At 34.9% G+C, this 57,671-nt stretch carries 43 protein-coding genes, 16 tRNA genes, 2 rRNA genes and 1 pseudogene (2 of these 62 only partly in view); 56 read left to right on the forward strand and 6 right to left on the reverse strand.

The genetic code is table 11. The features are described from left to right. From MHB70_RS01835 to MHB70_RS01915, 17 genes are all read left to right on the forward strand, one after another. Nucleotides 1-1,162: ribosomal RNA gene (locus tag MHB70_RS01835) — 23S ribosomal RNA — on the forward strand (it extends 1,760 nt beyond the left edge of the window). 102 nt (nt 1,163-1,264) lie between these two features. Then, nucleotides 1,265-1,380, forward strand: a 5S ribosomal RNA gene (gene rrf / locus MHB70_RS01840). Nucleotides 1,381-1,388: 8 nt separating this feature from the next. After that, a tRNA-Asn gene (locus MHB70_RS01845) sits at nt 1,389-1,463 on the forward strand. A 2-nt stretch (nt 1,464-1,465) separates the two neighbouring features. Then, nucleotides 1,466-1,557 (forward strand) — tRNA-Ser (locus MHB70_RS01850). A gap of 18 nt (nt 1,558-1,575) precedes the next feature. Further along, nucleotides 1,576-1,650, forward strand: a tRNA-Glu gene (locus MHB70_RS01855). A gap of 4 nt (nt 1,651-1,654) precedes the next feature. After that, nucleotides 1,655-1,730 (forward strand) — tRNA-Val (locus MHB70_RS01860). Nucleotides 1,731-1,756: 26 nt separating this feature from the next. After that, nucleotides 1,757-1,833, forward strand: a tRNA-Met gene (locus MHB70_RS01865). Nucleotides 1,834-1,836: 3 nt separating this feature from the next. Further along, nucleotides 1,837-1,912 (forward strand) — tRNA-Asp (locus MHB70_RS01870). Between the two features lie 12 nt (nt 1,913-1,924). Next, nucleotides 1,925-2,000, forward strand: a tRNA-Phe gene (locus tag MHB70_RS01875). Between the two features lie 18 nt (nt 2,001-2,018). Next, nucleotides 2,019-2,094, forward strand: a tRNA-Thr gene (locus tag MHB70_RS01880). 10 nt (nt 2,095-2,104) lie between these two features. Next, nucleotides 2,105-2,188, forward strand: a tRNA-Tyr gene (locus MHB70_RS01885). Between the two features lie 7 nt (nt 2,189-2,195). Beyond that, a tRNA-Trp gene (locus MHB70_RS01890) sits at nt 2,196-2,269 on the forward strand. A 19-nt stretch (nt 2,270-2,288) separates the two neighbouring features. After that, nucleotides 2,289-2,364, forward strand: a tRNA-His gene (locus tag MHB70_RS01895). Nucleotides 2,365-2,427: 63 nt separating this feature from the next. Beyond that, nucleotides 2,428-2,502, forward strand: a tRNA-Gln gene (locus MHB70_RS01900). A gap of 5 nt (nt 2,503-2,507) precedes the next feature. After that, nucleotides 2,508-2,582: transfer RNA gene (locus MHB70_RS01905), tRNA-Gly, on the forward strand. A 14-nt stretch (nt 2,583-2,596) separates the two neighbouring features. Beyond that, nucleotides 2,597-2,667, forward strand: a tRNA-Cys gene (locus MHB70_RS01910). A 10-nt stretch (nt 2,668-2,677) separates the two neighbouring features. Then, nucleotides 2,678-2,759 (forward strand) — tRNA-Leu (locus tag MHB70_RS01915). 177 nt (nt 2,760-2,936) lie between these two features. On the opposite strand, the gene MHB70_RS01920 is transcribed toward MHB70_RS01915, so the two are convergent. Then, nucleotides 2,937-3,257, reverse strand: a complete 321-nt coding sequence (locus MHB70_RS01920; protein WP_061530680.1) for a DUF3884 family protein — start codon at nt 3,255-3,257, stop codon at nt 2,937-2,939. Between the two features lie 642 nt (nt 3,258-3,899). Between MHB70_RS01920 and MHB70_RS01925 the strand changes: the two genes are divergently transcribed. The 19 genes and pseudogenes from MHB70_RS01925 (at nt 3,900) to MHB70_RS02010 (ending at nt 29,793) form a co-directional block, all read left to right on the forward strand. Then, complete coding sequence (locus MHB70_RS01925) at nt 3,900-4,619, forward strand: YebC/PmpR family DNA-binding transcriptional regulator (protein WP_000532958.1); 720 nt, start codon at nt 3,900-3,902, stop codon at nt 4,617-4,619. 144 nt (nt 4,620-4,763) lie between these two features. Next, the gene (locus MHB70_RS01930) at nt 4,764-5,225 is read left to right on the forward strand and encodes an NUDIX hydrolase (protein ID WP_000400452.1); all 462 of its coding nucleotides are present in this window, start codon (nt 4,764-4,766) and stop codon (nt 5,223-5,225) included. Nucleotides 5,226-5,665: 440 nt separating this feature from the next. Next, nucleotides 5,666-6,442 carry a transglycosylase domain-containing protein gene (locus MHB70_RS01935; protein WP_000664700.1) on the forward strand — a complete coding sequence of 259 codons (777 nt, stop codon included), beginning with the start codon at nt 5,666-5,668 and terminating at the stop codon, nt 6,440-6,442. Between the two features lie 187 nt (nt 6,443-6,629). Next, nucleotides 6,630-7,280: a DsbA family protein gene (locus MHB70_RS01940; protein WP_000841321.1), complete on the forward strand. Its 651-nt coding sequence runs from the start codon at nt 6,630-6,632 to the stop codon at nt 7,278-7,280. Between the two features lie 115 nt (nt 7,281-7,395). Beyond that, nucleotides 7,396-7,469: transfer RNA gene (locus tag MHB70_RS01945), tRNA-Gly, on the forward strand. Between the two features lie 200 nt (nt 7,470-7,669). Further along, complete coding sequence (queG, locus tag MHB70_RS01950; protein WP_000345226.1) at nt 7,670-8,812, forward strand: tRNA epoxyqueuosine(34) reductase QueG; 1,143 nt, start codon at nt 7,670-7,672, stop codon at nt 8,810-8,812. A gap of 44 nt (nt 8,813-8,856) precedes the next feature. After that, entirely contained in the window at nt 8,857-9,744 is an 888-nt protein-coding gene (locus MHB70_RS01955; protein ID WP_000260516.1) for an amidase domain-containing protein, read from the forward strand. 58 nt (nt 9,745-9,802) lie between these two features. Further along, nucleotides 9,803-10,291 carry a tRNA (uridine(34)/cytosine(34)/5-carboxymethylaminomethyluridine(34)-2'-O)-methyltransferase TrmL gene (trmL, locus tag MHB70_RS01960; RefSeq protein ID WP_000538149.1) on the forward strand — a complete coding sequence of 163 codons (489 nt, stop codon included), beginning with the start codon at nt 9,803-9,805 and terminating at the stop codon, nt 10,289-10,291. 125 nt (nt 10,292-10,416) lie between these two features. Continuing rightward, a complete protein-coding gene (locus tag MHB70_RS01965) occupies nt 10,417-12,486 on the forward strand; it encodes a sensor domain-containing protein (protein ID WP_000664278.1) in 2,070 nt (689 codons plus the stop codon). Nucleotides 12,487-12,881: 395 nt separating this feature from the next. Continuing rightward, nucleotides 12,882-14,777: a PrkA family serine protein kinase gene (locus MHB70_RS01970; protein ID WP_000353271.1), complete on the forward strand. Its 1,896-nt coding sequence runs from the start codon at nt 12,882-12,884 to the stop codon at nt 14,775-14,777. Nucleotides 14,778-15,227: 450 nt separating this feature from the next. Continuing rightward, nucleotides 15,228-16,403, forward strand: a complete 1,176-nt coding sequence (yhbH, locus tag MHB70_RS01975) for a sporulation protein YhbH (RefSeq protein WP_001288242.1) — start codon at nt 15,228-15,230, stop codon at nt 16,401-16,403. A gap of 110 nt (nt 16,404-16,513) precedes the next feature. Next, a complete protein-coding gene (locus tag MHB70_RS01980) occupies nt 16,514-19,525 on the forward strand; it encodes a leucine-rich repeat domain-containing protein (RefSeq protein ID WP_341343680.1) in 3,012 nt (1,003 codons plus the stop codon). A 300-nt stretch (nt 19,526-19,825) separates the two neighbouring features. Continuing rightward, nucleotides 19,826-22,723 (forward strand): collagenase ColA, encoded by a 2,898-nt coding sequence (colA, locus tag MHB70_RS01985; RefSeq protein ID WP_001036363.1) that lies wholly within the window; start codon nt 19,826-19,828, stop codon nt 22,721-22,723. A gap of 246 nt (nt 22,724-22,969) precedes the next feature. Further along, nucleotides 22,970-23,518 (forward strand): NfeD family protein, encoded by a 549-nt coding sequence (locus MHB70_RS01990; protein WP_061530682.1) that lies wholly within the window; start codon nt 22,970-22,972, stop codon nt 23,516-23,518. 12 nt (nt 23,519-23,530) lie between these two features. Continuing rightward, nucleotides 23,531-25,105: a flotillin family protein gene (locus MHB70_RS01995; protein ID WP_000155031.1), complete on the forward strand. Its 1,575-nt coding sequence runs from the start codon at nt 23,531-23,533 to the stop codon at nt 25,103-25,105. Nucleotides 25,106-25,359: 254 nt separating this feature from the next. After that, nucleotides 25,360-26,394 (forward strand): annotated as a pseudogene (locus MHB70_RS31075) (HAMP domain-containing protein); the annotation flags it as partial. An 81-nt stretch (nt 26,395-26,475) separates the two neighbouring features. Beyond that, on the forward strand, nt 26,476-27,336 hold the full coding sequence (locus MHB70_RS31080) for a methyl-accepting chemotaxis protein (RefSeq protein ID WP_370512681.1): 861 nt from the start codon (nt 26,476-26,478) through the stop codon (nt 27,334-27,336). 160 nt (nt 27,337-27,496) lie between these two features. Beyond that, complete coding sequence (locus MHB70_RS02005; protein WP_000669467.1) at nt 27,497-29,101, forward strand: ATP-binding protein; 1,605 nt, start codon at nt 27,497-27,499, stop codon at nt 29,099-29,101. Beyond that, nucleotides 29,101-29,793 carry a response regulator gene (locus MHB70_RS02010; protein ID WP_000503458.1) on the forward strand — a complete coding sequence of 231 codons (693 nt, stop codon included), beginning with the start codon at nt 29,101-29,103 and terminating at the stop codon, nt 29,791-29,793. Before MHB70_RS02005 ends, MHB70_RS02010 begins: the two co-directional genes overlap by 1 nt. Nucleotides 29,794-29,836: 43 nt before the next feature. Here MHB70_RS02010 and MHB70_RS02015 read toward each other — a convergent pair whose 3' ends face one another. Then, nucleotides 29,837-31,141: a CitMHS family transporter gene (locus tag MHB70_RS02015; protein ID WP_000880435.1), complete on the reverse strand. Its 1,305-nt coding sequence runs from the start codon at nt 31,139-31,141 to the stop codon at nt 29,837-29,839. A 255-nt stretch (nt 31,142-31,396) separates the two neighbouring features. On the opposite strand from MHB70_RS02015, the gene MHB70_RS02020 reads away from it, so the two are divergent. From MHB70_RS02020 to MHB70_RS02110, 19 genes are all read left to right on the forward strand, one after another. Beyond that, nucleotides 31,397-31,651: a hypothetical protein gene (locus MHB70_RS02020; RefSeq protein ID WP_000450026.1), complete on the forward strand. Its 255-nt coding sequence runs from the start codon at nt 31,397-31,399 to the stop codon at nt 31,649-31,651. Nucleotides 31,652-31,785: 134 nt separating this feature from the next. After that, nucleotides 31,786-32,289 (forward strand): nitrous oxide reductase accessory protein NosL, encoded by a 504-nt coding sequence (locus MHB70_RS02025; protein WP_001220934.1) that lies wholly within the window; start codon nt 31,786-31,788, stop codon nt 32,287-32,289. A gap of 440 nt (nt 32,290-32,729) precedes the next feature. Then, complete coding sequence (locus MHB70_RS02030; protein WP_000287349.1) at nt 32,730-33,602, forward strand: ankyrin repeat domain-containing protein; 873 nt, start codon at nt 32,730-32,732, stop codon at nt 33,600-33,602. A 180-nt stretch (nt 33,603-33,782) separates the two neighbouring features. Continuing rightward, nucleotides 33,783-34,463: a GNAT family N-acetyltransferase gene (locus MHB70_RS02035; protein WP_061530683.1), complete on the forward strand. Its 681-nt coding sequence runs from the start codon at nt 33,783-33,785 to the stop codon at nt 34,461-34,463. A 308-nt stretch (nt 34,464-34,771) separates the two neighbouring features. After that, nucleotides 34,772-35,338 carry a glycerol-3-phosphate responsive antiterminator gene (locus MHB70_RS02040; RefSeq protein WP_000471996.1) on the forward strand — a complete coding sequence of 189 codons (567 nt, stop codon included), beginning with the start codon at nt 34,772-34,774 and terminating at the stop codon, nt 35,336-35,338. Then, nucleotides 35,335-36,432, forward strand: coding sequence for an ABC transporter ATP-binding protein (locus tag MHB70_RS02045; RefSeq protein ID WP_000571195.1), 1,098 nt, complete (start codon nt 35,335-35,337; stop codon nt 36,430-36,432). Before MHB70_RS02040 ends, MHB70_RS02045 begins: the two co-directional genes overlap by 4 nt. Beyond that, on the forward strand, nt 36,432-37,364 hold the full coding sequence (locus MHB70_RS02050; protein WP_000573572.1) for a carbohydrate ABC transporter permease: 933 nt from the start codon (nt 36,432-36,434) through the stop codon (nt 37,362-37,364). Before MHB70_RS02045 ends, MHB70_RS02050 begins: the two co-directional genes overlap by 1 nt. Next, entirely contained in the window at nt 37,361-38,182 is an 822-nt protein-coding gene (locus tag MHB70_RS02055) for a carbohydrate ABC transporter permease (protein WP_061530684.1), read from the forward strand. Before MHB70_RS02050 ends, MHB70_RS02055 begins: the two co-directional genes overlap by 4 nt. A gap of 27 nt (nt 38,183-38,209) precedes the next feature. Beyond that, on the forward strand, nt 38,210-39,586 hold the full coding sequence (locus tag MHB70_RS02060) for an ABC transporter substrate-binding protein (RefSeq protein WP_000054808.1): 1,377 nt from the start codon (nt 38,210-38,212) through the stop codon (nt 39,584-39,586). Nucleotides 39,587-40,004: 418 nt separating this feature from the next. Next, the gene (locus MHB70_RS02065) at nt 40,005-40,709 is read left to right on the forward strand and encodes a metallophosphoesterase family protein (RefSeq protein ID WP_001079919.1); all 705 of its coding nucleotides are present in this window, start codon (nt 40,005-40,007) and stop codon (nt 40,707-40,709) included. 212 nt (nt 40,710-40,921) lie between these two features. Continuing rightward, nucleotides 40,922-41,593, forward strand: a complete 672-nt coding sequence (locus MHB70_RS02070) for a response regulator transcription factor (RefSeq protein WP_001238627.1) — start codon at nt 40,922-40,924, stop codon at nt 41,591-41,593. A gap of 11 nt (nt 41,594-41,604) precedes the next feature. Continuing rightward, nucleotides 41,605-42,840 carry a sensor histidine kinase gene (locus MHB70_RS02075; protein ID WP_033657392.1) on the forward strand — a complete coding sequence of 412 codons (1,236 nt, stop codon included), beginning with the start codon at nt 41,605-41,607 and terminating at the stop codon, nt 42,838-42,840. 354 nt (nt 42,841-43,194) lie between these two features. Further along, on the forward strand, nt 43,195-44,016 hold the full coding sequence (locus MHB70_RS02080; protein ID WP_000728558.1) for a hypothetical protein: 822 nt from the start codon (nt 43,195-43,197) through the stop codon (nt 44,014-44,016). Nucleotides 44,017-44,029: 13 nt separating this feature from the next. Further along, on the forward strand, nt 44,030-44,776 hold the full coding sequence (locus MHB70_RS02085) for a C39 family peptidase (protein ID WP_000619781.1): 747 nt from the start codon (nt 44,030-44,032) through the stop codon (nt 44,774-44,776). 296 nt (nt 44,777-45,072) lie between these two features. After that, entirely contained in the window at nt 45,073-47,055 is a 1,983-nt protein-coding gene (locus MHB70_RS02090) for a methyl-accepting chemotaxis protein (protein ID WP_001179453.1), read from the forward strand. Between the two features lie 78 nt (nt 47,056-47,133). Next, nucleotides 47,134-48,738 carry a sensor histidine kinase gene (locus MHB70_RS02095; RefSeq protein ID WP_000746368.1) on the forward strand — a complete coding sequence of 535 codons (1,605 nt, stop codon included), beginning with the start codon at nt 47,134-47,136 and terminating at the stop codon, nt 48,736-48,738. Beyond that, nucleotides 48,735-49,442: a response regulator gene (locus tag MHB70_RS02100; protein WP_000598683.1), complete on the forward strand. Its 708-nt coding sequence runs from the start codon at nt 48,735-48,737 to the stop codon at nt 49,440-49,442. The genes MHB70_RS02095 and MHB70_RS02100 overlap by 4 nt, the downstream gene beginning before the upstream one ends. Before the next feature lie 122 nt (nt 49,443-49,564). Next, entirely contained in the window at nt 49,565-50,911 is a 1,347-nt protein-coding gene (locus MHB70_RS02105) for a 2-hydroxycarboxylate transporter family protein (protein ID WP_000512713.1), read from the forward strand. 59 nt (nt 50,912-50,970) lie between these two features. Continuing rightward, nucleotides 50,971-52,173, forward strand: a complete 1,203-nt coding sequence (locus MHB70_RS02110; protein ID WP_000892430.1) for an NAD(P)-dependent malic enzyme — start codon at nt 50,971-50,973, stop codon at nt 52,171-52,173. A 141-nt stretch (nt 52,174-52,314) separates the two neighbouring features. On the opposite strand, the gene MHB70_RS02115 is transcribed toward MHB70_RS02110, so the two are convergent. Then, complete coding sequence (locus MHB70_RS02115) at nt 52,315-52,839, reverse strand: DUF4871 domain-containing protein (protein ID WP_000719667.1); 525 nt, start codon at nt 52,837-52,839, stop codon at nt 52,315-52,317. Between the two features lie 116 nt (nt 52,840-52,955). After that, nucleotides 52,956-53,882, reverse strand: a complete 927-nt coding sequence (locus tag MHB70_RS02120; protein ID WP_001039213.1) for a DMT family transporter — start codon at nt 53,880-53,882, stop codon at nt 52,956-52,958. 120 nt (nt 53,883-54,002) lie between these two features. Between MHB70_RS02120 and pdxR the strand changes: the two genes are divergently transcribed. Continuing rightward, the gene (gene pdxR, locus MHB70_RS02125) at nt 54,003-55,403 is read left to right on the forward strand and encodes a MocR-like pyridoxine biosynthesis transcription factor PdxR (RefSeq protein WP_000891910.1); all 1,401 of its coding nucleotides are present in this window, start codon (nt 54,003-54,005) and stop codon (nt 55,401-55,403) included. Nucleotides 55,404-55,437: 34 nt separating this feature from the next. Here the strand turns inward: pdxR and MHB70_RS02130 are convergent, their stop codons facing one another. After that, on the reverse strand, nt 55,438-55,950 hold the full coding sequence (locus MHB70_RS02130; RefSeq protein ID WP_000351211.1) for a GNAT family N-acetyltransferase: 513 nt from the start codon (nt 55,948-55,950) through the stop codon (nt 55,438-55,440). 293 nt (nt 55,951-56,243) lie between these two features. After that, a protein-coding gene (locus MHB70_RS02135; RefSeq protein WP_000041010.1) for a HAMP domain-containing sensor histidine kinase crosses the window boundary here: on the reverse strand, nt 56,244-57,671 show its 3' portion. It continues 18 nt past the right edge of the window; the window shows 1,428 of its 1,446 coding nt (coding positions 19-1,446); its start codon lies beyond the right edge, outside the window — the gene reads right to left on this strand; its stop codon occupies nt 56,244-56,246.

Here is a 57,671-nt window from a genome sequence, read left to right on the forward strand (position 1 = left end):
TCTTAACGGAAAGCCGCAGTGAATAGGCCCAAGCGACTGTTTAGCAAAAACACAGGTCTCTGCGAAGCCGTAAGGCGAAGTATAGGGGCTGACACCTGCCCGGTGCTGGAAGGTTAAGGAGAGGGGTTAGCGTAAGCGAAGCTCTGAACTGAAGCCCCAGTAAACGGCGGCCGTAACTATAACGGTCCTAAGGTAGCGAAATTCCTTGTCGGGTAAGTTCCGACCCGCACGAAAGGTGTAACGATTTGGGCACTGTCTCAACCAGAGACTCGGTGAAATTATAGTACCTGTGAAGATGCAGGTTACCCGCGACAGGACGGAAAGACCCCGTGGAGCTTTACTGTAGCCTGATATTGAATTTTGGTACAGTTTGTACAGGATAGGCGGGAGCCATTGAAACCGGAGCGCTAGCTTCGGTGGAGGCGCTGGTGGGATACCGCCCTGACTGTATTGAAATTCTAACCTACGGGTCTTATCGACCCGGGAGACAGTGTCAGGTGGGCAGTTTGACTGGGGCGGTCGCCTCCTAAAGTGTAACGGAGGCGCCCAAAGGTTCCCTCAGAATGGTTGGAAATCATTCGTAGAGTGCAAAGGCATAAGGGAGCTTGACTGCGAGACCTACAAGTCGAGCAGGGACGAAAGTCGGGCTTAGTGATCCGGTGGTTCCGCATGGAAGGGCCATCGCTCAACGGATAAAAGCTACCCCGGGGATAACAGGCTTATCTCCCCCAAGAGTCCACATCGACGGGGAGGTTTGGCACCTCGATGTCGGCTCATCGCATCCTGGGGCTGTAGTCGGTCCCAAGGGTTGGGCTGTTCGCCCATTAAAGCGGTACGCGAGCTGGGTTCAGAACGTCGTGAGACAGTTCGGTCCCTATCCGTCGTGGGCGTAGGAAATTTGAGAGGAGCTGTCCTTAGTACGAGAGGACCGGGATGGACGCACCGCTGGTGTACCAGTTGTTCTGCCAAGGGCATAGCTGGGTAGCTATGTGCGGAAGGGATAAGTGCTGAAAGCATCTAAGCATGAAGCCCCCCTCAAGATGAGATTTCCCATAGCGTAAGCTAGTAAGATCCCTGAAAGATGATCAGGTTGATAGGTTCGAGGTGGAAGCATGGTGACATGTGGAGCTGACGAATACTAATAGATCGAGGACTTAACCATATAATATGTAGCAAATGTTATCTAGTTTTGAGAGAACATAAAAAAACTTGTTGACTTTTAAAGTGAATAAGTTATAATAATGATTGTCTCAAAAGAATAATGTCTGGTAATGATGGCAGAGAGGTCACACCCGTTCCCATACCGAACACGGAAGTTAAGCTCTCTAGCGCCGATGGTAGTTGGGACCTTGTCCCTGTGAGAGTAGGACGTTGCCAGGCAATATTATTCCGCAGTAGCTCAGCGGTAGAGCTATCGGCTGTTAACCGATCGGTCGTAGGTTCGATTCCTACCTGCGGAGCCATTGGAGAGCTGTCCGAGTTGGCCGAAGGAGCACGATTGGAAATCGTGTATACGTCACAAACGTATCAAGGGTTCGAATCCCTTGCTCTCCGCCATAAGGATTTATAATATTTGGCCCGTTGGTCAAGTGGTTAAGACACCGCCCTTTCACGGCGGTAACACGGGTTCGAATCCCGTACGGGTCACCACTTTGGAGGATTAGCTCAGCTGGGAGAGCACCTGCCTTACAAGCAGGGGGTCGGCGGTTCGATCCCGTCATCCTCCACCATATAAATTTTATATGAATAGTATTATCGCGGGGTGGAGCAGCACGGTAGCTCGTCGGGCTCATAACCCGAAGGTCGCAGGTTCAAATCCTGTCCCCGCAACCAAATGGTCCCGTGGTGTAGTGGTTAACATGCCTGCCTGTCACGCAGGAGATCGCCGGTTCGACCCCGGTCGGGACCGCCATTTTTTTAATAAGGCTCGGTAGCTCAGTCGGTAGAGCAGAGGACTGAAAATCCTCGTGTCGGCGGTTCGATTCCGTCCCGAGCCACCATTTATCTTAATACAATACGCCGGCTTAGCTCAATTGGTAGAGCAACTGACTTGTAATCAGTAGGTTGGGGGTTCAAGTCCTCTAGCCGGCACCATGTAAGTTTCGGAGGGGTAGCGAAGTGGCTAAACGCGGCGGACTGTAAATCCGCTCCTTCGGGTTCGGCAGTTCGAATCTGCCCCCCTCCACCATTTACATAGGGGCATAGTTTAAAGGTAGAACTGAGGTCTCCAAAACCTCCAGTGTGGGTTCGATTCCTACTGCCCCTGCCAAATATATTTACACAACATGGCGGTTGTGGCGAAGTGGTTAACGCACCGGATTGTGGCTCCGGCATTCGTGGGTTCGATTCCCATCAGTCGCCCCATTTTTATTTTAAAAATTACAAATAATCTAATTGATACTTACATATAATTAAGTAAGAATTCGATGGGCTATAGCCAAGCGGTAAGGCAACGGACTTTGACTCCGTCATGCGCTGGTTCGAATCCAGCTAGCCCAGCCATTTTTGCGGAAGTAGTTCAGTGGTAGAATACAACCTTGCCAAGGTTGGGGTCGCGGGTTCGAATCCCGTCTTCCGCTCCAATTAAATTTAATATGGCGGCATAGCCAAGTGGTAAGGCAGAGGTCTGCAAAACCTTTATCACCGGTTCAAATCCGGTTGCCGCCTTTATTATTGTGCCGATGTGGCGGAATTGGCAGACGCGCACGACTCAAAATCGTGTTCCTTCGGGAGTGTCGGTTCGACCCCGACCATCGGTATCACGAACGGCGTAACATCAAGGCTCTACACTAGTTGTGTAGAGTTTTTTTGTGTTTTCATCGCACTACAAAATAAGGACTAATACTATCAAAGCTCATGCTATACAGTTAAAGCAAACTGTGAAACACTAAAGGGATAAAAATGAACATTCATTTTTATCCCTTTAGTGTTTCATTTTATAGAGAATCTCTCCACCCTGGTGACATGAAGTTAAATCCGACACCACCAGTAGATATTAGCACATTATCAACTGTTAACTTTGTAATTTCTAAAAACTTCTTTTCAAACTCTTCTCTGTTGTACTTGTACATAGTTGAGTGGCACGACCACATTTGCGTTGAAGTACTCAACCATTCCCCTAATTCCTTTAATTTAGGGAATGACTCAAATTGAATTGGTTCATCTAATTTCATGAATCTCACTCGATAGATAGTTGGGTTTAGCTTTTCTCCTATCCCTTTAAGACCATGTGCTTTTTTTTCATTTAAATGTGTCATAATTCTCTCCCATCCTTCAAATCTTTGAATTCCAAAATTATTTTCCTGTTTTAATTATACAGCAATAAAAAGTAATTAGGGGGAGGTTGTGGTAATTTTTCCCTTTTTCTTATTGTTTAGCGGGAAATAAAGTAATAAATGAAATATGATAATTTTAATCAAGAGAGAAATGAAAGTAAAAAGTATCAGTTATTTATTGTGATTCCATTTTGGCTTCGTTTCATTTTAATTCATCATGTTTAAAGAAGCTCAAAATTTTTAAAATACTTTAAAATAAAGGATTTTAGGGGGAACACTCTATATAACTATATAAATGTCACCTAGAAAGACTCAAAATCGTGTTCCTTCGGGAGTGTCGGTGCGGCCCGGACAATCGGTATCGACGATGTAAAAAGACTCTAACAGAAATGTTAGAGTCTTTTTTGTTAAATTATATTATGTGATGCTAAAATTCGTAATAAACGTAAAAATTCATGTATAATATAACTTGTCGAAAGAACAAAATGATAATGATTTATATTATGTCTGTAATATGAATCAAAAGTGAACTTTTTATATTTCTTTTAAAAATGTGTTGAATACACATTATATTTCATATTAATATTTTTATGTAGATTTAAAACGAGAAAGAGAGTGGAAAGTATGGGCCGTAAATGGAACAACATTAAAGACAAAAAAGCATCAAAAGATGCAAATACAAGCCGTATATACGCGAAATTTGGACGTGAAATTTATGTGGCAGCAAAACAAGGCGAGCCAGATCCTGAATCAAACCAAACGTTAAGAGTTGTATTAGAGCGTGCGAAAACATACAATGTACCAAGAACAATTATTGATCGTGCAATTGAAAAAGCAAAAGGCGGTTCAGAAGAAAACTATGATGAGCTTCGTTACGAAGGATTTGGACCAAATGGATCTATGGTAATTGTAGATACACTTACAAATAACGTAAACCGTACTGCAGCAGATGTACGAGCTGCATTTAGCAAAAACAGTGGTAACATGGGCGTAAATGGTTCTGTAGCTTACATGTTCGATGCGACAGCTGTTATCGGTCTTGAAGGTAAAACATCAGATGAAGTTCTTGAAATTTTAATGGAAGCAGATGTAGATGCACGTGACATTCTAGAAGAAGAAGATTCTGTTATCGTTTATGCTGAACCTGATCAATTCCACTCAGTACAATCTGCACTTAAAGATGCTGGTATTGAAGAATTTACAGTTGCAGAATTAACAATGCTTGCACAAAATGATGTAGAACTTCCTGAAGATGCTCAAGTACAATTTGAAAAAATGGTTGATGCATTAGAAGATTTAGAAGATGTACAACAAGTTTACCATAACGTAGACTTAGGCGAATAATAAAAAAGGACCCTTTCGTTTAACGAACTGGGTCTTTTTTATTGAAATAATTAAGATGATAAGGTTTTAAAGGTGTTTTGTTATAGTTATGGAATAGGATCATAGATAGTATTTTAAATGATTGTATTTCTAGGAGGTATTTCTATGGAGCATAAAACACCAAAGCATATCGTTGCTGTAGCAGGCTATTTAACAAATGAAAAGGATGAGGTGCTTTTAACAAAAGTACATTGGCGAGCGGATACGTGGGAAATGCCTGGGGGACAGGTAGAAGAAGGAGAAGCACTCGATCAAGCTGTTTGTAGGGAAATAAAAGAGGAAACAGGATTATCGGTGAAGCCTATCGGAATTACAGGGGTCTATTATAATGCTTCTATGCATATTTTAGCTGTTGTGTTTAAAGTGGCATATGTGAGTGGTGATATAAAAATTCAACCTGAAGAAATACAAGAGGCTAAATTTATTGCTTTAAATGAAGAGAACATCGATGAGTATATAACGCGTCCTCATATGAAATCAAGAACAGTTGATGCGATGAGAGCAACGCATTTCATCCCATACGAAACGTGGGAAGTACAGCCATATAACCTTATAGGCAGGTTGTAAGAAAAGGGTAGCTATTTGAGTGTATCTCAAATAGCTACCCTTTTCTTATGTATATTACTTCAGAAAAAGGTCAAAATGATAATAAAGCTAGTATTGATTTCGAGAACATTAGTTCTGTATAATTATGATATATCATATATAATTAGATTACTAGATGTTTAAAAATAGAAATTTATAGATGATATAATAAAAGAATAAAGTGGAATCAAGGAAGTATAACGCTCTTAATTTCTACGCTGCTGTTTGTTATGAATGTTTTAAAATAATGTATATTCAATATTTCAGATGAATAGTAGATAAAAAAAGACTGTGATACAATACATTTTTATACCTTACAATGATGTAAGGTAGGTGTAAGAGAAATCGATGGGATATTTTTTTACAACAAGGTATTCTTAAGTTAAGAGATATATATGCTGTGTGGAAAAGAGGTGTTCAAGATGAAAGAACGAGTATTATCTAGAGTGAACTATCATCAAAAAGTTGCATTAAATCCAATGACTAAATTCTTTTATAAAGCCATTATTTTATTATTATTGTTAAGTTGTACGTTATTATTCGTTGGAAATATAATGATCGAGAAAAGTGATATTAGTAAATTACATGTACCGCCTAAGTTAGAGGTGCCAGAATCATTAACACATGCATTTATCGCGACAGAAGATAAAAGGTTTTATCATCATAATGGTTTAGATTATATAGCAATTATTAGGGCGTCTGTTGAGAATATAAAAGCTGGTGGTGTTGTGCAAGGAGGAAGCACAATTACACAGCAATTATCGAAAAATGCTTTTTTAACGAATGAACGTACATTTTCTCGTAAGTGGAAAGAGATTTTTTATACAAAAAAAATTGAACGTACATTTACGAAGGATGAAATTTTAAAATTGTATGTAAGTAATATTTATTACGGAGAAGGAGCATGGGGAATTGAAAAAGCAGCCAACCTTTACTTCGGTAAAACGGTGAACCAATTAACGTTGGCTGAAAGTGCGATGATGGCTGCTGTAGTGAAAGCACCTGCTTATTACTCACCTGCGCAAAATTATGATAAAGCGGTCGAGAGACGAAATGTAGTTTTGAGATTAATGGAAAAAGAAGGATATATCAATCATGATGAGTATGTGCAAGCAGTTAGTGAGAAATTAGTAATTCGCCATGATATAAAAACAGAGCAGTCGATGTTAAATAATGCGCGTGAAAAAGCAGTAAGTTAAGAGAAGCTCTTGCATAGGAGCTTCTTTTTTTGAATAAATTGTGACAAATTGTGACACAATATCGTCACAATTATTGTGTTTTTGTAATTTATGTGAGCGTGTTCATTGCGTGACGTATATAAGTGTTGATATTATGTGTATTGTGTACAATGCTGTATACAGAATATGAATTTAAAGAGGAATGTATATGAAATCAAATAAACTCATGGCTCTTGGTGTAGTTTTTTCTATCGCAGTATTAATTGTAATCGGAACAATTGCGTATAGCATCATAAATGACAAAAAAGATAAAGGGAATGAGATGTTTGCTTATTCTACGCAACAATCTTTAGGTAAAGATGATGCTCCGGTTAAGGTAGTTGAATTTGGAGACTTCAAATGCCCAGCATGTCGTACTTGGGATGTAACGGTATTACCACGATTAAAAGAAGAATATATTGATAAAGGTAAAGTGCAGTTATATTTTATTAACTTCCCATTTATTGGAAAAGACTCTGATTTAGGCGCAGCAGCTGGTGAAGCAATTTATAAACAAGATAAAGATTCATTCTGGACTTTCTATGATGAGATTTATCAAAGTCAAAAGAAAGATACGGAAGAATGGATTACAGAAGAATTACTTCTTAGCATTGTGAAAGAGAAACTTCCAAAAGTTGATGTAGAACAGTTTAAAAAAGATTTACACAGTAAAGAAATAAAAGAAAAAGTACGTAAAGATTCAGATCGTGCTCAAAAGTTAAAAGTTCAAGGTGCTCCTTCAGTATATATAAACGGGAATCTTGCAAATCCTGATTTCGATAGTATGAAGAAGGCGATTGATAAAGAATTGAAAAAGTGATGAGGTCTCTCATCACTTTTTCGACTTTTTTCGATAAAATTCTTGCTTCCGTTTTTTTTACATGCTATACTACTTTACATAAGTTATTCTAATATCTTATATGTATTTCATATTTGCGGGTGTAGTTTAGTGGTAAAACAAGAGCCTTCCAAGCTCTGGTCGAGAGTTCGATTCTCTTCACCCGCTCCAAATTTTATTTAATGTTTTTCTAATAAATTGTGATCAACGCAGTGTTTCGTTTCTGAGATAAACGAGGCATTGCGTTTTTTAATGTTTGAAAAGCGTAATAGTATGCGAAAATAGAAGTAAAGAATAGTATTCCAAAAGTGAATTGCTAACCAATATAGTCGTTACATAAGGGATGGGTTCATCTGAGGAGGCGATTAAGAATGGATTTTGAACAATTAAAGCAAGATGTAATTGCATATAGTAAAACAATTGGTATAGATAAAATAGGCTTTGCGAGTGCTTCCCCATTTGAGGAGCTAAAGCAGCGGTTAATCCAGCAGCAACAATTAAATTATCAATCTGGATTTGAAGAGTCTGATATAGAAAAAAGAACGAATCCACAGCTTTTATTACCAGGTGCAAAATCAATTATTGCGATTGCTTTAGCGTATCCTTCAAAATTAAAAAACGCACCATTAAGTAAACGTGGAGAACGCCGTGGGATTTTTTGTCGTGCCTCTTGGGGACAAGATTATCATCTTGTTTTACGAGATCGTTTGCAAAAGTTAGAGGCATATTTAATTGAAAAGCTTCCAGATATAGAAGTGAAGTCAATGGTTGATACAGGTGAGTTAAGCGATCGTGCTGTATCAGAACGTGCAGGTATCGGATGGAGTGGTAAGAACTGCGCTATTATTACACCTGAATTTGGTTCGTATGTATACTTGGGAGAAATAATTACAAACGTTCCATTTCCACCAGATCAGCCGATAGAAGATCAATGTGGAAGCTGTACAAAATGTATTGATGTTTGTCCTACAGGTGCTTTAATACAGGGTGGACAGTTAGATTCGAAGAAATGTATTGCTTTTTTAACACAGACGAAAGGGTTCCTACCTGAAGAATATCGCGATAAAATAGGAAATCGTATATATGGATGTGATACGTGTCAGACTGTGTGTCCAAAAAATAAAGGAATGGATTTTCATAATCATCCTGAGATGGAGCCAGATCCTGAATTAGTTAAACCGCTCTTAACACCACTTTTAACAATTAGTAATCGTGATTTTAAAGAGAAATATGGGATTATGTCAGGGTCATGGAGAGGTAAAAAGCCATTGCAACGAAATGCGATTTTAGCATTGGCGCATTTTAAAGAAGCATCAGCAATTCCTGATCTAATCGGTGTTATGAAAGATGATCCAAGACCAGTGCTACGCGGAACAGCAGCGTGGGCACTTGGGAAAATTGGTGGAGATGGAGTAGGCGAAGCCATTGAGAAAGCGATGGAACGTGAAAAGGATGAAGAAGTTCTTCATGAAATGAATCGCGGGCTTGCATTGTTAGCGCAGAAAAAAGAGTAGATAATATCTCCCTTTTTCATATTGTAATATGGGAGGGAGATGAAATGGTTGTAAAAGAAAATATTGAAACACAAGTACAACAGTTTTTAGCATATGTAACAGAGAAACGAACAAATGTGGATGGTATTGCTAAAGATTTATTACAACTAGCACAAAGAAAGAAACAATTGTTTCAAAAACGTAGTGCAGATATAGTGAAAGCAACAGCAGATGTTTCTTTCATTAGACAGCTAAATAGTAGTGATTATCAAGAAATTGATTATCAAGTACATTTTAAATATTTAATTAAGCATAAAGAATTATTTTATATCGAAGAGGAACAATTAAAACGAAGAGTTTGTTTAAATAATAGCCGGATAATAGGTGATTATGCTATTGAAGTGCCAGAAGAGATTGGAATAGGTGAGACATTAGAAAGAGAAGTTGCGAAAGAGAAATACGGTTCTTATCAGTATAATCGTTTAGAGGCAGTAAAATATGCAGAGCGTTGGTGGGATGATCGAAACCCAGTGTATCGCAATTTTCCTGATAATTGTACAAATTTTATTTCTCAATGTCTTCATACTGGAGAAGTACCAATGAACGGATATCCTAATATTCGTAAAGGTTGGTGGCAAAGGGAGAACCAGTGGAGTTGGAGCTGGGCTGTCGCACACTCTTTTTACTGGTACTTGTCAGGTTCTACAGTTGGCCTGCGAGGAGAAGCTGTAGAAAAGCCGGAAGACCTTATTCTTGGTGATGTCATTGCTTACGATTTCGAAGATGACGGTAGGTGGAATCATACGACGATTGTAGTAGCAAAAGACGCAGATGGTATGCCACTTGTAAATGCACATTCAGCAAATAGCCGGCGGCGTTATTGGAGTTATGAGGACTCTAGTAAATACACACCACAAATGAAATATAAATTCTTTCATATTATTAATGGGTAGAGATTTTTCGTTCAAGTGGTATAATACGTAGTAGACAAAAAACAGAGGTGAATATCGCGTGGGTGTACATGTTGTTTTATATCAACCAGAAATTCCAGCAAATACAGGAAATATTGCACGTACTTGTGCAGCAACTGGAACAGAATTACATTTGATTAGACCGCTTGGGTTTTCAACGGATGACAAAATGTTAAAGCGTGCAGGATTAGATTATTGGCAGCACGTAAAAGTTACGTATTACGATTCAATTGAAGAGTTTTATGAGAAAAATAAAGACGGTGAATTCTTCTATTTAACAAAGTATGGTGAGAAAGCTCATACAGCATTTGATTATAGCAAACGTGAGAAGGATTATTATTTCGTGTTTGGAAGAGAAACAAATGGCTTACCAGCTAATGTAATCGAAGAAAACTTCGATCATTGTTTACGTATTCCAATGACGGATAAAGTACGTTCATTAAATTTATCTAATACAGCAGCAATTTTAATTTATGAAGCGTTTCGTCAACAAAATTATCCAGGATTAGATTTAGAAATCGTTTATTAAAAGTCGCCATTAGGCGGCTTTTTTTATAAATAAAAATAATATGTAGTCATACATTTTAAAAAAGGTACATATTCATATAGAATGGGATATATGATTAAAAATAGATAAGACGGGTTGAGATAAATATGAAGGAACAATATAACAATCAAAATACCTTTTTAAGTATGATAGATATGGATTTAATAAGACAAGGACTATTACATGCTATTCAAGATTTAGTATTTATTGTGAAAGTTATTGATGATGAGATCTTTAAATATATTTATATAAATAAAATAGGGATGGACTATGCTGGATTAAGTGAAGAATGTTACGGAAAAACATTTGCAGAAGTGTTATCAGGAGATAAGGTGAAAATATTACAAGAGCAATATACAAAAGTGGTGAGAGAGGCGAGAGCACACACATTTTGTGATGTAATCAGTTTCCCAACTGGTAATTTACATTATGAGTCTTCAGTTAATCCTGTATACGATGAAGAAGGGGTATGTCAATTTATTATTTGTATTACAAGGGATATTACAGCTCAGATTGAGGAGAAAGCAGAGATAGAGGAAAAACAAATGTTATTTAAGTCATTACTAGAATATAATAATGACTCCATTATATCTATAGATTCTATAGGTAGAATTACATATGCTAATCCGGCAACGTATGAAATATTTGGATACCGATATGAAGAGTTAAATAATAACTTTATTTTTAACTTTATTATTAAAGAATATGAAAAAGACTTTCAAATTATATTTAAGGAAGCTTTACAGGGGAGAGCAAAACAAATTGTTTCAAAGAAATATGTTCATAAAGAAGGATATGAACTATATATTTCTTTGAGAACGATCCCGATTATTGTGAACGGTGAAATTGTTGGGGTGTATATTGTTACGAGGGATGTTACAAGGCAAGTATTAAATGAGATGAAGACGGAATACTTAGCTTATTATGACCAATTAACAGGTTTAATGAATAGAATTTCATGCACAAACAAGCTAAATGAGTTTTTAAATGAAAATAAAGAGCTTGCACTAGTTTTCATGGATTTGGATGAATTTCATCTTATTAATGATACATTTGGTCATAAAGAAGGAGATAAAGTATTACAAAAAGTTACAGAATGTTTAAGCAATCTAGAAATAGAAGGTATGCATTTATTTAGAGAACATGATGACCAATTTGTTATGTTAATAGAAAATATAACGAAAGAATATGTAGAGGAAGTTGCAAAAAACATATTAGAAAAGATTAGTGAACATTTTGTAATTGAAGAAGAGGACGTGTATTTAAGTGCATCAATTGGAATTGTAATGGCACCAACAGATGGAGCCGATGAAAAAATACTTTTTCAAAGAGTTGATGCTGCTTTGGAAAAAGCAAAGGAAAAAGGAAAAGGGCATTATCATTTTTATTGTAAAGGATTAGATTGTGAACGTGAGAAAAGGTTTGTAATGGAAAATCAGTTACATCGTGCTATAGAGAAAAATGAATTTTTCTTATATTACCAGCCGCAGGTTAATATTGAAACGAAAAAAATAGCTAGTATGGAAGCTTTAATAAGATGGGAGAATAAAGAATTAGGATTTGTCCCTCCCAATCAATTTATTCCACTGGCAGAAAGAACAGGATTTATTATTAAGCTTGATGAGTGGGTAGTAGATCAAGTGTGTCAGCAAATACGTGAATGGTTAAATAAAGGGTATGAAGTGGTTCCGATTGCAGTTAATATTTCAGCTAGACATTTTCGATCTATTACATTAATAGAGATGATTACACGTGCTTTAAATAAGTACAATGTACCAGCTCATCTATTAGCGATAGAGGTGACAGAAGGAGCCCTTATACATAAAGACATATCAAAGAGAGTGTTGCTACAATTAAAAGAACAAAATTTAAAGATTCATTTAGATGATTTTGGAACAGGGTATTCGTCTTTAAGTTATTTGAAAACATATCCAATTGATACTTTGAAAATTGATCGCTCTTTTATGGAAGGTATACATGTAGATGAACGTGATACGAATATTACGGCTGCAATTATTCATTTAGCTCATACATTAGAATTGAATGTAATTGCAGAAGGAGTAGAAAAAGCAGAACAAATACAGTTTTTGAAGGAAAAAAATGTAGAAATTGTACAAGGTTATTATTATAGTCGCCCTTTATCAAAATATGATGTGGAAAATATGTATTATACATGATGTATAAAGAAAAAAGTGATGTGCTAAAAGCACATCACTTTTTATGTGTACCTGGTTTATCGTTGTAACCAGATGTGAAAATAGCTGTAAGAAATGTGAGTGATACACCTAAAATTAATAATAATTTCATATTAATACTCCCCCTACTTTTTTGATTTACGAATTCTATTTATGAATTGAAATGTATGTAAGGTTCTTAGAAGAAAAGAATTTATTTATAATGAATAGCAGTGTGAAAACTTTAATACCTATATTATACAGAATTTTCTTTGAATTTTGGAGAGAATTTTATAGCACTACTATATATTTCGTTTTGATTTAAAGAATGTTTAAGGACATCCTAGCATACCTTTTATAATAATCCGATTGAACAAGGAGATGGGGGAGGAGCTATAATGGATATTCTAAAAAAGATTGAACAGCATCGAGCAGCAGAAGAACGTTTACAATGGGAAGGTACGTTTGCGGAGTATTTGGAGCTTGTGAAAGAAAGACCATGGGTGGCTCAAACAGCACACTCTCGCATTTACAATATGATAAAAGATGCCGGAATCGAAGAAGTTGATGGTAGAAGAAAATATAATTTCTTTAGTAATCAGCTGTTTGGACTAGAGGATGCACTAGAGCGTCTTGTTGAAGAATATTTTCATCCGTCTGCAAAAAGATTAGATGTTAGAAAACGTATTTTATTATTAATGGGTCCTGTTAGTGGAGGGAAATCAACATTAGTTACGATGTTGAAACGAGGATTAGAAACATACTCACGTACAGATCGTGGAGCGATTTTTGCAATTAAAGGCTGCCCGATGCACGAAGATCCACTGCATTTAATTCCACATCATTTACGGGATGATTTCTTTGATGAGTATGGAGTGAGAATTGAAGGGAATTTATCACCATTAAATGTAATGCGTCTAGAGCAAGAATATGGGTCAAGAATTGAGGATGTAGTTGTAGAGCGTATTTTCTTCTCGGAAGATCGTCGTACAGGGATTGGTACATTTAGCCCGTCTGATCCAAAATCACAAGATATTGCCGATTTAACAGGTAGTCTAGACTTTTCAACAATTGCAGAATATGGTTCAGAATCAGATCCTCGTGCGTATCGATTTGATGGAGAATTAAATAAGGCGAACCGAGGGATGATGGAATTCCAAGAGATGTTAAAATGCGATGAGAAGTTTTTATGGCATTTATTATCGCTTACGCAAGAAGGTAATTTCAAAGCGGGAAGGTTTGCGCTTATTTCAGCAGATGAATTAATTGTAGCGCATACGAACGAAACAGAGTATCGCTCATTTATAGCAAATAAGAAAAATGAAGCATTGCATTCAAGAATTATTGTAATGCCAGTTCCATACAATTTACGAGTGAGTGAAGAGGAACATATTTATGAGAAGATGATTCATGAAAGTGATGTATCGAATGTGCATATTGCACCACACACACTTCGTGTTGCAGCGATGTTTACAATTTTAACTCGCTTAAAAGATCCGAAGCGTCCAGATATTGATTTAAACAAAAAGATGCGTTTATATGATGGTGAAATGGTAGAGGGTTATAATGCGATTGATGTAGAAGAATTGCAACGGGAATACCAAGATGAAGGTATGAGCGGTATTGACCCACGTTATGTTATTAACCGAATTTCTTCTACAATTATTAGAAAAGAAGTACCATCTATTAATGCACTAGACGTACTTCGTTCTTTAAAAGATGGATTAGACCAGCATCCATCCATTAGTAATGAAGATCGTGAGCGCTATATGAACTTCATTTCATTAGCAAGAAAAGAATATGATGAAATTGCTAAGAAAGAAGTACAAAAAGCATTCGTATATTCATACGAAGAATCGGCTAAGACACTTATGGATAATTACTTAGATAACGTTGAAGCATATTGCAATAAATCGAAATTACGTGATCCATTAACAGGTGAAGAAATGAGCCCAGATGAAAAACTAATGCGCTCAATTGAGGAACAAATTGGAATTTCAGAAAATGCGAAGAAAGCATTCCGTGAAGAAATTTTAATTCGCATCTCTGCTTATGCGCGTAAAGGAAAACGTTTCGATTATAACTCGCATGAACGTCTTCGCGAAGCGATTCAGAAGAAGCTATTTGCTGATTTAAAAGATGTCGTGAAAATCACAACATCAACGAAAACACCAGATGAAAATCAGCTTAAGAAAATCAACGATGTTGTTGCACGTTTAATTGATGAGCATGGCTATAATTCTTCTTCAGCAAATGAATTATTACGCTATGTAGGTAGCTTGCTAAATCGATAGTTTGATAACAAAACGCTGTCTCTTGTTTTTTGCGGGACAGCGTTTTATTATCCATTCATATGTGTAAAGTGTCATACCTTGTCCAAATATAATAAATTAAGATGCAATTTCATGAATTTATTGTCAATTATTTTTACAATATGCATATGATAGAGTAACCAACCATTCATACGAAAAAAGCCAACACAATACAATATGTTGCAAAGTGAAAATGTGTGCAACAATGCATTGTGTTTCTTTCTTATCAGAGGCTGAATATTTCTTTCTATTATGTGAGTGGCAAAATTTTGTTTAGGATGCTCGGAGTATTGTATGTAAAACGTTATATATGTTTATGGGGTGATTTTCGATGGGCAGTTACCTTTCAAATATTTTAGCTTGAACATTACAGAACAAAATTTATAGATTGCTGTTCATAGAGAAAGACAATTACAGTAAGGAGGGAAAGGAATGAGCGAAGAAAATCAACCAAATTATACGATTTCACAGGAAAACTGGTCCCTCCATCGCAAAGGATATGACGACCAACAGCGCCATCAAGAAAAAGTACAAGAGGCAATTAAGAATAATTTACCCGATCTTGTAACAGAAGAAAGCATTGTTATGTCTAATGGCAAGGATGTTGTAAAAATACCAATTCGTTCTTTAGATGAATATAAGATTCGGTACAATTATGATAAAAACAAACACGTTGGGCAAGGAACTGGTGATAGCAAAGTTGGTGATGTCGTTGCGAGAGATGGATCAGGTGGTCAAAAGCAAAAAGGCCCAGGAAAAGGTCAAGGTGCAGGAGATGCAGCTGGAGAAGATTATTATGAAGCTGAAGTCTCTATTTTAGAATTAGAGCAAGCGTTTTTCAAAGAGCTAGAGCTTCCTAATTTAAAGAGAAAAGAAATGGATGAAAACCGGATTGAACATATTGAATTTAATGACATTAGAAAAACAGGACTATGGGGAAATATTGATAAGAAACGAACGATGATATCCGCATATAAACGAAATGCAATGCGTGGTAAAGCATCTTTCCATCCAATTCACCAAGAGGATTTAAAGTTCCGTACTTGGAATGAAGTATTAAAGCCAGATTCAAAAGCTGTTGTATTAGCGATGATGGATACGAGTGGATCGATGGGAATATGGGAGAAGTATATGGCACGTAGCTTCTTTTTCTGGATGACAAGATTTTTACGTACAAAGTATGAAACAGTTGATATTGAATTTATTGCTCATCATACAGAAGCGAAAGTTGTTACAGAAGAAGAATTTTTCTCAAAAGGAGAAAGTGGCGGAACGATATGTTCTTCCGTGTATAAAAAGGCATTAGAGCTTATCGATAATAAATATTCACCAGACCGCTATAATATTTATCCATTCCATTTTTCAGACGGTGATAATTTAACATCAGATAATGCGAGATGTGTAAAGCTTGTTGAAGAGCTGATGAAGAAATGTAATATGTTTGGGTATGGGGAAGTCAATCAGTACAACCGCCATAGTACGCTTATGTCAGCCTATAAAAATATTAAAGATGAGAACTTTAGATATTATATTTTAAAGCAAAAAGCAGACGTATTCCATGCGATGAAGAGCTTTTTTAAAGAAGAATCAGGAGAGAAAATGGCATAATCCCTTTTAAAAGGGATTATTTTTTTAGTTGACAATGATAATGAAAATCATTATCATTTATTCAAGAAATGATTACATTTCGAATTATATATATTGGAGGAGATGTAAAGTTGAAAAAAAATAAAAAAAAACATATAAATGCAATGATTATAGCGGCGGCGTTATCACTTCCATTTGCTGTGTATTCGACACCTGCTTTAGCGGCGGTAGCAATTGAGGCAAATAAAACGGGACAAGGTTTAGAAGATGGTACATATGACGCTGTTATTAAAGCGTATAAAGATAAAACGAATGAACAGTCTATGGCAGCTGTTTATATAAAGGATCCGAAATTAACAATTGAGAATGGAAAGAAAATTGTAACAGCAACGTTAAGTGATAGCGATTTCTTCCAATACTTGAAAACAGAGGATATTCATACTCCTGGTGTGTTTCATGATGTAAAGGTTATATCAGAAGACAAAAAGAAAAATGGAACGAAGGTTATTCAATTTGAAGTTGGGGAATTGGGAAAAAGATATAATATGCAAATGCATATTTATATTCCAACGATGGCCTATGATAATAAATATCAAGTGCAGTTTGAAGTAAATGCTTTAAATTTAGAGAACAATGTTCCAGAAAAGGAAAATAGAGAGGATAAAGTGGAACAACAAGATGAAAGCGGAAATGTAATATTAGATAAGCAATTACAAAGGCATATTAATAAACATAATTTAAATAGAGAAAATATAAATGATCCAATAACTAAGGAAGATTTATTAAAGATTAAAACATTATCCATTTATTCAGGTGAAGGAATAAGTGAAATAGCTGGTTTAGAACATATGACAAATTTAGAGAAGTTGACGTTAAGAGAATCTAATGTAACAGATATATCAGCCATCTCGAAACTGAGAGATTTGAAGTACGTAGATTTAACTTCTAATCCAATTAAAAATATTCATCCAATTGAGCAGTTAGAGAATATTAATATGCTTTTTTTAAGAGATAATAAAATTTCTGATCTTACACCATTAAGTAAAATGAAAAAAATTAAAACATTAGATTTAGTTGGGAATAACATTGAAGACATCCAGCCATTATTTACATTATCAACTATGAAACAGTTATACTTAGCCAATAATCAAATCAGTGATCTTACTGGAATTAACCAATTAAGTAATGTGGAACTATTATGGATAGGGAACAATAAAATTAGTAATGTTGAATCTATTAGTAAAATGAGTAATCTTATTGAACTAGAAATTGCTGATAGTGAAATAAAAGATATATCACCATTATCTAAATTAGGAAAATTACAAGTACTGAATTTAGAAGAGAATTATATCTCTGATATATCACCGCTGAGTAATTTAACAGATTTACATGAGATGAACCTAGGAGCGAATGAAATTGCTGACGTAAGGCCTGTTGAGGAATTGGGTAAGCGAATTTCAATTGATATTCAACGACAAAAAATCTTTTTAGGTGAAGCAAGCGTAGATGAAGAAATACAAATTCCAATATACAATCTTAAAGGGGAGCCACTTCAAAATATCAATTTAAAAAGTGAGGGGGCCATTCTGAATAATGGATTTATAAAATGGAATAGTCCTGGAGAAAAAACATATGAATTTAGATTAGATACAAGCTCTGGTGAAAGTAAAATAAGATTTAATGGGATGGTTGTCCAGAAAATAGTTGAAAAACAAAAAGAAAGTCAAAATGTAATCCTGGATAAACATTTACAACAACATATTAATAAAGAGAATTTAGGTAGAGAGAATTTAAACGCTCCTATAACAAAAGAAGATTTATTACAGATTAAAACATTAGAGATACTTAAAGAAAAAGGAAAAGAGATAAAAGATGTAACAGGTTTAGAGTACATGACGAACTTAGAAAACTTCACTTTAGAAGGAGTAGGCTTGAAAAATATTGAGTTCATCTCAAATTTGAAACAATTAAATATTGTGAATGTATCTCATAATCAAATTGAAGATATAACACCGTTATCTTCATTAAAAAACTTACAGTGGTTAAATCTTGCAGACAATCATATTAAAGATGTAACGGTTATTGGTTCAATGCTGGACTTACTTAGCTTGAATTTAGCAGGGAATGAGATTTGTGATGTAAGACCGCTAATACAATTAGGGCAGTGGTTTTCAATTGATGTCGGGAGACAAACAATCATTTTAGATGAAGCAAAAGTAAATGAAGAAATTCAAGTTCCTGTATATGACTTAGAAGGAGCAGCTATTGACAATATCAAAATGACAGGTAAGGGCGGAACGCTTAATAACGGAGTAATAAAATGGAGTACCCCAGGTGAAAAGGTATATAAATTTGATTTAGATTCTGATGAAATTAGTATAAGTTTTAACGGAACGGTAATCCAAAATATAGTTGAAAAAGAAGAAGTGACAGAACCGGTAAAAGAAGTTGAAGAAACGAAAGAAGAAGTAAAAGAACCGGTAAAAGAAGTTGAAGAAACGAAAGAAGAAGTAAAAGAGCCGGTAAAAGAAGTTGAAGAAACGAAAGAAGAAGTAAAAGAGCCGGTAAAAGAAGTTGAAGAAACGAAAGAAGAAGTAAAAGAACCGGTAAAAGAAGTTGAAGGTACAAAAGAAGAAGTGAAAGAACCAGTAAAAGAAGTTGAAGGTACAAAAGAAGAAGTGAAAGAACCAGTAAAAGAAGTTGAAGAAACAAAAGAAGAAGTAAAAGAGCCAGTAAAAGAAGTTGAAGAAACAAAAGAAGAAGTAAAAGAGCTGATAAAAGAAGTTGAAGAAACGAAAGAAGAAGTAAAAGAGCCAGTAAAAGAAGTTGAAGGTACAAAAGAAGAAGTGAAAGAACCAGTAAAAGAAGTTGAAGGTACAAAAGAAGAGGTAAAAGAATCAACAACTGGATTGAATCAAGAGCCAAAAGGGGATAATCAAGTTGGGCCGGTGAAGGTGGTAGGACAAGAGAGTACGCAAGAAAAAGTTTCAAATAAGCAACAAGTTAATAAGCAAGAGGAAAATCAGAAGTCTTTAGCAGCAACTGGTAGTCAAGCTAACACATCGAGTTTACTTTCTGGATTAGCATTTGTTCTTTCAACATTAAGTATGTTTGTATTTAGAAAGAGAGTATTTAAGAAATAAATAACGTTTTATCTTATTATTACAAAAAATATATATAATTATTTGAGAAGACCTTATCATAGCAATTTCATGTTGAAATATGCTTATGATAAGGTCTTTTTGAATAGGGGAAGGATATGGATACGAGGATGTTTTAATCAATAAAATAATGGAGAAGCTGTAACGAAAATTGTAAGTACTTTTCGTTCACGATACGTTCAAATTGTATCAAGAAATAATATGAAATATTGCATTTTGTATCTTTTTATCCGGATAATATGTTAATTTCGTGGATGGAATATATAAATAGGGGGCAATGATATGAACAAGAAATCAAAAATTAATAAAATGATGCTTAGTATTAGTACAATGGCGCTATCGTTAGGGGCAATTCAAACGAATGTATCAGCAGAAGAAAAGGTGCCATATAATGTATTGCATTCGAAACCAGTTGGAATTGAAAAACCAGTAGATGAGATCGGACACGTTTCTAAAGCCGAAGAAACATTATCATTTCAAGAACGTTTAAAAGTAGGAGATTTTTCACAGCGACCAGCATCTATTACGAGGAACTTGGCAGTAAAGCAAGCTAAAGACAGCTATTCAATGGCTGATTTAAACAAAATGAATGATCAAGAGTTAGTTGAAACGTTAGGCAGTATTAAGTGGCATCAAATTACAGACTTATTCCAGTTTAATGAAGATGCAAAAGCCTTTTATAAAGATAACGGAAAAATGCAAGTCATTATAGATGAATTAGCTCATAGAGGTAGTACATTTACGAAAGATGATTCAAAAGGAATTCAAACGTTTACTGAAGTGTTACGTTCAGCTTTTTATCTTGCATTTTATAATAATGAATTAAGCGCTTTAAATGAAAGAAGCTTCCAGGACAAATGCTTACCGGCTTTAAAAGCAATCGCAAAAAATCCAAACTTTAAGCTTGGAACAAATGAGCAAGATACAGTAGTATCTGCATACGGTAAATTAATTAGTAATGCATCAAGTGATGTTGAAACAGTGCAATACGCATCGAATATTTTAAAACAATATAATGATAATTTTAATGCATATGTAGACGATCGTATGAAAGGACAAGCTGTATACGATATGATGCAAGGCATTGATTATGATATACAGTCTTACTTAAATGAGGCCCGTAAAGAAGCGAATGAAACGATGTGGTATGGAAAAGTAGATGGGTTTATTAATGAAATAAATCGTATTGCTCTTCTAAATGAAGTAACGTCAGAAAATAAATGGCTCGTTAATAATGGAATTTATTTTGCTAGCCGTTTAGGGAAGTTTCATAGCAATCCAAATAAAGGACTAGAGGTTGTTACACAAGCGATGCATATGTATCCGCGTTTAAGTGAACCGTATTTTGTTGCGGTAGAACAAATTACAACAAATTATAATGGGAAAGATTATAGCGGGAATACGGTAGATTTAGAGAAAATACGTAAAGAAGGAAAAGAGCAATACTTACCAAAAACGTATACATTCGACGATGGATCAATTGTGTTCAAAACAGGAGATAAAGTATCAGAAGAAAAAATTAAGAGACTATATTGGGCTGCGAAGGAAGTAAAGGCACAGTATCATCGTGTAATTGGAAATGACAAAGCGTTAGAGCCAGGAAATGCGGATGATGTATTAACGATTGTAATTTATAATAGTCCAGATGAATATCAGTTAAATAGACAATTGTATGGATATGAAACAAACAATGGTGGAATTTATATTGAAGAGACAGGTACATTCTTTACATATGAGCGTACACCAGAGCAAAGTATTTATAGTTTAGAAGAGTTATTCCGTCATGAATTTACTCATTACCTGCAAGGAAGATATGAAGTACCAGGTCTATTTGGAAGAGGAGATATGTATCAAAATGAAAGGTTAACTTGGTTCCAAGAAGGAAATGCAGAGTTTTTCGCAGGATCTACTCGTACGAATAACGTTGTACCAAGAAAGAGCATCATTAGCGGATTATCATCTGATCCTGCAAGCCGTTATACAGCAGAGCGCACACTATTTGCTAAATATGGTTCTTGGGATTTCTATAACTACTCGTTCGCATTGCAGTCTTACTTATATACGCATCAGTTTGAAACATTTGATAAAATTCAAGATTTAATTCGTGCGAATGACGTGAAAAATTATGATGCATATCGTGAAAACCTAAGTAAAGATTCTAAGCTAAATAAAGAGTATCAAGAGTATATGCAGCAGTTAATTAATAATCAAGATAAGTACACTGTACCGGAAGTAGCAGATGATTATTTAGCTGAACATGCACCAAAGTCGTTAACAGAAGTGAAGAAAGAAATTAGTGAGACGTTGTCTATGAAAGATGCAAAAATGACAAAACACGAGTCTCAATTCTTTAATACATTTACATTAGAAGGTACGTTTACAGGTAGTGTAACAAAAGGTGAATCAGAAGACTGGAATGCAATGGGTAAAAGAGTAAATGAAGCTTTAGAACAATTGGCGCAAAAAGAATGGAGCGGCTACAAAACGGTTACAGCATATTTCGTCAATTACCGTGTGAATAGTTCCAATGAATTTGAATATGACGTAGTCTTCCATGGTATCGCAAAAGATGACGGAGAAAATAAAGCTCCGACAGTTCATATAAACGGTCCTTATAATGGGCTTGTAAAAGAAGGAATTCAATTCAAAAGTGATGGATCAAACGACGAAGATGGAAAAATCGTTTCTTATTCATGGGAGTTTGGAGACGGAAGAACAAGTACAGAAGTTAATCCAGTACATGCATATGAAAAAGAAGGAACTTATAAAGTAGTGTTAAGAGTAAAAGATGATAAAGGAAAAGAGAGTAGAAGTGAAACAACTGTTACGATTAAAGATGGAAGTTTAACAGAATCTGAACCAAATAATCGTAAAGAGGAAGCAAATCGTATCGGACTAAACACTACTATAAAAGGTAGCCTTATCGGCGGGGATCACACCGATGTTTATACATTTAATGTAGCATCAGCGAAAGATATCGATATTTCTGTTTTAAATGAGTATGGAATTGGGATGACGTGGGTACTTCACCATGAATCAGATATGCAAAATTATGCTGCTTACGGTCAAGCTAATGGAAATCATATAGAAGCAAAATTAAATGCAAAACCAGGTAAGTATTACTTGTATGTATATAAATATGATAATGGCGATGGAACGTACTCATTATCACTAAAATAAGTGCTTTTCCAATGTATGTTTAACTTTACTTTTTGTGGAAAATAGTGTATTATATAGATATATAATATATCGGTTATTTTCTAGGAGGAGCCTGTCACAATAGGTTTCTCCTGTTCTTTTTTAGAGACCTGTCTTACAGGTTTTTCTTTAAAGGGTAAATAACTGAAAATTTAGATTAATAATCTTTGAAAGAGGTGAGGCATACACATAACAAAAAAGGGATTGTTTAAGAAAGGGGGATAAGAAATGTTCTTGTTTGGTTATCCACTTGAAACAATTTATTTATATGGATTTATTATTGCTACTATACTCACTGTTATTTATATTTTCTTTGGAGATATATTTGAATCAATATTTAGTTTTGGGGGCGGATCTGTATCCGTTGTTACTTTACTACTTAGTTTCTTCGCTATGTTATGTGGACTTAGTTATATAGGAGAATATTTATTTTCCTTTAATAGTACTATTATTTTCGCTGGTTCATTTGCTATATCTTTTATCGGTGTTTTCATAATGAAAATATTAATTTTAAAACCGATTGCAGAAGCAGAACAAAATACCGTACAAAGTATGGATGAATTCATTGGTTGCAAGGGAGAAGTCATTACGACAATTCCTACAGAAGGATTTGGTGAAGTATTAATCTCCTCCCAATTTGGAAGTAATGCAATCCCAGCTAAAACAATTGGAAAGAAAGATATTTCACAAGGAACTGAAGTTATTATCGAGGGAGTTCAAGATGGTGTTTTGCTTGTACAAAACATCGCTTATTCTTTAAAGAAACCAAAATTATAAGGGGGAATTTACATGACGATTCCATTAATTGTCGGTGGAGTTTTACTCGCAATTTTAATTCTACTCATTTTAGTATTCATTACGAAGTATCGAACAGTTGGTCCAGATGAAGCGTTAATTGTTACAGGGAACTGGCTTGGTGGTGGGAAAAATGTTGTTACCACTGATGATGGAAAGAAGATTAAGATTATTCGCGGTGGCGGTACTTTTGTAGTTCCAATTATGCAAAGAGCAGAGCCTTTAAGTCTATTAAACTACAAATTAGAAGTTGGTACACGTGATACGTATACGAAACAAGGTGTACCAATTACAGTAAATGGTGTTTCTATTATTAAAGTAGGATCGACAATTGAAGAAGTTTCTACAGCAGCTGAACAATATTTAGGAAAAGAAACGGAAGAGTTAAAAATAGAAGCAAAAGAAGTTTTAGAAGGGCATCTCCGTGCTATCTTATCTTCTATGACAGTAGAAGATGCGTATAGTAATAGAGAGCAATTTGCTCAAAAGGTGCATGAAGTAGCTTCTACAGATTTAAAGAAGATGGGTCTTCGCATCGTTTCTTTTACAATTAAAGAAATAATGGACAAAAACGGATACTTAGATGCGCTTGGACAGCCGCAAATTGCAATGGTTAAGCGTGATGCAACAGTTGCAAATGCAGAGCGTGAAAAAGAGGCACGAATTGAAAAAGCTCGTGCTGAGAAAGAAGCAAAAGAAGCAGAATATCAACGTGATGCACAAATCGCTGAAGCTGAAAAACATAAGGAATTAAAAGTGCAGTCCTATAAGAGAGATCAAGAACAAGCTCGTGCAGATGCGGACCTTTCTTACGAATTACAACAAGCGAAAGCGCAACAAGGTGTTACAGAAGAGCAAATGCGCGTTAAAATCATTGAGCGTGAAAAGCAAATTGAATTAGAAGAAAAAGAGATTGCACGTCGTGAAAAGCAATATGATGCAGAAGTGAAGAAAAAAGCAGATGCAGATCGCTATGCTGTCGAACAATCAGCAGAAGCGGAAAAAGTAAAACAAATGAAAAAGGCAGATGCGGATCAATATAAGATTGAAGCAGAAGCAAGAGCACGTGCAGAAGAAGTTCGTGTAGAAGGTTTAGCGAAAGCAGAGATTGAGAAAGCACAAGGTCAAGCGAAAGCGGAAGTACAAAAAGCACAAGGTACAGCAGAGGCAGATGTTATTAGGTTAAAAGGTTTAGCAGAAGCAGAAGCGAAACAAAAAATTGCAGAAGCATTTGAATTATATGGTCAAGCGGCAATTATGGATATGGTTCTTAAAATGCTTCCAAGTTATGCGAAGGAACTTGCAAGTCCGCTTAGTAACATTGATAAAATCACAGTTGTCGATACAGGCGGCGGTGGTAAAAATAGCGGGGCCGGAAAAGTTGCGGGCTATGCGACCGATTTAATGGCAACGATGCAAGAAACTTTAAAAGCTTCTTCTGGAATTGACTTAAAAGAGCTATTAGAAGGATTTGCAGGAAAAGGAGCGGTACAACAATTATCAAGTGATAAACCGGTTGTATCTGTAGTAGAAGATAAGAAAAAAGAAGTAGAAAAAGATAAAGAATAGTAAGGTAGGCAGGACCTCTAGCATGTGCTAGAGGTTCTTCTGTGAATCATAATATTTCGAATAATATACATTTTTATACATTGTTTTAATTATTTAATTTTTATAGAATGAAGTAAGTATGCAATAATCCTTTAAATTTAGAATGATGAGTAAAAAGAAATAGAGAGTCTCGTCAATTTATTTATATCTTATAATTTTTATAAATAGATTAATTGTAATTTATTGCATGTAAAACGGTATGGAGGGGTAGAAATATGTTTCAAAGGAAGTTAAGGAGTAGTAGTTTAAAAACAAAGTTACTTGTGTCATTTATTATCATTTTAATTCTTCCAAGTATTGTAATTGGTTGGACGTCTTATCAGCAGGCGAAAACAAATTTTAATGAAACGATTTTAAACTCGGCAAAAGATAATATAAAAATTTTGGATAATGTAATTAATAAGGAATTGGATAGTAAAAAAGTAGATGCAACTTATTTTACGAAATTATTTACACAATCAAGTTACCAAGCGGATCAAATACAAAATATCCAAAATAAACTAGAAGAATATAATAAGTTACATCCGGAAATGGAAGCTATCTATACTGGGTCTAGCAACGGGCAATTTATTCAATCACCGGCAATTCAAATGCCGGAAGGATATAATCCTACAGAAAGAGATTGGTATAAAGAGGCAGTGAAAAAAAGCGGAGAAGTAATTGTAACTGCTCCATATAAGTCAAAAACGACAGGGAATACTGTTATCACACTGGCAAAACAAAATGAGGATAAAAGTGGCGTTCTTGGGATTGACTTAATTATCAATAATATTGTAACTACTTCCAAGATGGTTAATATCGGTAAGGAAGGTTATGTAGCGATATTTGATCAAGATAAAAATGTAGTCGCACACCCGACACTGAAGCCGGGTGTGAAGTTAGAAGAGAAACTTAGTAAGGAATTTTATAAACAGGAAGCTGGTGATTTTCATTATTCATTAGATGGTGAAGATCGTAACATTACTTTTAAAACGAATAAGAAAACTGGATGGAAAATAGCGGGGATAATGCCTTCAAAAGAAATTATTCAAGCGGCTGAACCTATTTTCTATAAAACGATAACTGTTATTGGGATTTCATTAATGATTGGTGGGGTTTTAATTTACTTCATAATTGCTTCTATTATTAAACCGTTAAAACAACTTGTTCTATCATCTAGGAAAATTAGTGAAGGTGATTTAACAGAATCTATTACAGTTCATTCTAAAGATGAAATCGGGCAGTTAGGAGAAAGTTTTAATGAGATGGCATCATCATTACATAATGTCATTTCCAATATAAATATTTCAGCAAGTCATGTAGCAGCATCTTCAGAAGAATTAACAGCTAGCATGAAGCAGACAAGTGAAGCGACAGAACAAATTACACAAGCTATAGAGCAAGTGTCGAGTGGGGCTGAAATACAAACGAGAGAAGTTGAAGAAGGAGCGACGTTATTAGAAGAAGTTACAGAAGGAGTTCAGCGTGTTGCTGATAGTTCTTCATTAGTATCAACAGCTTCTATGTATACGAAGAAAAAAGCTGAAGATGGTGGGAAGTTAGTTGAGCAAACTGTGAATCAAATGCAATTAATTCATGAGTCAGTTTCAAATTCAGATAAAGTCATTGCTTTATTAGATGATAAGTCGAAACAAATCGGAGCAATTCTGGAAGTGATTCAACATATTGCAGAGCAGACAAATTTATTAGCATTAAATGCTGCAATTGAGGCTGCAAGAGCTGGGGAGCAAGGAAGAGGATTTGCAATTGTAGCGGATGAAGTGCGAAAATTAGCTGAACAATCAGGACAGTCTTCTACGGAAATCGGAAAACTAGTGAAAGAGATTCAATTTGATATAAAAGAAACGGTAAGCTCTATGAATCAAGTTGGAACAGAAGTACAATCAGGTCTTGTAGTTGCAAATGAAACGAAGCAAAGCTTTGCTGAAATATTGAAATCTACAAATGATACAGTTGTGCAAATTGATAGTATGGTAGAAGTAGCGAAACAAATGACGGTAGATGCCAAACAAGTAAGTGCATCTATTAATGAAATTGCAGCTACGATTGAAGAAAATGCAGCAAGTGTTCAAAATATTGCTGGCTCTTCTGAAGAGCAATTAGCTTCAGTAGATGAAATTAATGGAGCAGCAGTTCACTTATCACAAATGGCAGAAGAATTGCAAGAGATGATTGGCAAGTTTAAAGTGTAATAAAAAATATTAAGAAACGAGGTAGTAATTTTACTTCGTTTCTTTTTTTATGGAGATAAAAATAAAGAAATGTGTAGTAACCGTGTTATGATTAAGTTTAACAATTGAAAAAACTGTATTTTCTTTAAATTCTATCTTTATCCATGTTAGGGGAATGGTTTTGAAATTTAAAAAATTAAAACTACAACCGAGAATTACATTAACTATTAGTACACTTATTCTTGTTGTGCTTTTGTTAACAAGTTATTTGTTTTACTACATATTATCTGAAACAGTAGAAGAGCAAATTGGTAAAAGAGCTTTGCATGTTGCGAAAACAGTTGCAGCTATACCGGAAATCGCGGAAGCTTTTCAAAAAGAAAATCCAGCTTCTATTATTCAACCGATTGCAGAAAAAATTCGAATTGATACAGATGCTGATTTTATTGTGGTTGGAAATAAAGAAGGGATTCGTTATGCACACCCCAAGAAAGACAAAATAGGAGAAGTAATGGTTGGTGGAGATAATAAAGGAGTGCTATTAGAAGGGAAATCTTACGTTTCGAAAGCAACGGGATCATTAGGACCTTCCTTACGCGGAAAAGTTCCAATCCGTAATCAGGATAATAAAATTATTGGTGTAGTATCTGTTGGATTTTCAATGGATGATATTCATGGAGCGGTAGAAGTGTATGGAAAGCGTGTATTTTGGATTACAATAATCGGTTTGTTAATGGGAATAATCGGTTCCATATATTTAGCTGCAAGTATAAAAAGAATGATGTTTGGGATGGAACCAGAAGAAATTTCATCTTTATATGAAGAGCATAGTACAGTGATTCAATCTGTACGAGAAGGGATTATCGTAATTGATAAAAAGGGCATGATTAGTTTAGTCAATCAAGCAGCCTACGATATTCTTTCACTAGACAACCGAAAAAATATCATTGGATCATTTATTTTAAATATAATTCCTAATTCATCCATACTAGATGTACTTCAAACTGGTGAAGAACAGTTTGATCGTCAATTAAATATAAAAGGGCAGGCTGTTATTGCTAATCGTCTACCTATTAAAGTAAATAATAAAGTAACCGGCGTCGTATCGAGCTTACGTTTGAAATCTGAAATGGACCAGTTAACAGCAGAATTATCTCAGACGAAGCAATATACAGAGGCGTTACGAGCACAAACCCATGAATACAACAATTTATTGTATACGCTTTCAGGTCTTATCCAATTAGAGTCATATGAAGATGCTCTAGAGCTCATTCATAAGGAGACGGCGGTATATCAAGATTTTGTTCAATTTATTATGAAGCGAATTCAAAATCCATGGCTAGGTGGAATTTTAATTGGATTTTATAATAGGGCAAGAGAGTTGAAGATTGATTTTGTACTAGATCGAGAAAGTAGTTTAGAAACATTAAGTCCGCATATTGAGAGTAATTATGTCGTTTCGATTTTAGGGAATTTAATTACGAATGCATTTGAAGCAATTGAAAAAAATCAAGAGCATGATAAGAAAGTTAGAATGTTTGTAACAGATATCGGAGAAGAAATATTAATTGAAGTGGAAGATTCGGGGCAAGGGATTCATGATGAAATAATTACTAGCATATTTTATAAAGGCTTTTCAACGAAAGAAGGAGAGAAGCGAGGATATGGATTAGCAAAAGTGAAAGAGTTAGTAGAAGATTTAAATGGAAGCATTGCAATTGAAAAAGGGGATTTAGGTGGTGCGTTGTTCATTATTGCATTACCGAAAGAGAGAGGCGAGTTGTAATGGGTGAGGAGATTGAAGTATTAATTGTAGAAGATGATATTCGGATTGCGGACATTCATCGGCGTTTTACTGAAAAAATTGAAGGATTTAAAGTAATTGGAACAGCAACGACTGGGGAACAAGCGAAGGAATGGCTAGAGCTTGTGAAGCCACAACTCGTTTTATTAGACGTGTACTTACCTGATATACAAGGAACAGAACTTGTCACATATATTAGGCATAATTTGCATGATACAGATATTATTATGATTACAGCTGCATCGGAAACTGATGTAGTAAGGCATGCTTTACGTGGTGGAGTAACTGATTATATCGTAAAACCACTTATGTTTGACCGTTTTAAAGCGAGTTTAGAAAGTTATCAAAAAAAGATTAGGCAGTTAAAGAAAAGCAATCAATTATCTACAGAACAAATTGAACACTTATGGTCTCAAAGAGGTGTGAAGGGAAATACAGTTGAATATGCTCCAAAAGGAATAGATCCTTTAACTTTAGCGAAAATAAAAAAGCATATGTTAACAGTTAATGAAGAAGGAATTACCGCAGAAGTGTTAAGCTCGATGGTTGGAGTAAGTCGATCAACAGCGAGACGCTATTTAGAGTATTTAATATCTGGGAAGAAAGTACATGCAGAGCTTATATATGGAAGTGTAGGGAGACCAGAGAGAAGGTATTTTCTCGTTTCTTCATAACAAAAACAGTAGAGGATTTATTTCTTCTACTGTTTTTTGCGTCTTATATTGGAATAATCCCAATTACAATTCCAGTAATCAACATCACCATTGTCGTTCCAACGGCCCACAATAAAGTGAAGCGTTGATGTTCACCAAAATCAACTTTAGCCATTCCGACCAATAAATAAGTGGAAGCGACAAGAGGACTTAATAAGTGAACGGGTTGACCGAGTAAGGAAGCGCGTCCCATTTCAGCTGCACTAATTCCATAAGTAGCAGCAGCCTTCGTTAAAATAGGTAATACCCCGAAGTAAAATGCATCATTGGACATGAAAAATGTGAACGGCATACTAAGAAGAGCTGTAATAATTGGCAACTGTGGTCCAAGTGCATCTGGTATAAGAGTTACTACACTTTGAGCCATTGCATCTACCATTTTTGTTCCAGATAAAATACCAGTGAAAATTCCAGCAGCAAATACGAGTGAAACAACAGCTAATACGTTTCCTGCATGAGAGGCAATACGTTCTTTTTGTTGTTCTAAGTTTGGATAGTTAATCATAACAGCAATAGCGAAAGCAACTGTAAAGAGAACAGGTAACGGCATAACTTCTAGTATGAGACAGACAAGTAATGTAGCGGTCAATAAAAAGTTAATCCATAGAAGTTTAGGGCGTTTATGCACGGCAGCTTCTACTGTGGCAGCTTGCTCATCCATTGTTTGCATTTGTTTTAAATATTGCACATCCATAATGCCTAAACGTTTTCTTTCTTTTTTTCCAAGATAGTAGGCAACGAAAACTACCCAAATTGCACCAGCAATCATTCCTGGTATAAGTGGTGTAAAGAGCTCTGATGCATCTAGTCCAAGTGCACTCATAACTCGAGCAGTTGGTCCACCCCAAGGTGTAAGATTTGTCACACCTGCCCCTAACATAACAACCCCAGCTAATATAAGTGGATTCATTCCGAGACGTTTATATAATGGGTACATTGCGGAAACAGTAATCATATACGTTGTTGTTCCATCCCCATCTAATGAAACAATAATAGTAAGAATGGCTGTACCAACAACAATTTTTAAAGGATCCCCTTTTACAAATTTTAATATTTTACTAATGACAGGATCGAATAAACCGCTATCGATCATAATTCCAAAATATAAAATGGCAAACATAAGCATAATACCGGTAGGTGCTAATTTTTGAATGCCCTCTAACATCATAGGACCCATGTCTGCATAAAATCCGCCAATTAATGCGAAAGTAATTGGAATTAATATTAATGCTACTAATGCTGACATACGTTTCGTCATGATTAAAAACATAAAGACAAATACCATTGCAAATCCAAGTAGAGCTAACATCCGATCTCCCCCTTAAAAAAATGATTGCGCTTTCAAAACAAAGTAAAAATTCAGAACAATGTTTTTTGTTTATCATAAAAGCATCTATCCAAATGGTAAATAATTTGAAAAATAACACCATTAGAAGCATAATTTTTATTTTGGTCATATTGTTCACGAAGGTAATTTTGAATTTTTAAAAATATAATTTACTTCTAACAAGAGTGATAGAATAAGGTGAAAATAGTGAAGTGCGAAGTAGGGAGTAGATTTTGAATGGAAACGAGAATAGAAGAAGTTTATAGTTCTTATGAGGGGAAGATAGAAGAGATTTTTGTTAATGAATCTTCTTATGTATATGAGTGGGAAAAATTAATGATGGTCCGAAAAAATAATGGTGAGCTTGAAAAAGTCGCGGTCGGTATCAGTGGAAATATAAGATTAGTAAATGTAGAAGTTGGGCAGAAAATTAATACAGATACATTATTAGTTAAGTTAGAAGATGATTTATTAATTACAGGCTGTGAATGATGAAAGAGGTGTAGAAATAGCTACACATCTTTTTTGTTTTCTATATTACAAAAAGCACATTGTTTTTTCACAAATCCCACACAAGTTTTTGATATTCTCCTTGTGGAGTATACGGTTTTTAGGGAGGAATAGTGATGAGAATAAAGTATGTTGTGCTTGCTATATGTTTATGTTTCTTATTTACGATAGTGGGGTGTGGGAAAAAGGGAACAACAGCTGTGGCAATTGATGAGAAACATGATAAGTGTGATATTTGCCAAATTGGGGTAACGGATAATCAATTTGCAACAGAAATCATTTTAGAAAATGGAAAAGCGTTAAAGTTTGATGATATTGGTTGTATGTATAAATGGATGGAGATTAATCCAGGCGAAAAGACGAAAGAAAAATTTGTTCGAGATTATGATTCGAAAGATTGGGTTTCGTTAGAAGACGCTACTTACGTATATGATAAAACAATAACGACACCAATGGCTTATAATGTCATTTCATTTAAAAATAAAAAAGATGCAGAGAGCTTTGTATCTAACTATAAGGGTAAGGTTCTTTCGTATAAAGAGCTAGCAGAGCATAAATGGGAAATGAATAAAGAAATGATGGGGAAACCGAAAACAGGGAATCACGGTGGGCATCATTAATACTAGAAAAAGACAACTATATAGTTGTCTTTTTCTAGCATTACTCAGGTGCAAATATAGAAAAGGTGTAAAATTTTTAGAAGAACGGTTACAATGGAGTATAGTGACCTAAAGCAATCATTTATCCCGCATTAACGGGCAGTAAGATCCCCACCTCAAAATTTAGTGAAAGCAAAGAAGTTAGGTGGAGATCAACTGCCCGTAAAAGCCCGATTGGTTCAACTAATAATTAGTGGTAGATGAACAAAACCCCCACTAATTAAAGTTTCACTTTATGTACTTTTTAGAAATGTATACAAATGCGGTTAAAACGTGCTAAACTAATTGCTTCATAATGTTAATGATGAGGCCATCAGGCGTATCATTCCAATAGGTTGAGAAACATAGGATAAGCTTAAGATAATCCGATTAAAGAAGGAATATAAAGGGCTTATGGATAAATGTACTCAAGAAGAGTTATTGTATGTGATGGAGGAATGGTTAAGAAAACATTATCTTTCATAGGAGCTGTAGTTGTGAGAAAACAAAAAATTTTATTATGTATGTTATTAGGACTTTTAATGACGGTAGTGGCTTGCGATAAGCAAGAGGAACCAGAATCGAAACCGGTTCATGTGAAAAACGAAAAGAAAAAAGAAAAGCATAAAGAACAAGAAGAAGTTAAAGAAGAAAAAAGTATAAATTTACTGGACAAACAGTTGTTACTTTCAGCGACTCTTGGAGACACAGAGACAGCTATGAAGTTGATTCAGGATGGAGCGAATATAAACGTAGAAGGTGACAACCGAGAAACCCCTATCCTTGCAGCAACGTACCAAAATCATGTAGAGACAGTTAAAGCATTAATTGGTGCAGGTGCAAATATTGAAGTCAAAGATGAGAAACAAAGCAATCCATTCCTTTATGCAAGTAGAGAAGGGTATACGGATATTGTAAAAGTATTAATTAATGCAGGAGTTAATACGAAAGAAACGACTAAGTCAGGTGGCACAGCACTCATTTCTGCATCTGAGCGTGGTCATGTAGAGGTTGTTAAAGAATTATTAGAGCATACAGATATTGATGTGAATTATAAAAATGAACGTGGTGGTACAGCTTTAATAGAAGCAATTGTATTGGGAAATGGTAGTGAAAGCCATAAGAAAGTAATTCAAATGCTTATTGACCACGGGGCAGATGTAAATATGGCCAATAAGGAAAATATTACGCCGCTGCAATATGCTGAAAAAAGAGGTTTTAAAGATATTGCGAATGTGTTGAGAATAGCTGGTGCGAATGAAGTAGTGCAGCCGCAACCACAACCGGTGGAATAATAAGAAAAAGACATAAAGAGTACGAAATAATCCCATTTAGATAGACAGAATGAAGAAGTCATTTTAGTATGATTGATTCAGTAATGTGTATTTAAATGGGATTTTTGTTTTGAACATCAGAAAATAGAGTATGAATGGATGGTATATGGAGGCTACACAGGGTAATGAAGGAGGGCATAAATGCGATTTTCAGAACTTGAGTTAATAGTAATTCAGGCAGAGGTTTTATTTGTTCATAATCAAGTGGGAAGAATAAAGAGTGTAAATGAACAGGGAAATCCGAAAGCACCACGTTTTTTTCTTAGCAAAACTCGTGAAGGGAATATAACGAGATATCATTGTAATTTGGATGGTGAAATAATAAGTAAGATTGAGAAATTAATTCGAGAACGTTCAAATCACATAGAGATAGCAAAGATCATGAAAGTATTAAATGAAGAGAGAACGGTAGAGAATATTTGGATGGGTCCTGCTTACATGTTTCCAAATAATTCAAATGAGCCGACTAGGGTGATACAAATAACAGAGAAGAATAAAGAGCTCATGCGAGAAAATTTTCCTAATCTAATAGAACAGATGGAATGGAGGCAACCTTATTTTGCAATTGTTGAAAATGAACAAGTCGTTTCTATATGCTGCAGTGCAAGAAGTACGCCTATAGCTACTGAGGCAAGTGTGGAAACTGTAGAGGGCTTCCAGGGAAAGGGATATGGTGCTGATGTCGTTAAAGCTTGGGAAATGTCAATAAAAGAAGAAAAACGTATTCCGCTTTATAGTACCTCTTGGGATAATTGTGCTTCACAAGCAGTGGCGAGAAAACTAAAACTTATTAACTATGGAATGAATTTACATATTGATTGAAATGTAAATATTGTTGTGTTCTGTTAGAGTTTATTCGTATATCTGGATTATTGTAAAAAACAATATGGTGAATATTAACATTCGATTAACACCTAATTAACAATTTATCAAAACTGACTTAATAAATGCGTAATATAGTAAAGGTAACAAAATAACTAGGGTAGAGAACATTTGAGAACACCCGCTTACATATAACGTGCCACTTTCTTAGGTGTGCTCTATTCCCTAGAGTTCAAATAAGGAGAAGGGTGTTCTATGTAAGTAGGTGTTTTTAGTTTGGATAAAAATAGAAAAGCTAGGTGGAATAAATGTTTAAAGAACCTCATATCGCGATGATAAAGGATTGGAAAGGGTATAAAGCGTACAAAAAATTACCGAAAACAGTTTTTCTTATGACTGGTTCAATGCTGGAGTTACCAGAGCGTGTATACGAATTACAGAAACATGGACATGATGTATTTCTTCATTGTGATTTTATACAAGGCTTAAATACGAACACAGAGGAAGCCCTTTTGTATATTCAAGATGTTATCGGAGCACAAGGTATTATTTCAACAAAAGGTTCGACAATTCGAAATGCCAATAAAATTGGATTAAAAACGATTCAACGAATTTTTATTGTCGATACTTTATCTCTTACAAAATCAATTGAAAATTGTAAAACGACTAAACCAAATGCGGTAGAGATTATGCCTGGAATTATGCCTTCTATTATAAAACAGCTAGCAGAGAAAATAGAGTTTCCTATTATTGCAGGTGGATTGATTCAAACGCGGGAAGATGCGGAAATTGCCATTCGTGCGGGAGCAAGTGCGATTTCAACGAGTCATTATGAAGTATGGATACAAGAAGAAAAAAGGAGTGCAACCTTGTGATCGAATTGAAAGATGTTTCAAAGATATATATAAATGCGGAAGAGACAGCGGTTAAAGATGTATCGGTTCATATTAAGAAGGGAGAATTTTTCGTTTTAGTTGGACCTTCGGGATGTGGAAAAAGTACATTACTACGAATGATCGCTGGCTTAGAAGAAATCTCTTCGGGAGATTTAATGATTAATGAACGTGTTGCAAATAATTTAGAGCCGAAAGACCGTAATTTATCAATGGTATTTCAAAATTATGCATTATATCCACACCTAACTGTAGAAGAAAATATTTTATTTGGACTTAAGGTAAGGAAGGTACAAAAAGAAGAGCGACAAAAACGATTAATAGAAGCTATTGAAATGGTAGGGCTGAAAGAGTATGTGAAAATGAAACCGGGCCAATTATCAGGCGGACAAAGACAGCGTGTTGCGCTTGCCAGGGCGATCGTGAGTCAAGCACCGATTTGTTTAATGGATGAACCACTTTCGAATTTAGATGCGAAATTACGTGCGCAAATGAGGATTGAAATTAGAGAAATTCAGCAACGACTCGGAATTACGATGATTTACGTTACTCACGATCAAATAGAAGCGATGACTATGGGAGATCGTATCATGGTCTTGAATAAAGGAAGTATACAACAAGTTGGAACACCTCTTGATATATACAACGAACCAGCAAATGAATTTGTTGCAAGTTTTATAGGTTCTCCTTCTATGAATATAAATGATGGAGAAGTGGATAAAGAAAAAGGCGTATTACATATAGGGCAATTGCAAATTCCATTATCTATTGGACAGTTAAAGCAATTACCAGCAGGGACAATTCGAATAGGTATGCGTCCTGAGCATATTGCATTGTCTGAGGCAGGACAAGAAGTTACGCTGCAATCTGTAGAAGTATTAGGGAATGAGTCTATATTAAACTTTGCGGTAAATGGAACAACTTGGAGTGCGAAAGTCATCGGACAGTTAATCCTGAACAAAGGTGACAAAGTAAAATTATTATTCTCGCAAGAAAAACTATGTTTCTTTCACCAAAATAAGAATGAACGATTAAAAGTGGTGGCTGAAGAAGAGTTGAAAGTGGTGGCGAAATAATGATTGAAGTAGGGAAGTTACCAGTTCAAACAGCAGTGTCAAAAAAGAAGAGTTTATGGGGCAGAACGAAAGATTTAAGAATAGGATTATTGTTTTTGGCTCCATCTATTTTGTTATTTTCAATTTTTCTTTTCTATCCATTGTTTAGGACGATTTACTATAGCTTTTATTTAACAGATATACACGGAGAAGCCAATCTTTTCGTTGGCTTAGAAAATTATCAATATTTATTTTCTGATCCTGCTTTCTACAAAAGTATAAAGTCAACTTTATTATTTGTTTTATATACAGTGCCTACTAGTATTGTATTCGCCTTATTTCTTGCATTAATTGCAAATGAAAAAGTAAGAGGTATTGGATTGTTCCGTGTTCTCTTTTCTTCAACGATGGGAATATCAGTAGCTGCTAGCGCAGTGATTTGGCTATTTTTATTTCATCCAAGTGTAGGGTTATTTAATAATATATTAGCCGCTATGAATCTTCCGGCAATCGCATGGTTAACGAGTCCGGACTGGGCACTGTTTTCTGTATCGGTTACAACGGTTTGGGTGAATACAGGATTTGCATTTTTAGTTATATTAGGTGGTTTGCAAAATATTGATACGTCTTTATATGAGAGTGCATCTATAGATGGTGCTAGTTATTTATATAAGCTTCGCCGCGTTACATTACCGATGCTATCACCAACTTTATTCTTTATCGTGACAGTAACGTTAATTAGTGCATTCCAAAGTTTTGGACAAATTGATATTTTAACGCACGGTGGACCGAATGATGCAACGAATTTAATTGTGTATTCGATTTATAAAGAGGCATTTGTGAATCATCAATTTGGAACAGCAAGTGCACAAGCGATGGTATTATTTGTTTTCATTTTTATTGCTACATTACTTCAATTTAAGTTTGCTGAGAGAAAGGTGCATTATAAATGATCGTTAAACAGTGGAAACAAAATTTCCTATTATACATGCTGCTCATTATTAGTGCAGTAATGGTGTTTTTTCCTGTACTCTATGCGTTTTTAATAAGCTTTATGACACCAGATGATATTCAAATGAGAAGGTTATTTCCGACCCAATTTACTTTCGATAATTTTATGAATATCTTTCGAAAAGTACCGCTTTTTACATACTTGTACAACAGTTTAATTGTATCGACGATTGTTATGATTGGACAACTTATCGTATCCAGTTTAGCAGCTTATGCTTTTGTTTTTTTTCAGTTTAAAGGGAGAAACGTAATTTTCTTCTTGTTTATTTCAACGATGCTTATTCCGTGGGAAGCAACGATGGTACCGAACTTTTTAACGATTCAAAACTTTGGTTGGATCAATAGCTTTGCTGGGATGACAGTGCCATTTTTTGCAACAGCTTTCGGTATTTTCTTATTACGCCAACATTTTATGACGCTTCCGAATGAATTGAAAGAAGCTGCTTTTATTGAAGGGATTGGAAATGTAAGGTTTTTATTCAGCGTTGTAATTCCGTATTGTAAAACGAGTTTTATTACGCTTGGAGTATATAGCTTTTTAACAACATGGAATATGTACTTGTGGCCGCTCTTAGTGACCACTGATGAAAAAGTCAGAACAGTTCAAATTGGTGTGAAGCAACTTCAATCTCAAGAAGTTGCAACTGATTGGGGAAGCGTAATGGCCGGTGTTACGGTTATCGTCATTCCAACGTTGATTTTACTATTTTTAGGGCAAAAGCAATTACAACAAGGATTAACAAAAGGTGCAATTAAATAAGCATACATAGGAAAAGGTGGGATTGAGATGAGTTTATTGAAAAAAAGTGCTGCTCTTTTAATGGCAGCCACAATGGCATTAACTGGGGCTGCTTGTTCAAATAGTAAAACAGAGGGGAAACCTGAAGCGCAGGCAAAAGTAGCACCAGTTGAAAAAAATGGTGATAAAACTGTAATTCGTTTTTGGCATGCGATGGGTGGAAAAACACAAGGTGTACTAGATGGGCTTGTTGCAGACTATAATAAATCGCAGAATAAGTACGAGATAAAGGCAGAGTTTCAAGGAACATACGAAGAGTCTTTAACGAAGTTTAAAACGATGTCTGCTACGAAAGAAGCTCCAGCTCTTGTTCAATCGAGTGAAATTACAACGAAATATATGATTGATAGCAAAAAGATTACGCCTATCGATAGTTGGATTAAAAAAGATAAGTACGATACATCAAAATTAGAAAAAGCAATTACAAATTATTATTCAGTTGATGGAAAAATGTATTCTATGCCATTTAATTCATCTACGCCAGTATTAATTTATAATAAAGATGCTTTTGCAAAGGCTGGGTTAGATCCAGAGAAAGCTCCACAAACATATGCTGAATTAAAAGAAGCCGCGAAAAAGTTAACGTTTAAAGAAGGCGGAAATGTAAAACAATATGGATTTTCTATGCTCAATTATGGTTGGTTCTTTGAAGAATTGTTAGCGACACAAGGGGCTTTATATGTAGATAATGAAAATGGCCGTAAAGATGCTGCAAAGAAAGCGGTATTTAACGGTAAAGAAGGACAGAAAGTATTTGGAATGTTAGATGAATTGAATAAAGCTGGTGCACTAGGAAAGTATGGAGCAAGTTGGGATGATATTCGTGCCGCGTTCCAATCTGGACAAGTTGCTATGTATTTAGATTCTTCAGCAGGTGTTCGTGATTTAATTGATGCATCTAAGTTTAATGTAGGTGTTTCGTATATTCCGTATCCAGAAGATTCAAAGCGAAATGGTGTTGTTATTGGCGGTGCATCATTATGGATGACGAATATGGTTTCAGAAGAAACGCAGCAAGGTGCATGGGACTTTATGAAATATTTAACGAAGCCAGACGTACAAGCAAAATGGCATACTGCAACAGGATATTTCTCAATTAATCCAGATGCATATAATGAATCGTTAGTAAAAGAGCAATATGAAAAATATCCACAGTTAAAAGTAACAGTAGAACAATTACAAGCGACGAAGCAATCTCCAGCAACTCAAGGTGCATTAATTAGTGTATTCCCAGAATCACGAGATGCAGTTGTAAAAGCATTAGAAGCAATGTATGACGGAAAGAATAGTAAAGAAGCGTTGGATGAAGCTGCAAAAGCAACAGATAGAGCGATTAGCATTTCAGCTCGTACGAGCCAAAAATAAAAGAAAGCCGTATCCTAAAGGGATACGGCTTTCTTTATAGGGAGATAAGGGATCAAAGAAATGATGAACTCTTATCTCTTTTATATGAGTAAAGGGTCTAGAATGAATATTGTCCTTTTCATTATTTATTTAACTCCATTGCAACTTGCTTACCATTTACGAAAACCTCTACCACCGCTACTACAACTTCCATCACTTTTTTCATATCTCATCTCTCCTTGTTTTTTGTTTCATTTCTTACTTTTAGTATAAGGAAATATAGTAATTACAACTATCGAATTGAATGACAAGAGACTTACAGTGTTGTAAGGAAATTAGCTGCATTTGTAATAATAATACTTTCTAGTAGTTGAGTTCAGAAAATTCCTTTAAATAAAGTTATAATTAGAAATAACTTTATTTAGAAAGAAGGAGAAAAATGAATAGGATACTTGTCATTAGTGATATTCATGGAGAGATTGATAAATTTAAAAAGTTACTTGAGGAAATACAATACAACGCAAAACAAGATCAATTAATTCTATTAGGGGATTATGTGGATCGTGGTCCGAATGCACGTGCTGTACTTGAAAAGGTGAAAGAGCTAAAAGAAGAAGGAGCATTCGTTTTAAAGGGAAATCATGAAGATATGATGATTAAAGCGCTAACGACAGATGAGGAACGCTCATGGAACCATTGGGTAAAAAGAAATGGTGGAGATAAAACGTTATATAGCTATGGATTTGTAGAAGAAGATATTGCAGTTAATGAAGGGGACTTCCAAAAGCCAATTTTACAATCTCACGTATTAGAGGAACATGTAAAATTTATTCAAGAATTAGATCATTACATTGAAACAGAAGAGTATATATTTGTACATGCTGGTGTTGAGCCAATGAAACGAGTTTCTGAATCTGAACCATATACGTTAATGTGGATCCGTAATGAATTTCATAGTGGATATAGTGGCGAAAAGGTTGTTGTATTTGGCCATACGGAAACAAAAACGCTTCATGGTAGTGAGAATTGCGGAGTATATTTTGGTAGTAATCGTATTATTGGAATTGATGGCGGGGCTGTGTATGGCGGTCAATTAAATTGTTTGGAGTTGCCGAGTAAAAAGGTGTACGTAGTAAAAAATTGAAAGAGATAAGGGGAATCTTATTTCTTTCAATTTTTTATTAAGCAAAATTTAAGAAAGAGTTTTTATAATAAAGGCTCAAAATTTTATATCTAGCAAAAACTTAGAAGGAAATAGTTGAAAATGAAATTACATAATAGGATTACATTCTTTCGTTATGAAGAGCAGAAATGTAATAATAAATAGAATTGAACTATAGTATGGAAGGTGAGAATATGCGCTTACTTGTAGTAGAAGATAATGCTTCGTTATTAGAGTCTATCGTACAAATTTTGCGTGATGAATTTGAAGTAGATACAGCGTTAAATGGAGAAGATGGATTGTTTTTGGCAATGCAAAACATTTATGATGCAATTTTACTTGATGTGATGATGCCAGGAATGGACGGGTTTGAAGTAATTCAAAAAATACGTGATGAAAGAATTGAAACGCCAGTCCTGTTTTTAACAGCGAGAGATTCTTTAGAAGATCGAGTGAAAGGATTGGATTTTGGCGGAGACGACTATATCGTAAAGCCGTTTCAAGCACCAGAACTAAAGGCGAGAATTCGTGCTTTATTACGCAGAAGTGGTAGTTTAACAACAAAGCAGACAATTCGATATAAAGGAATTGAATTGTTTGGAAAAGATAAAGATGTTCAAGTAGAGGGACAAGATATTAAGCTGACATTAAAACAATATGAGCTTTTAGAGTATCTCATTCAAAATAGCGGAAAGATTTTAATGCGTGAACAAATTTTTGATCGTGTTTGGGGATTTGATTCAGATACGACAGTAGCAATTGTAGAAGTGTATGTGCATCATTTACGTAAAAAATTAGAGCCATTCGGTTATCAGAAAGATATTCAAACTGTTCGTGGTATTGGATATATATTAAAAGAGAAATGAAAAAAGGAAGTATGTTTCAAAAAACACGCATTCGTCTGACTATAGTGAACTCATTAGTATTTATCCTATTAATAGGAGTATTAGGTAGTATTGTTTATTCGTACACATATAAGCGTATTTATAATGAAGTGGATCAATCTATAAAAATGATGGCTCAGTATGGAGAAAAACTAGATGTTAAAATACCACCAAGAAAACGCATGGAGAAAATCCAAATTGGAGATCCGCGGGTAACTAGAATAACTTGGAATGGGAAAATAGTGAAAATAGAGGGCGATAATCGTAAATTCCGTTCTATTTTTGAAGAGAATTTGGAAAAGTTTTCTCCAAAAAAGTTAGAGGATTTGCAAGATATTGAAGTGCAAGGACGATATTTTAGAGCATTTTCGCTTCAAAAAGATGGAGAAATAGTTCAAATCGTGCGAGATATAACAGCGGAAGAAGGAATGTTAAATACTTTATTTTTAATTCTCGTGATAGGTTGTAGTATAGGAAGTCTCTGTGCAATAGGTATCGGCTTTTTCCTAGCTGGCAGAGCACTCATACCGATTCAAAATTCATGGGAGAAACAGCAGCAGTTCGTTTCCGATGCATCGCATGAATTAAGAACGCCACTTGCAGTTATTCAATCAAAGACGGATGTGTTATTTCAGTCCCCCTCCGCTACGATAGAAGAAAAAGCGATGGACATTTCTACAATATCTAAAGAATGCAGGCGGTTATCGAAACTAGTTAGCAACTTATTGTTGTTAGCACGTTCGGATTCAAATCAAATTGAGATGGATAAAAAAACATTTGAAATGGGTAAATTGTTAGAAGAAATAGTAGATCCATATAAAGAAATTGCTTCTTATCAAGAAAAAGAGATGATATTAAAAGTAGAACGTAACATGTCTTTTATGGGTGATAGAGAACGGATTCATCAAATGATGGTCATATTGTTAGATAATGCGATGAAATATACGAATGAAGGCGGTCATATTCGAATTGATTGCACGCAAACGAGCAGCTCGATTTGTATACAGGTGAAAGATGATGGGATAGGCGTGAAAGTAGAGGATATCCCAAAATTATTTGATCGTTTTTATCAAGGGGATAAAGCAAGGAGTACATCAGAGGGAGCTGGATTAGGTCTTTCAATCGCCAAGTGGATTGTAGAAAAGCATTACGGAAAAATATTAGTAGAGAGCAAATGGGGAGAGGGTACTTGTTTTGAAGTAGTTCTCCCTAAAAATCAAAAAATATAAGTAAGAAGACGATCTTGTTTTTACAAGGTCGTCTTTTTTTAAGGGAAAGTTAAGAAACTATTTATATTATGTATTGCATAAAGAAAAATTGTTACATGAAGAAGAGATTATAGAGGTGTATGTGAGTAAATTTTCTCGATCATAATGTTATCTCAGGCAGTGATGAGATGTATGTATAGTATTTAAAAAATGATCCCGCTATTTTCTGGACAGTAAAACTCGGCTGGAGTCGGGCTGTCCGGAAATACTCGATTGGTGAAGGCTAATATTCAGTGGAAGATGAAGCTTCCCATTGAGCATAGTTTCACTTTATGGGAATGATGGGAAAGAAAGTATAAGAGGGAGGAATTAATTTTGAAAAAGAAAATGATGATGGTATTCACTATTGGAGTAATGAGTTTAAGTATATTAGGCGGTGCCTCTCCTTCTGAAACATCGAAAGGAAAGACAGACTATGCGCAGCGCAGTAAAGAGCAATTAAACAATGGAAAGATACATGTAATAAATACAGAAGAAAAAGCAGAGAAATTAGGTATTGAAACGGAAGGAAAAGAACAAATTACGCTAGAAAAAGAAATTCATGAAACAGAAGTAGGCAGAGAAGCAGAACAGTTAGGAATTTCGATTGAAGGAAAAGATGTTGGAATTCTTTCAGAAGAAATCTATGAAACAAAAGTGAAGCAAGAAGCGTTAAACTTAGGGATATCTGTAGAGAACAAATCGATTGTGGATTTAATAAGCCAAATCAATGCAATCAAAATTAATAAGGAAGCAGAGAAATTAGGCGTTTCGACTGAAGGAAAAGAAATAGAAGAGGTTGCGGAAGAAATTTATGGAACGAAAGTAAGAGAAGAAGCAGGAAAGTTAGATATTTCTCAAAAAGGAAAAGAGATAGAAGAGTTAGCGCAAGAAGTGTACGAACAAAAAGTACAGGCAGAAGCAAAAAAATATCATATTGATTTGTATGGTAAAGATATATATCAAGTATTAAGAGAAATTAATGAACAAAAAGTGCTACAATTGGCAGATGAGCTTAATATGGACAAAATGAATATGAACATTCAAGAATTAGCAGAAAAAATAAAAAGAGATCAGCCTGAAAAAGGAAAAGAACTAAATTTTGTACCGATGGTTCGAACGGATGCTGACGCGTTTTATTCTTATTTAACGAATTAAAAAGGGCGTGAGAGTGATACGGAAATTGAAGTGGTATATATGCATAGCTTTACTTGGCGTAGCAGTATGGAGTGTATATACAAATGGAATCACAAAGTATATGGAGAAATTAACATCCTTCATACAAAGCGGAAAAAGAACGGAGTTTAGTAATAATGATGAAAAGATCCTCTTATCAAATGTGCCTTTAATTCAGCAGTTACCAGAGCTGGATAGAGGGTGTGAAGTGACAAGTTTAGCAATGATGTTACAATACGCAGGCGTTTCAGTAGATAAGATGAAATTAGCAAATGAAATAAAAAAAGTTGATTTTATGGTTGATGGTGTACGCGGAAATCCGAATGAAGGGTTTGTAGGAAATATTTATACCTTTTCTGAATCCGGTTATGGTGTATATCATGGGCCACTTTTTCAGTTAGCGAAAAAATATTTATCTAATAAAGCTGTGGATTTAACAGGAAAGAGTATAGAGGAAATATATAAGAGTGTAAAAGCAGGGCAACCGGTAGTCATGATTACAAATGCAACATATGCTCCTTTAGATGAAGATGAATTTACTACATGGAAAACAAATAGTGGGGATGTTTCTATTACATATAATGAACATTGTGTTGTACTTATTGGGTACGATAAGGAATCTGTATATATTCGAGACCCGCTTGATGATAGCTTAGATGTGAAAGTACCAAGAGAAAACTTTGAACAGGCATGGGTGCAAATGGGGAGTCAGGCAATTAGTTATGTAAAGAGCTCTAAATAAATTAGGACGGAGAGTTTTAACAATATAGCTATAAGGTGAAGGATAGAGGTTTAAGGAATTATAAGAAAAGTTTTGTAGGGTGTTTTGTTTAGAATAGAAGCTGTTAAGAAATAAGAGAACTTTAGCATATATAATGCTAAAGTTCTCTTATTTTTATGATTAAAATGCTTAGAAGTAGTGAATATGTAAAAATGCATAATCGACGAAAAAAATACATTTTATCATTATATATTGTTTTATGTATGTTAATTGTATAAAATTACACAAGTATTCACATTACATAAAGGAGGCTTATTATGCAAAATATATTTAACTGGGTTAAATGTATGAGTATCAAGAAAAAATTAATCATTTCATTTTTTATTATTTTAACTATACCAGGACTTATTATCGGTGGTGTTTCATATCAAACTGCCAAAACAAATTTTGAACATCAAATGACAGATAAAGCAAAGGAGAATATTTCAGTTTTAAATACTGTTATTTCTCAAAATATAGAAGAGAAATTTGTTGATGCGACGTACTTTGCAGACATCTTAACAGAGGATACATATCCAAATGGACAAGAAGAAATAGTAAGAACGAAGTTAGCACAATATATAAAGCTTCATCCAGAAGTAGAAGGTATTTATATTGGAGCGCAGACGGGGAAGTTTATAAGAGAACCATTTATTCAAATGTCTGATGGCTATAATCCAACAGATAGATCATGGTATAAAGAAGCGCAGGAAAATAAAGGAAAGGTAATTGTTACTGCACCGTATCAATCGGCATCTACAAAAAATATGGTAGTAACAATTGCTAAAGAAGTAAAAGATGGTAAAGGTGTTATAGGTATTAACTTGAATTTGGATAACATCCTAAAGATTTCAAAAATGATTAATATTGGTGAAAAAGGCTATGCAGTTATTTTAGATCAAAATAAGCAAATTGTTAGTCATCCGTCTAGAAAGCCTGGTTCAAAGGTTACTGATCCTTGGATTAAACCAATTTATGAAGACAAACAAGGAAATGTATCTTATACAGAACAAGATGATAAAAAGAATTTAATCTTTGCAACAAATGAGAAAACAGGATGGAAAATAGTTGGAGTTATGTTTGACGAAGAAATTATGCAAGCTGCCAGTCCAGTGTTTTATAAGACTTTGATTGTCATAGCTATCGCTATTGCATTTGGTAGTGTATTAATTTATTTCATTACAAATTCTATTACAAGGCCATTACGAAAAATAGCTGAATCGGCACATAAAATTAGTAAGGGAGATTTAACCGAGAAAATTACAATCCACTCCAAGGATGATATAGGGAAACTAGGGAATTCATTTAATGAAATGTCTACGTCTTTACAAGATGTGATTACCCAAATTAGCTTTTCGGCAGAGCATGTTGCAGCATCGGCAGAAGAGTTAACAGCGAGCGTACAGCAAGCGAATGATGCGACAGATCAAATTACAATTGCAATGGAACAAGTATCAGGTGGGGCTGAGTCACAAAGCCAAGGTGTTGAAGAAGGCGCGGCTACATTACAACAAGTAAATACAGCAATTCAAGATGTAACTGGAAGCGCAGAGTCAATTTCTATTTCCTCATTACATGCGCGAGAAAGAGCTGAAGAGGGAGAAGATTTAGTTGAACAAACCGCAAAACAAATGCAGTCTATTTCTAGATCGGTATCCGATTCAGATGCTATTATTAAACTTCTTGATGAGAAGTCAAAGCAAGTAGGAGCTATTTCTGAAGCAATTCAAAACATTGCAACTCAAACAAACTTATTAGCTTTAAATGCGGCTATTGAAGCAGCAAGAGCAGGTGAACAGGGACGAGGATTTGCTATTGTAGCCGATGAAGTTAGAAAATTAGCAGAGCAATCAGGAGAATCATCTGGAGAGATTGCAAATTTAATTGCAGAAATTAAGGCTGATATTGAACATACTGTTAAGGCAATGGATAATGTGAGTGGGGAAGTTCAACAAGGCTTAGATGTTGTAACAAAAACGAAAGTAAGTTTTACAGAAATTTTAAGTTCTACTACTCATATTGTTTCTCAAGTTAATCAAATGGTAGAAACAACGAGGAGAATCGCTGGAGATGCAAATGAAGTGACAAATGCTATTGATGAAATTGCAGCGGCTGCAGAAGAAAATACAGCTAGTATGCAAAGTGTTGCAGCGTCAACAGAAGAACAAGTAAATTCGATGGAAGAAATTAGTTCAGCTTCGCAAAACTTAGCTGAGATGGCCGAAGAACTACAAGCAATGACTAGTAAATTTAAAGTATAATAACAGCAAATAAGTAAGGTGAAAATAATATCACCTTACTTATTTTTCTATTCAGCAATTAGGGGAGTCATTAGTGGGATGAAAAAAAGAAAAAAACTATGGAATTTATGGAAAACGATTACATTGCTAGTTTGTACAGTTGTAATTTTTTCTTTACTTGTTACAGATATATTAATTAGTCATAATGTAGAGCGGACAACGGAGGATAGCCAGGCAGAGAAAGCAAAAACGATTGCCCATATTGTGGCAAATGATTCGATTGTAATCGATGGTTTGATTGGAAAAGCAGATACTTCTGCAATTCAAACGTATACAAATAGAATATTAAAAAACACAGGTGTTCAATTTATTGTAGTTATGGATATGAATGGAATAAGAAAATCACATCCAAACCCTCAAAAAATAGGTCATCATTTTATTGGAGGAGATGAAGGGCCTGCATTGAAAGGAAAGGAACATGTATCGCTAGCAGAAGGAACGTTAGGTATTTCAATGCGAGTGTTTGTACCTATATTTTCTGAAACAGGTGAACAACTTGGAGCGGTAGCCGTTGGTATCTCGGCAGATAATGTAAAAGAGAGAGTTAAGGAAAGTAGACATATTATTTATATCGGTGTCGGAGTTGGAGTACTAGTCGGAATTATAGGAGCAATATTGCTAGCTAGACATATAAAGAAAAGTTTATTCGGTCTTGAGCCGCACAGGATAGCGAAAATTCTTGAAGAAAGAAATACGATGTTACAATCTGTAAAGGAAGGCATTATTGCTGTAGATAAAGAGGCGAGAGTAACGTTAATTAATAATGAAGCGAAACGTCTATTTAAAAAAAGTGGACTTGAAGAAGATTTTATAGGTAAAGACGTTGAGCTATATATGCCGAATTCGCGTATAAAAGAAGTATTGCAAACGGGAGAGGTACAATTAAACGAAGAACAAAATATTTACGGAATTACGATTGTGACGAATCGTGTTCCTTTATATGTAAAAGGAGAAATAGTTGGCGCAATTGCAACATTTCGTGATAAAACAGAGATTAGAAAACTAGCAGAGGAACTAACTGGTATTAGGCTATATGCGGAAGCATTACGGGCACAATCTCATGAGTTTATGAATAAAATGCATGTTGTATTAGGGCTTACACATATGAAACAATATGAAGAATTACAAAAATATATAAGTGGCATGGTATCAGAGCATCAATATGAAATTGGTGGAGTTATGAAAAGAATAAAAAGTCCAGTATTTGCTGGTTTTTTACTAGGTAAACTTAGCTATGCTAGGGAGAAAAATATTAAGTTAATTATAAGTGAAGATTCTTACTTGCCGGAAATATATGATGAAAGTATTACTCATGAACTTATTACGATTGTAGGGAACTTAATAGATAATGCATTAGAGGCAGTGATACATTGCAAAAAGAAACAAGTTGAAATTGGGGTGCAATATCAGAATACATTAACTATTACAGTGCAAGATACGGGGAAAGGTATAGAAGAAGACGAAGTGGATGCATTATTTACAAAAGGTTATTCCACAAAAGGGGATAATCGCGGTTATGGTTTGTATCTTGTAAAAGAAAGTATACAGCGAATAAATGGGGAGATTCACATTTCCTCCTTATTAGGAGAGGGAACAACGATAACAATTGAAATACCTAAAGGTAGGGATGAGAAGCAAATATGATTAAAGTTTTAATTGTAGAAGATGACCCGATGGTAGCAATGTTAAATACACATTATTTAGAGCAAGTAGGAGGATTCGAACTTGTTCAAGCAGTTAACTCAGTAAAATCGGCGATAGAAGTATTAGAGAAATCACGAATAGATTTAGTCTTACTTGATATTTTTATGCCTGAAGAGACTGGATTTGAGCTTTTAATGTATATTCGGAACCAAGAAAAAGAAATCGATATTATGATGATTTCAGCTGTACATGATATGGGGAGTATTAAAAAAGCATTACAATATGGCGTAGTAGATTATTTAATTAAACCATTTACATTTGAACGATTTAAAGATGCATTAACTATATATCGAGAAAAACTTACTTTCATGAAAGAACAACAAAAAATTAGTCAATCGGAATTAGATTCGTTAATTTTACAAAAAGAAAAAAGAGAGCCTACTGTCAATAAAGAGCTCCCGAAAGGATTAACGAAGCAAACGTTGCAATTAATTTGGCAGAAGATCGAGTCGCTGAATGGACGAGCGTTTACAACAGATGAAATGGCACAATTAGTAGGAATTTCAAGAGTTTCTATTCGAAAGTATGTAATGTTTTTGACTGAAATTGGAGTGTTAGAAAACGAAATGGTGTATCAGCATGTGGGAAGACCTGTAAGTAAATTAAGATGTGTTGATCAAAATAAAATAGGTTTTTACGTATAAGCGACTTATTATAAGTCGCTTATACTTTTTTTAATTACAAAACCAATTACAAAACTTACAAAAACTATTTTTACTATTGAAAGCGTTTTAATATTGTTATTAAGAAAACAAGGGGGTGCCATATGGGAATTCAAAAGAATGTGGAAGCGGTATCATTTGCTGAAGGAAATGAATTGAAAAATGAATCTTTCGCTTCTAAAATTATGAACGTTAAAATCGGTGTTATACCTTTACCGTTATATGTAGTATTGGCTGCTATTATTTATGGGGCATCTGTATATAATAAATTGCCAGCAGACATGATTGGTGGTTTTGCAGTTATTATGATCATGGGTATTTTCTTAGGTGACATTGGGATGAGAATTCCAATTTTAAAAAATATCGGTGGTCCAGCAATTCTCTCATTATTTATTCCATCATTACTTGTATTTTTTAACTGGATGAATCCAGCTTCAATGGAAGCTGCGACTATGTTAATGAAAAAATCGAACTTTTTATATTTATATATTTCTTGTTTAGTAGTCGGAAGTATTTTAGGAATGAATCGTAAAGTGTTAGTGCAAGGTTTCGTTCGTATGTTTATTCCTTTAGTAGTAGGAACATTAGCTTCTGTAGCAGTAGGATTATTGGTCGGTTCACTATTCGGGTTTGAAATGAAGCATACATTCTTCTTTATTATCGTACCAATTGTGAGCGGTGGTATTGGAGAAGGGATTTTACCATTGTCATTAGCATACAGTGACATTTTAAATGAATCATCAGCAACATTCGTATCACAGCTTATTCCGGCAGCTATTATTGGGAATATGTTTGCAATCGTGAGTGCAGGGTATATGAAGCGTTTAGGCGAGAAGAGACCTGAGCTTAGTGGTAATGGTGTATTAGTGAAAACAGACAATCAAGCAGAATTATTAAAAGAACAAAATACAGAGAAGCCAATTGATTTCTCATTAATGGGAGCAGGTTTATTAATTGCATGTACGTTCTTTATCTTCGGAGGGTTTGCTTCTAAGTTCATCGGTATTCCTGGGGCAATCATTATGATTTTCTCAGCAGCACTTGTGAAATACTTTAAACTAATGCCAGCAAAAATGGAGCAAGGAGCATTCCATTTATATAAATTTATTTCAAAGAATTTAACTTGGCCGTTAATGGTCGGATTAGGATTGCTATATATTCCGTTAAAAGACGTAGCGGCAGTTCTTTCAGTGGGATATGTTGTTGTTTGTGCATCGGTTGTTCTTACAATGGTAGCATCAGGTTTTCTTATAGGAAAAGTGATGAAAATGTATCCAGTTGAATCAGCAATTGTAACTGGATGTCATAGCGGTTTAGGCGGAACTGGAGATGTTGCTATTTTATCAGCTTCAAATCGTATGGAATTAATGCCTTTCGCACAAATTTCGACGCGTTTAGGCGGGGCAGCAATGGTTGTAACAGCGACAATCTTATTAACAATGTTTTCATGATCAAACAAGCTAGCTATATTCATATAGCTAGCTTGTCAAATTAAGGGGAGATTATAAGTATGTTAGAAAATCAAATTAATGAAAGATCATTGTTATTGCATAAAGAGTTGGTAGGGAAAATTGAGATTACAAGTAAGGTAGAAGTTAATACAGCGGATGATTTAAGCCTGACTTATACACCAGGTGTAGCGGAGTCTTGTAAAGCAATTGCAGCAGATGAAGAAACAGCGTATGACTATACAGCAAGAGGGAATATGGTTGCAGTTGTTTCAGATGGAACAGCAGTACTTGGTTTAGGGAATATTGGACCGAAAGCGGCTATGCCTGTTATGGAAGGGAAAAGTATTTTATTTAAAAAGTTTGCGAATGTAGATGCTTTCCCGTTATGTTTAGGGACGACGAATGTGGATGAAATCGTTACCCTTGTGAAAAATTTAGAACCTACATTTGCAGGTATTAATTTAGAAGATATTGCAGCACCACGTTGCTTTGAAATTGAAAAACGATTAAAAGAAGAAACGAATATCCCTGTATTCCATGATGATCAACATGGAACAGCTATTGTCGTCTTAGCAGCTGTTATTAATGCATTAAAAGTTGTAAGTAAACAAATGGATAATGTGAAAATTGTTATTAACGGTGCGGGTTCGGCAGGAATTGCAATTGGAAAATTATTATTAAAAGCTGGTGCAAAACACATTACGTTAGTTAGCTTAGAAGGTATTGTTTGTGAAGGTGAAACATGGATGAACGAAGCGCAAATTGAAGTTTCAAAGAAGACAAATCGAGAATATGTGCGTGGAACATTAAAAGAAGCGATTCATCAGGCTGATATCTTTATTGGCGTATCTGCGCCTAACGTATTAACGAAAGAATTTGTAAAGACGATGAATGAGAAAGCGATTGTGTTTGCAATGGCAAATCCAATTCCAGAAATATTCCCAGAAGATGCATTAGAAGCTGGAGCTGCTGTAGTTGGAACTGGTCGTTCTGATTATTCAAATCAAGTAAATAATGTATTAGCGTTCCCTGGTATATTCCGTGGTGCTTTAGATGTACGCGCGACTGATATTACAGAAGAGATGAAATTAGCGGCAGCATATGGGATCGCTAACATAATTACGGACGAAGAGCGTAGTGCGAACTATGTAATTCCAAATCCATTAGATAAAAGAGTTGTTCCGAATGTTGCAGAAGCAGTAGCGAAAGCAGCCATAGATTCAGGTGTGGCACAAATTACGAAAATGCCAAGTTATAAATAGTAAAAAGCAGTGCCTTCAAGGCACTGCTTTTTTGAGGTAAGAAATCAAAATAATGAAGAAGTGTAGAGTTATTCGTGCTCCCGCATTATTTATCCCGCCCAAAATTCAGTGGATGCAAGGAAGTAGATTAGTTTTGACAACTTACTCAACAGTGATTACAAATTGATCATAATATTTTTCATTCACATATATATTTAATACCCATAATCCGGATGAAGGTAGCGATATAGTGAGAGGGAGTTCGTTTGTAGTAGAATCGATTGTATTTGAAGTAGTCCAAGTTTGTTTGGAAGTTTCTTGTTGATAGAGTATTGGTGTTGGAGTTACAGATCCCTGTTTTAGCGCGATAATAGATACATTTCCAGTTGGTATTTCAGGATCTAGAAAGTACCACATAATTTCATTTTGTTCATTTGCGACAATAGATGTATCAGCAATTGCAATTCTTCTTTCAATCCCCTTTAAAGGTATCTTTCCGTCTACGAAGGAGGGCGCTTCTTCCCAATTTACATCTTTTAAAACACTAAGATGAAAAAAGGAAGGTGCGTTAACCTGAGATGATGATGTTACTATGGCTTCTTTTTTTAGTGCTTTTGAATCAGGTTGAGCCTGTGTGCATCCAGTGATGAGAAAGGAGAAAAGTAGCATAGTTCCGATTTTTTTCATGGTGCCACGCTCCTAATTATTATTGTTAGTGTAATTGTATTTGCTAGATAGCGGGACAATTCCTTTAAAGTATAAAAAGAGGTCGTAAGTTTTGTACGACCTCTTTTGACATTTTTTTATATTTGTTCAGTTGTGTAGGTTGGCTCGGTCTCTTTTTGAGGCATCGTCAAAAAAATAACAGACAGAACGATACATACGCCGCCTAATAATTGATATGATCCAAACGATTCATTTAGCCAAGTGATTGAAACGATGGCTGCTACAAGTGGTTCAATACTAGATAAAATACTTGTTTCTGTTGCTGCTAAATATTTAAGACTACCAATATAAAGAAGGAAAGAAAGGGTCCCACTAATAATGATAAGAATAAGCATAGAAAAAGTTTTTAGTGTAAGAGTTTGTGAAAATTGATTCCATCCAAATGAACGATTATAAATAAGTAGTGCAATTCCTCCGATTAACATCCCCCAACCAATTACTACAGTTGTTCCGCATTCTTTAATGAGAGAAGCTGGATGAAGGGTATAAAATGCAAATCCAATTGCCGTTAATAGTCCGAAAATAATGGCTGATTTAGATAAAACAATATTTTCGATTGAGCCATTTGTAATAATAAAGTATGTTCCTGTTAGCGCAGTTATAATTGCAAGTAGTTGCATAGAAGCAGGGAATTTTCTTTTCTGAAATGCAACATACATTGTAATAAGAACAGGGCCTAGAAATTGAAAGAGTGTTGCTGTGACAGCATTACTAATATGAACTGTTTCGATAAAGGCATATTGCGCGCCGAGCATGCCAAGAATAGAGAAAATAATAAGCTGTATAGAATGTCTAGGATGTTTCCAAATTTGAAATATGTTTTGTTTCTTTATTAGTAAGATAGACAAAATAAATACTCCTGCAAGCAACAAGCGAATTGTTAAAAAATCAATTGATGATACGTTTGTATGTTGAAATAGCCATTGAATCATCGGTCCAGATAATCCCCATAATGTGGCTCCTGTAATAATCATAATGAGTCCAATACGTCTATTTTTGTTCATGATCATGCATCTCCTCTTTAGTATTTGATTTTTTTTGTGTGACATGATAAAAGGAATTATATATAAAATCTGGTACTGTAAAAAGTATCAGATTTTAGTTTTATTAAGGGGTCAGATATTATGTTAGAATTAACGCCTAATTTAAATATGAATAGTAAGAAGGCATTGTATGTGCAGTTGTATGAGTATATAAAAAAAGAAATTAAAAATGGAACGATTCTATCTTTTACGAAGTTACCGGCTAAGCGAAAGTTAGCAACACATTTACAAGTAAGTAAAAATACAGTAGAGGCAGCTTACGAGCAATTACTTGCAGAAGGTTATATTGAATCAATTTCGAGAAAAGGTTATTTTGTATGTAAGATTGAGCAAATGGTTCATGTAGAAGAAAACGAAGAGAGAATAGAAGAAGTACCCTTTCAGGAGAGGGATTATAAATTTGATTTCACACAAACAGGAGTCGATACAAATGCTTTTCCGTTCAACATGTATCGGAAAATTATAAATGATGTATGGCAGCCTCATAATAATGAGTTGCTCTTTCTTGGTCACCCACAAGGAGAATGGAGCTTAAGAGAAGAAATTGCGAACTATTTGTATGAATCTAGAGGTGTGCGTTGTGCAGCTAGTCAAATCGTATTAGGAGCGGGAACACAAATATTAGTGAAATTACTGTTTCAATTATTAAAAGGAAGTAATTATGCAGTTGAAAACCCAGGTTATCATAGGAAAATGGTTGTTTTTGAACAGGGAGAAGAGAAGGTTCAAATGTTGTCTTTAGACAGGGACGGAATTTGTATGGCAGATTTAGAAAATAGCGATGCAAATATTGTATTTGTAACTCCATCCCATCAATTCCCATGCGGAATGATTATGCCTATCACGAGAAGGATGCAGCTTTTACAATGGGCGAAGAAAGAAGAAGGTAGGTATATTATTGAAGATGATTACGATAGTGAATTTCGCTATTCGGGAAAACCTATACCGGCACTGCAAGGGTTAGATACAGACGGGAAAGTTATTTATATGGGGACGCTATCGAAAGCATTGTTGCCATCATTACGGATGAGCTATATGGTGTTACCAAAGAAATTGATTAAAAAGTATCAACAACAATATTTATTTTATACACAAAGTGTTTCAAGAATGGACCAAGAAGTGATTAGAAGGTTTTTAAATGAAGGATATTGGGAAAAACATATTCATAAAATGCGTGTCGTCTATCGAAAGAAGAGAGATCGACTTGTTTTTGAACTAGAAAAGTACTTCTCAAATCGTGTTGAAGTGATAGGAGAAGATTCAGGATTGCACATTTTATTAAAGGTGCATAATGGAATGCGGGAAAAAGAATTAATTAAAGAAGCTGCGAAACATAGTATCAAAATATACCCTGTGTCTACGTACTATAAAGACGGTACTGCACCTGAAAATATAGTACTACTTGGATTTGCGATTTTATCAGAAGAAGAAATTGCGAAAGCGATTCAATTATTAAATAAGGCATGGTTTATAAAAAAGTAAAAAAACATCCTCATATATGAGAGGATGTTTTTTATTATTTATTTTCATCTAGGAATAAGACCATATGCTCTTCATCCCAATATTGTCCGTTATATTTCAGTGAACGTTCTTGTACACCAAACGTTTTAAAGCCTAATGACTCATAAAGTTTCTTCGCACCATCGTTTCCGACAACAACATCAAGCATAACTTGTTCTACGTCTAAAGATTTAGCAAGCTCAAGACATTCTTTAATAAGTGCTTTTCCTGCTCCAAGTCCGCGTGCTTTTGGAGACACATATACGGAACCAATTTTTGCTTTATGTTCTTGTTTTACATATGGTTTCGTTTCCAGTGTAGCAACTCCGATTAATTTTCCGTCTTTAAATGCACCTAGTGTATAGTTTTCGTCTTGTGCTAGTTTTTGTGCTTTATATTCAATAGCACACTCTTTATTAATAATATCTTCATAAGAAGAGCTGAAAGCTTCAGGGTTTTGCTTTAATCCTTCTACGCGAAGTTCTAAGTAAATTTCTGCTTCGTCTTTTGTTAATACATGGATATCCAATTATATCACCCTCCAGATCTTTGACAAATGTACCTTTACCACGCTATTCGCGGGCAGTAAGGCTCCAATTTTAAAATTCGGCGAATGCGCGGAAGTTAGGTGGGAGGTAACTGCCCGTAAATGCCCGATTGGTTCAACTAATAATCCATGGAGTGAACCTTTCCATGGATTAAAGTTTCACTTTATTTTATATTGAAATAAGAATAATTTCAAAAGCTTAGCTTCTAAGGGCAGATTTTATGAACAAAATAACACCAGTAGTGTTTACTACTACTGGTGTTTTCACACGCATCTTATTCAAAAGGAATCTCGATTATAAAGTTTGTCCCCACTCCTAATTGGCTTGTTACTAGAATGGAACCGTTATGCAATTCTACAATTTCCTTTGCAACAGCCAGTCCGATACCTTTTCCTCCAGTAGCCCTTGTTCTGGATTTATCAACACGGTAAAAGCGATCGAAAATATGCGGGATATCTTCTTCTGGAATACCTTCACCTTCATCTTGTACACTGATTGTAAAATAATCTGCTTCCGTTAGTACACGTATTGTTATAGTAGTGTTTTCTGGTGAATGCTGATAAGCATTATGCAATAAATTTAACATAACTTGTTCCATGCGTCTTTCGTCTATGCAAACTTCTAAATCGTTTTTACAATATACATGAAGTTGCATTTGTTTGTTCGTTAATGTTGTTTTTGTTTTTTCAACCATTCTTTCTAAAAATGGTTGAAGAAGCATCGTTTGTTTTTTAATAACAAATTGGTGTTGTTCTAATTGTACAAGCATAAATAAATCTTGTACGAGATCGGTTACACTATCCGTTTCGTCCTCAATGATTTGTAAATATTCTTCGCGTTCTTCTTTCGTTAAAGAGTCTCTCTTTGCTACCTTTGCATAACCTTTCATATAGGTTAATGGAGTTAATAATTCGTGAGCAACACTAGCGAGGAATTCATTTCGTTCTTTTTTCATATACGTAAGTTCACTCGATAAATCTTCAATCGTTTTTGCTAAACTTCCAAGTTCATCATTTCGTTTAATTCCTAATTGAATTGGCTTATTTAATTTTGAAATTTTTTCGGTCGCTCTTTTCATTTTTATAAGCGGCTCTGTAATAACTCGAGAAAAAACAAAAACAGAAATCGTTGTTAAAATAATTGTTAAAATACTGATGATAAGAAATTGGTCCATGAGTTTAATTAACATATTTTCTAAAAAAGATGTCTTTAATAACATATGTAAGTTACCTTGAAATCCAGTTATTTCAAGTGGGCTTACTGTAGAGATGAATTTCGATTTTTTCCAGTTTTTTTCTACGATCACCCCGTTTTGGGGGATATTTTTCGTTTTGCAAATAAGTTGTTTTTGCATTTCCTTTGTTACGGGTTCTGAGGTGGAAATAATTTTGCCGTTCTTGTCAGTTATAATGATAGTGGTATCGGTGTTAGCAATTAATTCTGAGCCAATTAATTCTTCAGCTGCATGCTCGATAGTGAACTCTTGATACCAAGGGCGTTTAGGTCGTTCGGTGTTTGGTTTTTGTTTAGAATATTCATTCCATTTTGCGCGGTTTACAATTTTGTCACGATACCGATTGCCTTTTTCTAATAGAGCACCTGTTTCTTCTGTAATCCGCATTTTTGAAATACTTTTGTAAAAGGATACGAAAGCAATTGTTTCAATACATAAAGCTAATATTAAAAAGTATGTCCCAATTTT

The organism is Bacillus sp. FSL M7-1020 (assembly GCF_038050415.1).
Lineage (GTDB): Bacteria > Bacillota > Bacilli > Bacillales > Bacillaceae_G > Bacillus_A > Bacillus_A toyonensis.

Excerpts from the sequence above, each read along its gene's own strand:
- MHB70_RS02120 (WP_001039213.1), bottom strand. The coding sequence starts at position 53,882 with ATGAACAAAAATAGACGTATTGGACTCATTATGATTATTACAGGAGCC.
- MHB70_RS02050 (WP_000573572.1), top strand. The coding sequence starts at position 36,432 with ATGATTGAAGTAGGGAAGTTACCAGTTCAAACAGCAGTGTCAAAAAAG.
- MHB70_RS01970 (WP_000353271.1), top strand. The coding sequence starts at position 12,882 with ATGGATATTCTAAAAAAGATTGAACAGCATCGAGCAGCAGAAGAACGT.
- pdxR (WP_000891910.1), top strand. The coding sequence starts at position 54,003 with ATGTTAGAATTAACGCCTAATTTAAATATGAATAGTAAGAAGGCATTG.
- MHB70_RS01955 (WP_000260516.1), top strand. The coding sequence starts at position 8,857 with ATGGTTGTAAAAGAAAATATTGAAACACAAGTACAACAGTTTTTAGCA.
- yhbH (WP_001288242.1), top strand. The coding sequence starts at position 15,228 with ATGAGCGAAGAAAATCAACCAAATTATACGATTTCACAGGAAAACTGG.
- MHB70_RS02075 (WP_033657392.1), top strand. The coding sequence starts at position 41,605 with ATGTTTCAAAAAACACGCATTCGTCTGACTATAGTGAACTCATTAGTA.
- MHB70_RS01940 (WP_000841321.1), top strand. The coding sequence starts at position 6,630 with ATGAAATCAAATAAACTCATGGCTCTTGGTGTAGTTTTTTCTATCGCA.
- MHB70_RS31080 (WP_370512681.1), top strand. The coding sequence starts at position 26,476 with ATGAAGCAGACAAGTGAAGCGACAGAACAAATTACACAAGCTATAGAG.
- MHB70_RS01965 (WP_000664278.1), top strand. The coding sequence starts at position 10,417 with ATGAAGGAACAATATAACAATCAAAATACCTTTTTAAGTATGATAGAT.
- MHB70_RS02025 (WP_001220934.1), top strand. The coding sequence starts at position 31,786 with ATGAGAATAAAGTATGTTGTGCTTGCTATATGTTTATGTTTCTTATTT.
- MHB70_RS02035 (WP_061530683.1), top strand. The coding sequence starts at position 33,783 with ATGCGATTTTCAGAACTTGAGTTAATAGTAATTCAGGCAGAGGTTTTA.
- MHB70_RS02105 (WP_000512713.1), top strand. The coding sequence starts at position 49,565 with ATGGGAATTCAAAAGAATGTGGAAGCGGTATCATTTGCTGAAGGAAAT.
- MHB70_RS02065 (WP_001079919.1), top strand. The coding sequence starts at position 40,005 with ATGAATAGGATACTTGTCATTAGTGATATTCATGGAGAGATTGATAAA.
- MHB70_RS01930 (WP_000400452.1), top strand. The coding sequence starts at position 4,764 with ATGGAGCATAAAACACCAAAGCATATCGTTGCTGTAGCAGGCTATTTA.
- colA (WP_001036363.1), top strand. The coding sequence starts at position 19,826 with ATGAACAAGAAATCAAAAATTAATAAAATGATGCTTAGTATTAGTACA.
- MHB70_RS02060 (WP_000054808.1), top strand. The coding sequence starts at position 38,210 with ATGAGTTTATTGAAAAAAAGTGCTGCTCTTTTAATGGCAGCCACAATG.
- MHB70_RS01920 (WP_061530680.1), bottom strand. The coding sequence starts at position 3,257 with ATGACACATTTAAATGAAAAAAAAGCACATGGTCTTAAAGGGATAGGA.
- MHB70_RS02115 (WP_000719667.1), bottom strand. The coding sequence starts at position 52,839 with ATGAAAAAAATCGGAACTATGCTACTTTTCTCCTTTCTCATCACTGGA.
- MHB70_RS02015 (WP_000880435.1), bottom strand. The coding sequence starts at position 31,141 with ATGTTAGCTCTACTTGGATTTGCAATGGTATTTGTCTTTATGTTTTTA.
- MHB70_RS01995 (WP_000155031.1), top strand. The coding sequence starts at position 23,531 with ATGACGATTCCATTAATTGTCGGTGGAGTTTTACTCGCAATTTTAATT.
- MHB70_RS02020 (WP_000450026.1), top strand. The coding sequence starts at position 31,397 with ATGGAAACGAGAATAGAAGAAGTTTATAGTTCTTATGAGGGGAAGATA.
- MHB70_RS02010 (WP_000503458.1), top strand. The coding sequence starts at position 29,101 with ATGGGTGAGGAGATTGAAGTATTAATTGTAGAAGATGATATTCGGATT.
- MHB70_RS02055 (WP_061530684.1), top strand. The coding sequence starts at position 37,361 with ATGATCGTTAAACAGTGGAAACAAAATTTCCTATTATACATGCTGCTC.
- MHB70_RS01990 (WP_061530682.1), top strand. The coding sequence starts at position 22,970 with ATGTTCTTGTTTGGTTATCCACTTGAAACAATTTATTTATATGGATTT.
- MHB70_RS02070 (WP_001238627.1), top strand. The coding sequence starts at position 40,922 with ATGCGCTTACTTGTAGTAGAAGATAATGCTTCGTTATTAGAGTCTATC.
- MHB70_RS02100 (WP_000598683.1), top strand. The coding sequence starts at position 48,735 with ATGATTAAAGTTTTAATTGTAGAAGATGACCCGATGGTAGCAATGTTA.
- MHB70_RS02110 (WP_000892430.1), top strand. The coding sequence starts at position 50,971 with ATGTTAGAAAATCAAATTAATGAAAGATCATTGTTATTGCATAAAGAG.
- queG (WP_000345226.1), top strand. The coding sequence starts at position 7,670 with ATGGATTTTGAACAATTAAAGCAAGATGTAATTGCATATAGTAAAACA.
- MHB70_RS01925 (WP_000532958.1), top strand. The coding sequence starts at position 3,900 with ATGGGCCGTAAATGGAACAACATTAAAGACAAAAAAGCATCAAAAGAT.
- MHB70_RS02095 (WP_000746368.1), top strand. The coding sequence starts at position 47,134 with ATGAAAAAAAGAAAAAAACTATGGAATTTATGGAAAACGATTACATTG.
- MHB70_RS01935 (WP_000664700.1), top strand. The coding sequence starts at position 5,666 with ATGAAAGAACGAGTATTATCTAGAGTGAACTATCATCAAAAAGTTGCA.
- MHB70_RS02090 (WP_001179453.1), top strand. The coding sequence starts at position 45,073 with ATGCAAAATATATTTAACTGGGTTAAATGTATGAGTATCAAGAAAAAA.
- MHB70_RS02040 (WP_000471996.1), top strand. The coding sequence starts at position 34,772 with ATGTTTAAAGAACCTCATATCGCGATGATAAAGGATTGGAAAGGGTAT.
- MHB70_RS02030 (WP_000287349.1), top strand. The coding sequence starts at position 32,730 with ATGTACTCAAGAAGAGTTATTGTATGTGATGGAGGAATGGTTAAGAAA.